This is a genomic window from Myroides albus (assembly GCF_009711045.1).
Lineage (GTDB): Bacteria > Bacteroidota > Bacteroidia > Flavobacteriales > Flavobacteriaceae > Flavobacterium > Flavobacterium album_A.
Genome location: NZ_WMJX01000023.1, coordinates 1 through 46376, shown reverse-complemented (window position 1 = coordinate 46376; position 46376 = coordinate 1). Strand labels below are relative to the sequence as shown.

44 protein-coding genes, 1 other RNA gene and 1 pseudogene are annotated in these 46376 nt (G+C 33.5%); 20 read left to right on the top strand and 26 right to left on the bottom strand.

The genetic code is table 11. The annotated features are described in order from the left end of the window. Positions 1–1339, top strand: a pseudogene (locus GJV76_RS15725) (hypothetical protein); the annotation flags it as partial. A 1079-nt stretch (positions 1340–2418) separates the two neighbouring features. On the opposite strand, the gene GJV76_RS10840 reads toward GJV76_RS15725, so the two are convergent. Further along, positions 2419–3150 (bottom strand): ZIP family metal transporter, encoded by a 732-nt coding sequence (locus tag GJV76_RS10840; protein WP_155092636.1) that lies wholly within the window; start codon positions 3148–3150, stop codon positions 2419–2421. A 4-nt stretch (positions 3151–3154) separates the two neighbouring features. Then, entirely contained in the window at positions 3155–3886 is a 732-nt protein-coding gene (locus GJV76_RS10835; protein ID WP_155092635.1) for a class I SAM-dependent DNA methyltransferase, read from the bottom strand. Positions 3887–3994: 108 nt separating this feature from the next. On the opposite strand from GJV76_RS10835, the gene GJV76_RS10830 reads away from it, so the two are divergent. Next, the gene (locus tag GJV76_RS10830; protein WP_160339474.1) at positions 3995–5140 is read left to right on the top strand and encodes a THUMP domain-containing class I SAM-dependent RNA methyltransferase; all 1146 of its coding nucleotides are present in this window, start codon (positions 3995–3997) and stop codon (positions 5138–5140) included. 6 nt (positions 5141–5146) lie between these two features. After that, positions 5147–5380 (top strand): hypothetical protein, encoded by a 234-nt coding sequence (locus GJV76_RS10825; RefSeq protein WP_155092633.1) that lies wholly within the window; start codon positions 5147–5149, stop codon positions 5378–5380. A gap of 41 nt (positions 5381–5421) precedes the next feature. Here the strand turns inward: GJV76_RS10825 and GJV76_RS10820 are convergent, their stop codons facing one another. Then, positions 5422–5823, bottom strand: coding sequence for a hypothetical protein (locus GJV76_RS10820; RefSeq protein ID WP_155092632.1), 402 nt, complete (start codon positions 5821–5823; stop codon positions 5422–5424). Positions 5824–5887: 64 nt separating this feature from the next. Continuing rightward, complete coding sequence (locus tag GJV76_RS10815; protein WP_155092631.1) at positions 5888–6568, bottom strand: SIR2 family NAD-dependent protein deacylase; 681 nt, start codon at positions 6566–6568, stop codon at positions 5888–5890. A gap of 39 nt (positions 6569–6607) precedes the next feature. Between GJV76_RS10815 and GJV76_RS10810 the strand changes: the two genes are divergently transcribed. Beyond that, positions 6608–7294 carry a TrmH family RNA methyltransferase gene (locus tag GJV76_RS10810; RefSeq protein ID WP_155092630.1) on the top strand — a complete coding sequence of 229 codons (687 nt, stop codon included), beginning with the start codon at positions 6608–6610 and terminating at the stop codon, positions 7292–7294. 41 nt (positions 7295–7335) lie between these two features. On the opposite strand, the gene GJV76_RS10805 is transcribed toward GJV76_RS10810, so the two are convergent. From GJV76_RS10805 to murQ, 4 genes are read right to left on the bottom strand one after another with little or no spacing between them, the layout of a single operon-like run. Then, a complete protein-coding gene (locus tag GJV76_RS10805; RefSeq protein WP_155092629.1) occupies positions 7336–8124 on the bottom strand; it encodes a TerC family protein in 789 nt (262 codons plus the stop codon). A 25-nt stretch (positions 8125–8149) separates the two neighbouring features. Continuing rightward, positions 8150–8539: a DNA topoisomerase IV gene (locus GJV76_RS10800; RefSeq protein ID WP_155092628.1), complete on the bottom strand. Its 390-nt coding sequence runs from the start codon at positions 8537–8539 to the stop codon at positions 8150–8152. 7 nt (positions 8540–8546) lie between these two features. Beyond that, positions 8547–8777: a DUF6095 family protein gene (locus GJV76_RS10795; RefSeq protein ID WP_155092627.1), complete on the bottom strand. Its 231-nt coding sequence runs from the start codon at positions 8775–8777 to the stop codon at positions 8547–8549. Positions 8778–8781: 4 nt separating this feature from the next. Next, positions 8782–9594: an N-acetylmuramic acid 6-phosphate etherase gene (murQ, locus tag GJV76_RS10790; protein ID WP_160339472.1), complete on the bottom strand. Its 813-nt coding sequence runs from the start codon at positions 9592–9594 to the stop codon at positions 8782–8784. A 267-nt stretch (positions 9595–9861) separates the two neighbouring features. Here murQ and rnpB point away from each other — a divergent pair. Continuing rightward, positions 9862–10181: RNase P RNA component class A (gene rnpB, locus GJV76_RS10785), an RNA gene on the top strand. A gap of 102 nt (positions 10182–10283) precedes the next feature. Here rnpB and GJV76_RS10780 read toward each other — a convergent pair. Both GJV76_RS10780 and GJV76_RS10775 read right to left on the bottom strand, forming a co-directional pair. Beyond that, on the bottom strand, positions 10284–10895 hold the full coding sequence (locus GJV76_RS10780) for an RsmD family RNA methyltransferase (protein WP_155092626.1): 612 nt from the start codon (positions 10893–10895) through the stop codon (positions 10284–10286). Further along, complete coding sequence (locus GJV76_RS10775) at positions 10892–11683, bottom strand: DUF3822 family protein (protein WP_155092625.1); 792 nt, start codon at positions 11681–11683, stop codon at positions 10892–10894. Before GJV76_RS10775 ends, GJV76_RS10780 begins: the two co-directional genes overlap by 4 nt. 207 nt (positions 11684–11890) lie before the next feature. Between GJV76_RS10775 and GJV76_RS10770 the strand changes: the two genes are divergently transcribed. Continuing rightward, the gene (locus GJV76_RS10770) at positions 11891–13324 is read left to right on the top strand and encodes an ATP-dependent DNA helicase (RefSeq protein WP_155092624.1); all 1434 of its coding nucleotides are present in this window, start codon (positions 11891–11893) and stop codon (positions 13322–13324) included. Positions 13325–13515: 191 nt separating this feature from the next. Then, positions 13516–14265, top strand: coding sequence for a 3-deoxy-manno-octulosonate cytidylyltransferase (gene kdsB, locus GJV76_RS10765; RefSeq protein WP_155092623.1), 750 nt, complete (start codon positions 13516–13518; stop codon positions 14263–14265). Positions 14266–14341: 76 nt separating this feature from the next. Here the strand turns inward: kdsB and GJV76_RS10760 are convergent, their stop codons facing one another. Both GJV76_RS10760 and GJV76_RS10750 read right to left on the bottom strand, forming a co-directional pair. Beyond that, on the bottom strand, positions 14342–15343 hold the full coding sequence (locus GJV76_RS10760; RefSeq protein WP_155092622.1) for an SRPBCC family protein: 1002 nt from the start codon (positions 15341–15343) through the stop codon (positions 14342–14344). Between the two features lie 314 nt (positions 15344–15657). Beyond that, positions 15658–16731 (bottom strand): branched-chain amino acid aminotransferase, encoded by a 1074-nt coding sequence (locus GJV76_RS10750; protein ID WP_155092620.1) that lies wholly within the window; start codon positions 16729–16731, stop codon positions 15658–15660. A 263-nt stretch (positions 16732–16994) separates the two neighbouring features. Here GJV76_RS10750 and GJV76_RS10745 point away from each other — a divergent pair, with 263 nt between their 5' ends. The 6 genes from GJV76_RS10745 to GJV76_RS10720 all read left to right on the top strand — a co-directional run bounded on the left by GJV76_RS10745 (position 16995) and on the right by GJV76_RS10720 (position 20283). Further along, a complete protein-coding gene (locus tag GJV76_RS10745; RefSeq protein WP_155092619.1) occupies positions 16995–17519 on the top strand; it encodes a DUF4920 domain-containing protein in 525 nt (174 codons plus the stop codon). Further along, complete coding sequence (locus GJV76_RS10740) at positions 17509–17970, top strand: hypothetical protein (RefSeq protein ID WP_230381536.1); 462 nt, start codon at positions 17509–17511, stop codon at positions 17968–17970. Before GJV76_RS10745 ends, GJV76_RS10740 begins: the two co-directional genes overlap by 11 nt. Next, entirely contained in the window at positions 17967–18632 is a 666-nt protein-coding gene (mnmD, locus tag GJV76_RS10735; RefSeq protein ID WP_155092618.1) for a tRNA (5-methylaminomethyl-2-thiouridine)(34)-methyltransferase MnmD, read from the top strand. The genes GJV76_RS10740 and mnmD overlap by 4 nt, the downstream gene beginning before the upstream one ends. 358 nt (positions 18633–18990) lie before the next feature. Continuing rightward, entirely contained in the window at positions 18991–19182 is a 192-nt protein-coding gene (locus GJV76_RS10730) for a hypothetical protein (RefSeq protein ID WP_155092617.1), read from the top strand. Positions 19183–19297: 115 nt separating this feature from the next. Next, positions 19298–19699, top strand: a complete 402-nt coding sequence (locus tag GJV76_RS10725; RefSeq protein ID WP_155092616.1) for a DUF4377 domain-containing protein — start codon at positions 19298–19300, stop codon at positions 19697–19699. A 2-nt stretch (positions 19700–19701) separates the two neighbouring features. Beyond that, positions 19702–20283 carry a GNAT family N-acetyltransferase gene (locus tag GJV76_RS10720; RefSeq protein WP_155092615.1) on the top strand — a complete coding sequence of 194 codons (582 nt, stop codon included), beginning with the start codon at positions 19702–19704 and terminating at the stop codon, positions 20281–20283. Between the two features lie 36 nt (positions 20284–20319). Here GJV76_RS10720 and GJV76_RS10715 read toward each other — a convergent pair whose 3' ends face one another. The 5 genes from GJV76_RS10715 to GJV76_RS10695 form a co-directional block, all read right to left on the bottom strand. After that, entirely contained in the window at positions 20320–20880 is a 561-nt protein-coding gene (locus GJV76_RS10715) for a helix-turn-helix domain-containing protein (RefSeq protein ID WP_155092614.1), read from the bottom strand. 277 nt (positions 20881–21157) lie between these two features. Then, positions 21158–23983, bottom strand: coding sequence for an FAD-binding and (Fe-S)-binding domain-containing protein (locus GJV76_RS10710; RefSeq protein WP_155092613.1), 2826 nt, complete (start codon positions 23981–23983; stop codon positions 21158–21160). Positions 23984–24673: 690 nt separating this feature from the next. After that, positions 24674–26254, bottom strand: coding sequence for a hypothetical protein (locus GJV76_RS10705; RefSeq protein ID WP_155092612.1), 1581 nt, complete (start codon positions 26252–26254; stop codon positions 24674–24676). Positions 26255–26410: 156 nt separating this feature from the next. Then, positions 26411–27997 carry a hypothetical protein gene (locus GJV76_RS10700; protein ID WP_155092611.1) on the bottom strand — a complete coding sequence of 529 codons (1587 nt, stop codon included), beginning with the start codon at positions 27995–27997 and terminating at the stop codon, positions 26411–26413. Positions 27998–28058: 61 nt separating this feature from the next. Next, entirely contained in the window at positions 28059–28430 is a 372-nt protein-coding gene (locus tag GJV76_RS10695) for a hypothetical protein (protein ID WP_155092610.1), read from the bottom strand. Between the two features lie 503 nt (positions 28431–28933). Between GJV76_RS10695 and GJV76_RS10690 the strand changes: the two genes are divergently transcribed. The 4 genes from GJV76_RS10690 (at position 28934) to guaB (ending at position 33163) form a co-directional block, all read left to right on the top strand. Continuing rightward, the gene (locus GJV76_RS10690; RefSeq protein ID WP_155092609.1) at positions 28934–29953 is read left to right on the top strand and encodes a quinone-dependent dihydroorotate dehydrogenase; all 1020 of its coding nucleotides are present in this window, start codon (positions 28934–28936) and stop codon (positions 29951–29953) included. 26 nt (positions 29954–29979) lie between these two features. Next, on the top strand, positions 29980–30606 hold the full coding sequence (locus GJV76_RS10685; protein WP_155092608.1) for a LysE family translocator: 627 nt from the start codon (positions 29980–29982) through the stop codon (positions 30604–30606). Between the two features lie 160 nt (positions 30607–30766). Continuing rightward, entirely contained in the window at positions 30767–31633 is an 867-nt protein-coding gene (locus GJV76_RS10680) for a hydroxymethylglutaryl-CoA lyase (protein ID WP_155092607.1), read from the top strand. A 57-nt stretch (positions 31634–31690) separates the two neighbouring features. Next, positions 31691–33163 carry an IMP dehydrogenase gene (guaB, locus tag GJV76_RS10675; protein WP_155092606.1) on the top strand — a complete coding sequence of 491 codons (1473 nt, stop codon included), beginning with the start codon at positions 31691–31693 and terminating at the stop codon, positions 33161–33163. 148 nt (positions 33164–33311) lie between these two features. On the opposite strand, the gene nhaC is transcribed toward guaB, so the two are convergent. From nhaC to GJV76_RS10640, 7 genes are all read right to left on the bottom strand, one after another. After that, positions 33312–34772: a Na+/H+ antiporter NhaC gene (gene nhaC / locus GJV76_RS10670; RefSeq protein WP_155092605.1), complete on the bottom strand. Its 1461-nt coding sequence runs from the start codon at positions 34770–34772 to the stop codon at positions 33312–33314. A 283-nt stretch (positions 34773–35055) separates the two neighbouring features. Beyond that, the gene (locus GJV76_RS10665; protein ID WP_155092604.1) at positions 35056–35538 is read right to left on the bottom strand and encodes a hypothetical protein; all 483 of its coding nucleotides are present in this window, start codon (positions 35536–35538) and stop codon (positions 35056–35058) included. A gap of 45 nt (positions 35539–35583) precedes the next feature. Next, positions 35584–36402, bottom strand: a complete 819-nt coding sequence (locus GJV76_RS10660; RefSeq protein ID WP_155092603.1) for a 5'-nucleotidase, lipoprotein e(P4) family — start codon at positions 36400–36402, stop codon at positions 35584–35586. 151 nt (positions 36403–36553) lie between these two features. Beyond that, on the bottom strand, positions 36554–37489 hold the full coding sequence (gene cysK / locus GJV76_RS10655) for a cysteine synthase A (RefSeq protein ID WP_155092602.1): 936 nt from the start codon (positions 37487–37489) through the stop codon (positions 36554–36556). 17 nt (positions 37490–37506) lie between these two features. Continuing rightward, a complete protein-coding gene (locus GJV76_RS10650; RefSeq protein ID WP_155092601.1) occupies positions 37507–38334 on the bottom strand; it encodes a serine O-acetyltransferase in 828 nt (275 codons plus the stop codon). Between the two features lie 714 nt (positions 38335–39048). Continuing rightward, entirely contained in the window at positions 39049–40863 is a 1815-nt protein-coding gene (locus GJV76_RS10645) for a chloride channel protein (protein WP_155092600.1), read from the bottom strand. Between the two features lie 82 nt (positions 40864–40945). Beyond that, entirely contained in the window at positions 40946–41545 is a 600-nt protein-coding gene (locus GJV76_RS10640; RefSeq protein ID WP_155092599.1) for an acyl carrier protein phosphodiesterase, read from the bottom strand. A 100-nt stretch (positions 41546–41645) separates the two neighbouring features. Between GJV76_RS10640 and glmM the strand changes: the two genes are divergently transcribed. Then, on the top strand, positions 41646–43034 hold the full coding sequence (glmM, locus tag GJV76_RS10635) for a phosphoglucosamine mutase (protein ID WP_155092598.1): 1389 nt from the start codon (positions 41646–41648) through the stop codon (positions 43032–43034). Positions 43035–43107: 73 nt separating this feature from the next. Here the strand turns inward: glmM and GJV76_RS10630 are convergent, their stop codons facing one another. Both GJV76_RS10630 and GJV76_RS10625 read right to left on the bottom strand, forming a co-directional pair. Next, positions 43108–43794: a TIGR02117 family protein gene (locus tag GJV76_RS10630; protein WP_155092597.1), complete on the bottom strand. Its 687-nt coding sequence runs from the start codon at positions 43792–43794 to the stop codon at positions 43108–43110. An 87-nt stretch (positions 43795–43881) separates the two neighbouring features. After that, positions 43882–44781 (bottom strand): lysophospholipid acyltransferase family protein, encoded by a 900-nt coding sequence (locus GJV76_RS10625; protein ID WP_155092596.1) that lies wholly within the window; start codon positions 44779–44781, stop codon positions 43882–43884. A gap of 109 nt (positions 44782–44890) precedes the next feature. Between GJV76_RS10625 and GJV76_RS10620 the strand changes: the two genes are divergently transcribed. Together GJV76_RS10620 and GJV76_RS10615 are read left to right on the top strand one after the other, a co-directional pair. Next, positions 44891–45535: a rhomboid family intramembrane serine protease gene (locus GJV76_RS10620; protein WP_155092637.1), complete on the top strand. Its 645-nt coding sequence runs from the start codon at positions 44891–44893 to the stop codon at positions 45533–45535. 85 nt (positions 45536–45620) lie between these two features. Next, positions 45621–46316 (top strand): SIMPL domain-containing protein, encoded by a 696-nt coding sequence (locus GJV76_RS10615; protein WP_155092595.1) that lies wholly within the window; start codon positions 45621–45623, stop codon positions 46314–46316. The last annotated feature ends 60 nt before the right edge of the window (positions 46317–46376 follow it).

Below are 46376 nucleotides of genomic sequence, written 5' to 3'. Positions count from 1 at the left end.
TGTTTCTAAAGATGCTACAACTGGAAATATCACAATTTCTTATAAAGATGGAGATAAAACAGAAGCATTAGATTTGACTACAGAAATTCAACGTGTTCAAAATTATGGTAGTATAACCAATACGACAGCTATTAAAGCAGATAAAAAAGGTGCTGGTTTTACTTTTAATAATGGAAAAGCTGAGGCAGGTACATTCTTAGAAACTGTAACAGATATATTGTCAGAGACTGTAACAGTAACATTAGATGACACTACTCAAGGAGATGCTGTTGTTTATAAATATACTGATGAGTCAACCAATACGCATTCATTAAATGTTACAGAAGATATTTCTAAGACATTTAAGACAGTTTTGAATAAAGATGGAAATAAACAGTTGATTGAGAATATTGTGAACCAACAAGCTCCATTAGCAAGTATAACTAATACTGCAGCTAGTAAAGTAGATAAAAAAGGTGTTGGATTTACGTTTAATAATGGAAAAGCTGAGGCGGGTACATTCTTAGAAACCGTAACTGGTTTAACCAAGAATACTACTGAAGTAACATTACCAGATAATACTAAAGGAAATGTAATTGATTACGATTATGTTGATGAGTCTGGTAATACACATAAAATAGCTGTTACTCAAGATGTTGCAGATACATTTAAAACAATCATTAATCAAGGGGATAATTATAGTTTACTTGAAGAAATTATCAAGAACACTATGAAGACGGAAGGTAGTAAAGTTACAGTGATTGATGATGCGGGTGATGTTGTTTTAGTTGTTGTAAATGATGAAGATGAAAAGAGGGTTAATATTACACAAATGATAGCAAATGATGCGAAGAATCCTTGGTTAGTACAAGGATCTGCAAATATAGCTAAACTTGACAGTGATAATATTGCTCATACAGGTACAGTTGCAATTGGTGGGAATACTTTATTAACTAATCCGAAATCAACTAAGACTAAGTTGTCTGTTGATGGAGATGTGGTAATTTCAGGTAAGTTCTTCTCAGGAAGTTCTATTTATGCGGATTACGTATTTGAAAAGTACTTTACAGGTGCATCTGATTTGAATTTGACCTATGAGTTTAAATCTCTTGATTACGTTAAAGAATTTGTTGAAAAATACAATCACTTACCAGGTGTTACAAAAATATCGGAAGTAACTAAATCAGAAGATGGTAAGTATATGATTGATTTTACTGAGTTGTCAATTCAACAGTTAGAAAAAATTGAAGAGCTGTACTTACACACAATTGAACAACAAGAGCAAATTAATAGTTTGCAGAATCAAGTTGATCAAATGGAAGCAAGATTAAAAGCTCTGGAAGGTAAATTATCAAAATAGTAACTTAGTTATTCACTCTATTTATTAGTAAAGCGACATCTAATTTAATTAGATGTCGCTTTTTTTTATTCTCATTGGTAAAGATCGTAAAGTACGAGAGATCTTCATAGAGAGATATGACTTTTAAAGTTTTAGTTTTCAAGTACTTTTTTCTTTGATGTAATAGAATAATGGCTTAGTATTTATTATTAATTATAGGATCTTTGGTCTTTTTATGGAGAATAGATGCTCGACCAATGGTACTTAAGGGCTTAGTTAGATTTACTTATAATAACTTGAGTTCGATATAAGTATAGAATGAAATAGAATGAGTGTTTTTTAGGTAATAATTTACCAATATTCAATCCTAAAATATATCGATGTTACTTATCACTAAATCACTGATGTTGAAGACCAAGTTAAAAGGAAGGAAAGTTTAATTGATGTTTTATTAAGTGTCTTAGCTTGCACTTTGTTCGGGTTTGCTGGGGGATTCTTGGGGGTTTCCTTGCCAAGAAGGCACTTTTCTCGAAGAAAGGTGCAAGAAAGGTGCAAGAAAATCTCAAGCAACTCCCTATTAAATTGGAATAGAGTAAAGGGTTGGTTATAGATAGAAATGGGTAATCAATAGTTTTTTTTAAGTAACTATTTTTGACAATGATATTTTATGATTCTGTTTTTCCAATTTTTTTATGTGCTTTTACTTTACTTATTAGATTATTACAAGAAAGCTAAGTTCACGTAAGTTTGATTATTAGAATAAAACGTTCGCCAAGAGCGTTCATTAAGTATTAAAGTCAAGAAAACGCAATGAACTCACAGATTTTATTACTTGCTAATCTATATTAGAAGAAAAATGTGATTGCTAAAAGATTAAAGGGGTGAACTGAATTGTTTGTGCCAAGTTAAACATACAAAACAAAAGCTCTAAACGTATTGTATTTACAATATTTTTGATGAAAATAGACTACTGGCTTAAGTTGAATTCATATTATATTAATTTGAATAATATAATCGAAACTTTGAGCTTTAATCATAAGATAAAAAAAGTCGATGGTAAATTTTTACTATCGACTTCTATATTTTACTGAAGAAATAAGTTAGATAAAATAGGCGGCAATCACACCTAAGATAATTGCAACTAATTTATTTATATTAAACTTATGATCTTCATTGCTTTCAAAAATAATTGTAGAAGATATATGGAATAGGATACCAACTACAATTGCTGATATTTCAGCATAATAATGAGTCAAGAAGGTAATTTCACCTGATATTAAAGTACCCAAAGGTGTCATCGCAGCAAAAACAAGCATAAAGAATAAAATAGACTTTTTATTCATTTCACCATTAATAAAAAAGGCAGTAAGTATTACCGCAATTGGCAAGTGATGTATCGCTATTCCCCAAGCTAATTCATGATGTTGACTCACTGGCATTCCTTCAAATAGAGCATGTATGCACAAACTGATAAACAATAACCAAGGGATCTTGTCTAATTTGTCGTGTGCATGTACATGTCCGTGTTCAGCTCCTTTCGAAAAGTATTCTAATACAATTTGAAATACAATACCAATCATAATGAAAAAGCCGATTGTCGTATTGCCATTGTGGGCATGTCCATGCCCATGTGCATCAGCTAAATGCTGATGAGCTTGATCTTCTATTCCATAGCTGTAAACGTCAGGAAGTAGATGTGTTACAGTCAACGTCAATAGAAATGAACCACTAAAAGCCATAAGTAGCTTTAGGTGCTTTTTGTTTTTGGGCTGTAGGAGAACCGCTATTAGGTATCCTACAATGACCGCTATAAAGGGTACTATAAAAACCATTGGCTTATTTGAAAATCATAATTAAACGATCTGACTCTTTTTTATAGAATTTTTTAAGTTTGTAATCTCCAAATACATCAAGAAGGTAAATATCATTTTCTTCCATCATTTTTTCAAAATCTTCAAGTCGTAATGCCTTTACTTTTTCTGTGTATTGATGATGTTGTCCATCTGCATCAAATTCTATATTTTTTATGATGAAACCATCTTCGTATTTTCTTTTAATGTCAAAAGTGATACCATCTACCTCTTTTGTCTCTTGAGGAATCAAATTTGGGATTACTTTATCGACATTCATAAAATCTATTACAGCTAATCCATAATCTGTTAAACTGTTTTGAATCGCTTTTAAAGCTTTAGCGTTGTCTTTTTCATCCGCAAAATAACCAAAGCTTGTAAATAAGTTTAATATAGCATCGTACTTTTGAGTGAGATCTTCTCTCATATCATGCACACTGAAATGAAGTTTTTCATTTTCAAATTCTTTTGCTGCATTAATACTATTTTCTGAAAGATCTACTCCTGTTACATCGTATCCTAATTTGTTTAAGTAAATAGAATGTCTTCCTTTACCACATGCTAAATCAAGTACTTTTGCATCCTCTGGTAAGTTTAAGTAATGTGCCAGATTATCAATTAATAATTGCGCCTCTTCATAATCTCTATCTTTGTATAAAGTATGATAATACTCCGTGTCAAACCAAGAAGCATACCAAGCTTTGTTCTCTTTAGACATAGTTTTAGTTTAAATTTTTTATTAGCCTACAAATTTACTTTATTTTTGTGGATTAATTAGAGTAAACAAATTATTCCTAAATATAAATTCAAGATGGGAAATTTTAAAATGGTAGCTAAGACTTTCTTTGGTTTCGAAGAAACTTTAGCTAAAGAATTACAGTTATTAGGTGCAATGAATGTTCAACAAGGAGTGAGAATGGTAAGCTTTGTTGGTGATAAAGGCTTTATGTATAAAGCCAATTTGGCCTTGCGAACTGCCTTAAAGATATTAAAGCCTATAAAACAATTTGCTGTCTATAACGAAGCTAATTTATATAAGGGAATACAAAGTATCGACTGGAGTGAATACCTTAGTGCAAATCAAACTTTTGTAATTGATTCAACTGTGTTTTCTGACAATTTTAATAACTCATTATTTGTAGCTTTAAAATCAAAAGATGCTATCGTTGATCAATTTAGAAATGAGTTTGGCAAACGCCCAAGTATCGACAAAGATTTTCCTGACTTGAGAATTAACGTTCACATTCAAAAAGATATGTGTACTGTTTCTCTTGATTCTTCTGGAGCTTCTTTGCACCAAAGAGGATATAAAACAGCAACGAATATTGCTCCGATTAATGAAGTTTTAGCTGCTGGAATGCTATTGATGTCAGGATGGGATGGTAGAACAGATTTCATTGATCCGATGTGTGGATCAGGTACTATATTGACAGAAGCTGCAATGATTGCTTGTAATATCCCTGCCAATATCAATAGAAAAGAGTTTGCATTTGAACGTTGGAATGATTGGGATGCTGATTTATTTGATAAGGTTCAAGAGTCTTTGCTCAAAAGAGTGAGAGAGTTTCACTATACAATAAAAGGCTATGATAAAGCACCTTCTGCTGTAATGAAAGCAAAAGACAACGTTAGAAATGCTAATTTAGAAGAATATATAGACATCAAAGAGGAGAACTTCTTTGACACGAAAAAAGAGACAGAAGGACCTTTACACATGGTCTTTAATCCTCCTTATGGTGAGCGTCTTGATATTAATTTGGAACGCTTTTACAGAGAAATAGGAGATACTTTAAAACAAGGATACCCTGGAACAGAGGCTTGGTTTATTACTGGAAATATAGAAGCATTGAAATATGTTGGTCTAAGACCTTCGAGAAAGATTAAATTATTTAATGGTAAATTAGAGTCTCGCTTGGTAAAGTATGAATTATATGAAGGAAGTAAAAAAGGGAAGTATATTAATGATAAATAAAAAAACATGGGAGTAGGTACTAAAACCATTTTATTACAGTTCGTTAGTTTTGCAATTCTGTTTGTTTTGGCAAGACTTGGATTGTCTTATTTTACTGATTTGCAAGGGCTATGGTTGCCTGTGATTAGTGCAGTTGTAGCAACCATTTTAGCTCCGCAGTTTAAAGTATTCAAAACAGATCAAGGAGATAAAATCTGTGTACGTTGGATCTTTTTAAAGAAAATTAAAGTTTTAAATTAAAACAGACACCCGATAAGTAATGCTTATCGGGTGTTTTTTTATTATTTTTTGTAATTGTAGTTTGTTAAACGTAAGTCGAACTTACCATCTCGAAATATAACTTCGCCATTTGTTGCTTCCTTTGGTATATTAAACTCTACAGATGTAGTTGTTACCCTATAGATTACCGCATCTACGGTTTCAAAGCTGTTATCTGGAGGTAATGCTCTGGTGGATAGCTTAGGTGCTGTTGTTTGCTTTCTAAAAATAATTTTATACTTGCTTTCTTGTTCAGGGTCAAGTCCTTTTCCTTCAAGAATAACGGTTTCTCCTGGAGCTTTATCATTGAAGTTTACGTTAGAGAAAGAGATATTAGAATGCTCTGTTTCTCCTTTGTTATCATCAGACGAGCAGCTTGTCAAACTTATTGCTGTCAATAGAAATAAGGTTAAGACTTTTTTCATGTTTATTAAAGTTAGTTGATTAGTAAAATCTAAAATACAAAAAATAAGTAAAGCACAAAGTAATTCACAGCAGATTAATAAAAGCATGAACACCTGTACTCGCTTTTTCAGCGATAACTGTAATGTGATGCCTAAAGGAGTTTGTCATTGCTGGATTGGGATCAATATAATATACTTTGGCATTTTCGTTGGCGTAATTAATTAAAGAAGCAGCAGGATAAACTTGAAGAGAGGTACCTATGATAAGGATAATATCTGCTTGTTCAACAATTGGTATTGCTCGTTCTAATTCTGGGACCATTTCTCCAAACCAAACAATATGGGGTCTTAATTTATGTCCTTTGTCATTTTGGTCTGAAGCCAATAGATCTCCTGTCCAAGGATATACTAATGTTTCATCTTCTTCACTGCGAACTTTGAGCAATTCGCCGTGTAAATGTAAAACATCTTTACTACCAGCTCTTTCATGTAAGTCATCGACATTTTGAGTAATGATAGATACATTGTAATCTTTTTCTAACTCAACTAATAGCTGGTGTGCTTGATTAGGTTGACAACTCAAAAGTTGTCGTCTTCGGTCGTTATAGAATTTTAATACGAGTTCTTTATTGCGAATCCACCCTTGTGGGGATGCAACATCCATTACGTCATGCCCTTCCCATAATCCATCAGCATCTCTAAAAGTTTTTATGCCGCTCTCAGCGCTAATTCCCGCTCCACTAAGTACTACTAATCGTTTTTGCATAATATTATTACCTTTGTGTTTCAAAAAAATAAAAATAGAATGAATATTTCAAAAAAGCTATTTCAGGATCTTGAATATTTAGAATACTTAGAGTCTTTCTTGACTGAAAGTAGAGTAGAGCGATTCAAGGAAGTTCTTGTCAATAGAACCAAACATATTACAGTAGTCGCGGAGGATGTATATCAGTTACACAATACGAGTGCAGTAATGCGTAGTTGCGAAGTTTTTGGAGTACAAGAATTAAGAGTTATAGAGCAAAAGTTTGGAAAGAGAATAGATAAAGAAATTGCTTTAGGAGCAGAAAAATGGGTAGACATTCACAGGTATAGTACAGTTCAAAGTAGTATCGATGATGTAAAGTCAAAAGGATATCAGATTGTAGCTACTACACCCCATGTTGAGGCAAATCACTTAGAAGATTTCGATATCACTAAGCCCTCAGCTATCTTTTTTGGTACTGAGAAAACTGGATTATCTCCAGAAATAATTGAACAAGCAGATGCGTATATTAAAATACCAATGGTTGGTTTTACAGAGAGTTTAAATATCTCTGTTTCGGCAGCTGTTATTATTCAAAATCTTACCACTCGTATTCGTCAGTCAAATGTCAGTTGGCAATTGACCGAAGCAGAGTTAATTGAGAAGAGAATAGATTGGGCACGAAAATCAATTAAAGACATCGATTTCGTTACAGCGCGTTTCTTAGAACAAAAACAAGAATTATAGTATAAATAAAGGGAGGTAGTGAAAACTACCTCCCTTTGATATTATGTTGTTTTTCTTCTAATTTTCATATTAATAAATTCCACTACAAGTGAGAATGCAATTGCAAAGTACAAATATCCCTTAGGAACGGCTCCAACTTCCTGGCCAGCTAAGACAGCATGAGAGATATGCATACTCTCTGTTGTTAACATAAAGCCTATTAGAATCAAAAAGGATAATGCGAGTATTTGTATAGAAGGGTTTCTATTAACAAAATTACCTACTGGTACTGCGAAGATCATCATTACTGCAACGGATACAATTACAGCAGCAATCATAATGTACAAAGCTCCTTGTATTCCATTGGTCATACCAACAGCAGTCAAGATACTATCTATAGAGAAGATAATATCAATCATTAGGATTTGAATTAAAATATTTCCAAAACTTTTTACAGCTATTTTCTTTGCTGAATCTTTTTCATCTACAGGTTCATTGTGTTGTACATGGCTAACTTTCTCATGTATTTCTTTAGTTGACTTATAGATTAAGAAAATACCCCCTAATAAAAGAATAAGGGCTTGACCATTGAAACTGGCACTAAACCATCCCCAGTCAATGGAGAAAAGAGGTTTTTTCATTGCGATAAGCCATGATACACCAAATAGTAAAGCGATACGCATGAACATTGCTAAAAATAACCCTATTTGCGTTGCTTTTTTTCTTTGATTTTCAGGTAACTTACCTGTAACAATCGAAATAAATATTACGTTGTCAATCCCTAAGACTATCTCTAAGAATGTTAGGGTAATAAAGGCGACTATAGCATCAGCTGTAAAAAGTACTTCCATTTCTATTTTATATGTGAATTAGCAATTATAATTCTCCTACTTTGACAAGAGTTCCTCTCTCTTTTCTTGCATCACCTACTATTCCATACTCAAATACACATGAGTTGCCATCTGTAGTAATGATTTTCATAGTCACTGCCTTTTTCTCAGCCATGTTTTTTGGGTGTAGCTTTTGCAATATATACTCACAATCATTGACCCAACGAATACTTGAAGTATCTGTCTTTCCTTCAAAGGTTTCTATTTCGTACTCTTGCGTGCGAATAAACGTAGATGTTTTCTTTTCACCATCTACTTCTGCAGTAAATTCAAATTTACCTGTTTTAAAGTCTTTGCAATTGCGTTCTTGTTTATAACAAGAAGTTGCAACAATTGCTGTTAATGGTAAAATAAAGTAGATTAATTTTGATTTCATATTGTTGTTATTTTCCAAATAGTGATTTCATTATTGTTTGCAAACCTTTAAAAAACAATAGCATAGACCCTACGCATACAAGGCATCCTAACCCAAAAACTAAGTAGAAATATGGGTGATCTTGATTTTTTAAAGATGTATTAATTAGAACAGGACCAATAAAGAACATTGGGAAGGTAGCTGCCAAGTATTTGACGCCTTTAAAGAGTAATTTACGGTCAGTGTGTTTTTGTTCCATTATATTATTTTTTGTATTGAATGATTGCCTTTCGGACATTTTGGTGTTTTTCTAATAGACTTTTAGCCTCTTGTTCGGAAACCTGTAGTTCTTCAACAAGCATTTGTATTCCCCTTTGGATAAGCTTAGCATTCGTCATTTTCATATCTACCATTTTGTTTCCTTTTACTTTTCCCAATTGAATCATTGTAGTAGTAGAAATCATATTTAATACTAATTTCTGGGCTGTGCCTGCTTTCATTCTTGAACTTCCTGTGATTACTTCGGGTCCAACAATCACTTCAATAGGGAATTTTGAACTTTGACTAAGTGGGCTATTGGGATTACAAGAAATACTTACCGTGGGAATATCATGAGTATTACACATCTTTAAAGCATTAATAACATAAGGGGTAGTACCTGATGCTGCAATGCCAACTACAATGTCGTTATTGTTTATTTGATGAGATTGAAGATCTAACCAACCTTGGTTAAGATTGTCTTCTGCATTTTCAACTGCATGACGAATAGCATAATCTCCACCAGCTATGATTCCAATTACTAAATCTGGAGAAACGCCATAAGTGGGAGGGCATTCGGAAGCGTCTAAAATACCAAGTCGACCAGAAGTTCCTGCTCCAATATAAAATAGTCTTCCTCCTTTTTTTAGTTGGAATACGACTTGCTTAATTGCATTTTCAATTTGAGGTAATGCTTTTTTTATTGCCATAGGTACGCTGTGATCTTCTTCATTGATGATGTGTAAAAGCTCACTTATTGACTTTTTTTCTAAGTCATTATGCACAGATGCTTGTTCTGTTATTTTTGTAAATTCCACTTTAGATTTTAAAATGATTTAAGCAAAAATACTTAAAATACTTTTATATCGCAGATTAAAAAATAGTTATCAAAAATGAAAATGAGCAGAAATCATAGAACAAGAGATAGTTGCGATTGTTTACTGTGTAATTATAAGTGAAAGAGAGTATTGTATAATAAATCTCTATTGATTAAAACTTGCTTTGACAAAGGTTTAACGAAAAGTACAAGTAAAAAAAGATATAGTATAGCTGTTATGTTAAATAAAATAGTACTTTTGCCGACTTATGCAGACTGCCTTATCGTCGGCTTTATTATAAAGCGGGAGGAAAGTCCGGACACCACAGGGTAGCATAATGGGTAACACCCATCCGTAGCTTTGCTATGAGGACAAGTGCAACAGAAAGTATGTACAGGTAATGCTGTAGTGAAACCAGGTAAACTCTATGCGGTGAAATGCCATGTATATTTAGCGTTTGAGGGCGACTCGTCCGATGCTTTAGGGGTAGGCAGATGGAGCCATTGAGTAATTGATGGCCTAGATAAATGATAAGGGGATACTTTTTTGAGTATTTACAGAATCCGGCTTATAGGTCTGCATTTTTTTTAAAAGAAATCCGTTTAGTAAACAGGCGGATGTATTATAAAGAAGAGAGTTAACATTTATAATCTGTTAGCTCTCTTTTTTGTATTATAAGTTAGGGTAAACTATTCTTCTTCTCTATCCCAAGTATCTTCTTCGTCATATTCACTCTCATCCTCGTCATCTTCTATTTCTTCTTGTTCAAATTCAAAGAATGTGAAAACTGAACCTCCATAACTTTTCTCAAATGAGAAGTGTGGCAAGTGTTCCAATTTAGTGAATTTAGAGTGTTCTATTATTAGCATTCCATCTTCACTTATTAATTCCAAATTCAAGATATCTGTGACTATTTTCTCGAATTGTTCTTGTGTGAAGTCATATGGAGGATCAGCAAATACAATATCGTAAGAGGTTTTGTGTTTTTCAATAAACTTGAATACATCTGCTTTAAAAGGAACTATATTTAAATCAAATTCTTTTGCTGTTTTCTTGATGAAATTGACACAGCCATAGTCACCATCTACACTCACAATAGATTCGGCTCCTCGTGAGGCGAACTCATAACTGATATTACCAGTACCAGCAAATAAATCTAAGATAGTTAATTCACTAAAATTGAAATGGTGATTTAGGATATTAAATAAGGCTTCTTTCGACATATCAGTTGTAGGTCGAACAGGTAGGTTTTTAGGAGGATTAATTCGTCTTCCTTTTAATTTTCCGGATATAATTCTCATGAATGGAATAATATATAATGTTGTTTAGGTACTTGATAATGTAGAAGTAGGCCTTCTGCAATAAATGCGTGTTCATTTATCACGTGGACTTCTTTGATGAAAGTATAAGCTTGCTGGTATACATGATCGTCTTGATCGACTCTTCCAAGCAAGTAAATAGGAATTAGATTTGGATCAAGATTCAATTGTTCATAGGTAAATAAAACGTAGTAAATAAAATCTTCAGGGCTATTGTACTGAAAAGAGTTAAACAACAGTAGTTTGTTGTTTTTGGCAACGACAATTTCGAAGCGATCCTTTTTTAAATATGTATAAACAGCGGTCGTTGTTTCCTTTTTACTTTTAGGTAGTAAAAGTTGAACAAGTCCTGTATTTATATTTTGATATGTAAATGTACCATATTTGTCTAATAAGAAGTTATTCAGATCGATAAAGGGAATATATACGTTGTTAAAATCGTAATTACTCACTTCATCAAATGCAAAGAAGTCTGTGGTGAATACTTTGGTATTGTACTGTAGATAGGCACCCATCAATTCTTCTTTAAATAGCGATTTAGGTACAAAGGTGTTGAGAGTACTGTCGTGAAGAACAAGTACTTCGTCGTATTTTTCTGATAATTGATCATACTTCTCAAAAAAGCGTTCAAGTTGCTCTTCAAAGCTTTTCTTATGGGTAATTGCTTCAGAAGCAAAATAAGTAATCTCATGAGATAATAGATTCTTAATAACAAATGAAAATTTGTTTAAAGAAGCTTGTATCACTAATTTCTGATTATTTCTTGCCATCGCGATTGATTATGATGTATGATTATAAAAAAGCAAATTTAAGCATTTAAGATGAAATGAGGTTTATACTTTACAAATTTGAAGGCTTACTTTATTTGAATGTTTTAAAGTACATTATAGCTCTTGCTATGGAGTTTTTTAGGTGAAATTTAGTTTGTCCCTAAAAAGCATGGTATCTTTACAGGCAATACAGAAAAAGCTTTAACTATGATTGGACAACAGTTTTACCGACTGCTTCGCGATAGATTTCCTTATGAATTAACCTTAAAACAAGATGTCTTTTTGCAAAAGATAGCTGAGTTTGTTACAAATGACAAAGATGATCAATTGTTTGTCTTGAAAGGGTATGCTGGGACAGGTAAGACTACTTTATTGTCAAGTGTAGTAAATGAGCTCAAGATGATCAATAAGTTTGCGGTGATGCTTGCACCAACTGGTAGGGCTGCTAAGGTAATAAGCAACTATTCGCAAAGACCAGCCTTTACTATTCACAAGCACATCTACTACCCAAAGCCAAGTAATAGCGGTGGCGGTATGAGATACACCATGCGAAATAATCGACACAAAAACACCATATTTATTGTTGATGAAGCCTCTATGATTGGAGATATGAGCGCTTCTGATAGTAATATGTATCCTCATGGTTCTCTCTTGGATGATTTAATCTATTATGTGTATTCAGGTATAAACTGTAAGTTGATTCTCATTGGAGATTCCGCTCAGTTGCCCCCAGTGAACATGCAAGTAAGTCCTGCTTTGGATATCGATCAATTGGGGTTTCAGTTTAATATGGATGTACAGTATATTGAATTAGATGAAGTAATGCGTCAAGAGGAGGATTCAGGTATTTTGTATAATGCTACAGAGTTGCGATCACTATTAGATACTGCTTTTTTTGATACTTTTCAGTTTGATGTAAAAGGCTTTAAAGATATCGTTAGATTAGTCGATGGTTACGATATTCAAGATGCTATTTATTCCTCGTATTCAAATAGTGGGCCAGAAGAAACTGCTTTTATTGTGAGATCTAATAAGCGTGCAAATGCCTATAATCAACAGATAAGAGCTCGGATTTTGGATAAAGAAAGTGAAATTTCCAGTGGTGATTTGCTCATGGTTGTTAAGAATAATTATTATTGGCTAAAGGATTCAACGATAACAGATTTTATAGCCAATGGAGATATTATTGAAGTGCTCGAAATATATAAGACGATAGAACTATATGGGTTTAGGTTTGCCAATGTTCGCGTACGAATGATTGATTATCCTGATATGAAGAGTTTTGATACGATCGTTTTGTTAGATACTTTAACAAGTGAATCTCCTGCCTTAACTTACGAACAGCAAAACTACTTTTATCAGCAAGTAATGTTAGACTATCAAGATGAAATTTCTAAGTATAAAATGGTTCAGAAGGTAAAGGAAAACGAGTATTTCAATGCATTACAGGTAAAGTTTTCCTATGCTATCACTTGCCATAAGTCACAAGGTGGTCAATGGGAAACTGTTTTTATAGAACAGCCCTATTTGCCAGATGGAATCTCACCAGAGTATATTCGTTGGCTATATACAGCTATGACTCGTGCAAAGGATAAATTGTATTTAATAGGGTTTAAGGATGAGTTCTTCATAGGAGAATAGTTCTTTGTGTAATCTTTTGAACTTCTATAGGTAATTGAAAATACAGGCAATAAATATTCTAAACAGTACTTATAGTAAGTGATCAGTTTTACAAATTCTACAATTGATAAAAAATTGCTTATATAGTTATTTCAATGAATTTTAATGAGGTGCTTTTTCTTACCTTTGGAAGGTAAACAAGAATAATAGAAATGAAAATTATAGCCGTAATTCCAGCAAGATATGCTTCAACGCGTTTCCCGGCCAAATTGATGCAAGATTTGTGTGGGAAAACAGTGATTAGAAGAACATATGAAGCAACAATACACACTAATTTGTTTGATGATGTTTTTGTTGCAACAGATTCAGAGCTTATTTATAATGAGATAGTTAATAATGGGGGAAAGGCTGTTATGAGTATCAAGCAGCATGAGAGTGGTAGTGATCGAATAGCCGAAGCTGTAAAGGATATTGATGCAGATATTATCATCAATGTACAAGGAGACGAACCCTTTATCAATAAAAGCAATTTAGAGAGTTTGATTGCTATTTTTAAAGAAGACAAGCAGAAACAAGTCGATTTAGCTTCTTTAATGACTCCAATTGATGACTGGCAGGTAATAGAGAACCCAAATAACGTCAAAGTGGTCGTAGATGAATCTAATACAGCCCTTTATTTCTCAAGATCTGTAATTCCATATCCAAGAGAAAAGAATGCGGGTGTACAATATTATCAACATATCGGGATTTACGCCTTTAGAAAACAAGCTTTGCTTGAGTTTACTACTTTGCCAATGAAGTTCTTAGAAGCCTCTGAAAAATTAGAGCAATTGCGTTATTTAGAGTATGGTAAACGCATCAAAATGGCTAAGACAAATCACGTTGGAATTGGAATTGATACTTTTGAAGATTTAGAAAAAGCTATAAAAATGTTGAAAGATAATCCAAGTTTAGGATATTAAGCAACGATAGGAAGAATAGACAAAAAGGGATAGTTATTTTTTTATAACTATCCCTTTTTGTATGATATACTTTGTTTTAATAAGCCGTATTAATATTTTCAGGAGCTTTAACAACAGGTGTTTTAATAACTGTTTTCCATTGAGCAGGGAAACGCGTATCAATAACTGAATTTTCTAAGAAGATAATTAAGTTTTTAGAACGATCTCTGTTGTAGTCGAGTTTGTTTAATTCCACATTAGTTTTGAGAAATACTTCTCCTAAGTGTGAATAATACCCTTCTAAACTCGTATCAAAGTAGTCTTGAGATTGAAGAACTCCAAATTTAAAAAGATCATTCTCTGTCAGGAATAACGTTTCTTTAATGGGAATAGCAAATTCGTAAGTCAGGTGATCTCTGTTGATGTCTTTTTGTAATATTAAGAATGGTTTATCTACAACTTCAATGTTGTTTTGGTCTAAAAAATGCTTAATATTAGTATAAGCCTTATTGATATCAATATTTAGTGTTCCTAAAGTAGATTCTTTATAGAAAGATATATAATTAGTGTTCTTAATCCTTTTTTTACCTCTTACTTCGATTTTGTAATCTTTGTATTGTTTCAAAAAGTAAACAATGAGATTATTTATGTTCTTTTCAATAGAAGAAGAAACAACTTGATTTGGGTTTCCTTGAAAGAAAGTAATTAATTTTGTCTTTAAATCCAGACGACCTTGAAAGGTAAAATTAATATCTGTTTTATTCTTGTTGTTTTTAAATGACCAAAAGATATTGGAAATTTTATCATCGTATAAAATATCTTGGGACAAACTGTCATAGGGATGTTTATATTCTTCTTTGATAGGGAAACTTCCAATATTGTCAATAGATATATCATATATACCATTACCTTGTTTTTGAATGTCAATCCAGTCAGACCATAAATCTAAATTTTCTATATATTCATATACTACTTCTTTGGGGGCATCTACAGTAAACTTTTGTTCTACTTTGAAAGTAGGACTTTGAGTTAAAATAAATACTGTAAGTGAAATTGCACCAAGTAAGATTAACAATAAGAAGTATTTGAATATTTTCATGACTGTTTCATTTAAAAAGCATTGATTTTATTTTAATACGTTTTTAAGTAAGAATAATGAGCCTATAAAAGCAAAAAAAGCAAGTAGTACCCATAATCTATTCTTATAATAAACTTTATGCAGTTTTAGATCTTTGCGATAGACAATGATTAAAACAATGGCAAAGGTTACAATGAAAAAGATTGCGAATTTAATTTGACCTTCAGTAAACATAATTAGTAATTTTTACAAAAATAGGGAAAAGCATGTAATATTAGATATAAAAAACGGCAGAAAGTTCTGCCGTTTTAAAATACTGTATTTATTGAGAAAAATTAGATAGTTTCAGTCCATCCAAATGTATCCTCAATGTGTTTTTGTTGAATTCCTTGTAATGCTGTTTTTAATTGAATAGCATAAGAATTTTCATTTGCAATTTCTGGTAATTGGTAGTATTTGTCTTGGTAAGCAAATCCTTCAATTTGACCAACAGTTACAGCTGTTCCAGCTCCAAAAATTTCTTTTAATTCTCCTTTTGCTTGAGCATCTAATAAGTCTTGAACTACAATTGACTTCACTTCAACTTTAATTCCTTTGCTTTCAGCAATAGCAATTAAACTTTTTCTAGTCACACCATCCAAGATTCTTTCACTAGTAGGAGCTGTGATTAAAGTATCTCCAATTCTGAAGAATACGTTCATAGTACCAGCTTCTTCTAATTTTGTATGTGTAGTGTCATCTGTCCAAATAACTTGTTGGTACCCTGCTTCTTGAGCCAATTTTGTTGGGTAGAATTGTCCAGCATAGTTTCCAGAGCATTTTGTTGATCCTACTCCACCATTTGCAGCACGGCTATAGTGTTCAGCGATTTGAACTTTTACTTTACCTGAATAATATGTACGTGCAGGCGAAAGGATGATACAGAACATAAATTCTGAAGATGGTCCTGCTACTACACCTGGGTGTGTTCCTATCATAAAAGGACGAATATAAAGAGCATTTCCTTCTCCTTTTCTTACCCATTCTTGATCTAATTGCAATAAAGCTTTCAATCCATCAACAAAACGAGCTTCATCAATTTGAGGCATTGCTAAACGCTCTGCTGATTTGTTAAAACGAGCCCAGTTTTCTCTTGGTCTAAATAACCAAACTTTATCATTTTCATCTTTGTAAGCTTTCATTCCTTCAAAGATAGCTTGTCCATAGTGGAATACATTAACTGATGGCTCAAATGACATTGGTCCATAAGGTTTGATTTCTACTTGTCCCCATTTACCATCTTTGTAGTGGCAAACTAACATGTGGTCTGTGAATACTGAACCGAATTTTACGTTTTCAAAGTCGATTGAACCTATTTTAGACTTTTCTACTTTTTGGATAGAAATGCCAGCAGTTGTTTCTAAACTCATTATTTTAATGTTTTACGATTGTCTATTTCTGGTTATGTCATGCAATTTATAAAAATAAGCAAGACATTGCAAATTTATCAAAAATATAAAGGATTATTCGTGTCTTGTTGAACTTTATCTAAAATGATGTAGTAATTATTGTTTAATTAGAATTATTTACTGAAATTATAATAATATGTGAGTTTTGTGTAGCGTATTGAATTGTTTTTAATTTATTTTTTTGAAGTACTTTTGTCTTATGTCTATTTAATAAGGTATAAAATATGAAAAAATTAGCTTTTTTAGTTTTAATTGGTGCAACTGTTTTTACGGCGTGTAAGGGAAAAGTTGAAACACCTGAAACAGCAGTTGTTTTAAACGAAAATGACTTTGCCTTTTTTGGAGAAAAGTTTGCTCTTACTGATGAGTTGAAAGATAAAGAATACATTTATTCTCAATATCAAACAATGCAGAAAGGCGATACAGTTCAGGTGAAGTTTGCTTCTAATATTAATGAAGTTTGTCAGAAAAAAGGATGTTGGATTAGCCTTGACCTGGGTCATGATAAAAAGAGCTTCGTCAAGTTTAAAGATTATGGGTTCTTTGCTCCAATGAATGCAAGTGGACATGAAGTTGTTGTGAATGGAAAAGCTTTTGTTTCGATTATATCTGTTGACGAGTTAAAACACTATGCAAAGGATGCTGGAAAAACGGAAGAAGATATTGCAAAGATCGTGGAACCTAAAATTACTTATGGCTTTTTAGCTGATGGTATTGCTATTAAAAACGAGAAGCCAAATGTGGAATAAGTATTTATCTTTTTTGTGTTTTATGCTACTTTTGATTAGTTGTAATGACAAAAAGGAAGTAGAAAACGGCCCATCAAAGCAAGCTTCAGTAGAGAAAACTAAATTTGAGATGTATAATTTATCTCCTATGGCGGCCTTAATGGAGCAGATGTATGGACAAATGAATCAAGTGAAGCAAATTATAAAAGAAGGTGGAGATTCATTGGATTTGGGTGATTTTCCCGAACTACACAATGATTTACTAACAGCCGAGCTTACTGACCCCACTGACAAGGATTTCTTTTTTATAGAACAAGCAGAACAGTTTTTAAAATTGGAACGTGTATTATTTCAAAGTAACAGAGCCAATGCTGTTGAAAACTTTAATGCAGTTGTTAACTCTTGTTTAACTTGTCACAAGAAGAAATGTGGAGGACCTATTCCGCGTATTCAAAAGTTATTGATTAAATGAAGCGAAAAGTTATAACAACAGAGGATGGTTCAACTTCAATCCAGATGGAAGATTGGGGTGAAACTTATCACTCTATATACGGAGCAGTACAGGAAGCAAAGCACGTCTATATAAAGCACGGATTACAAAAAGTAATAGATAAGGAGCAGGTTGCTATTTTAGAAATGGGATTTGGTACTGGGTTAAATGCTTATTTGACTTATTTAGAAGCGAAAGGCAAAGCAAAGGTTGCTTACCATACTATTGAGGCTTTTCCAGTTTCCGATACAGAATTGGAGGCGTTGAATTACTTTTCTTTAGCAGAACAAGCAGAAGATAAAGTTGTTTATCGAAAGCTTCATGAGGTATCTTGGGATATTGAGCAGATTATTACTCCTGATTTCACGTTGTTTAAAATGCTTAATAAATTCGAACTTCAAGAACTTGAAAGCAATAGATATGATCTCATTTACTTTGATGCATTTGGCTATCCTTATCAACCAGATCTGTGGTCCGAAGAAATTTTTGCAAAAATGTATGCTTGTCTTAAAATAGGAGGTGTATTGACGACTTATGCTTGTAGGGGAGTTATTAATCGAACAATGAAGAAAGTTGGGTTTGAGATTGAGAAAGTACCTGGTCCACCAGGTAAGAGAGAAATGGTAATTGCCTATAAGCGATAAAGAATATTAAAGAAGGTATAGAGACGTTGAGTCTTCAGTAGAAAGGTAGGTTTTAATCGAATCTACCTTTTTTTATGCAACAAATTCTTTTGGAAACTTGCCTTGCAAACGGTCTTTTATTAGATGATATTCTAAGATGCTTTGCTATCGTCATTTTATGACGTAGACAAAAGAGTTTTAAATGTGTGTATTCATGTATAGAATTTACGTGATAGTTAATATATAGTGTATTATATGTTATAATAGTGAAATTGATTTATAAAAATCGCAATATTTAACTTTTTAATTTTTATTTATTGATTTAATATGTTAATGTGTATATATTTGTCATGTTATAGTTTTTTAAATAAAAGTAGTTATGGAAGTTGAGTTGAATTATGTCAAAACAGTATTACACAATGTGAGTTTTGATTCAACCCTATTTAATAAGGAGTTAAAAAAGGCAACAACGACGTTATTGCCTTATGATTTAGAAAGATTACATCAATGGGTAGGAGAGTATGTCGAGATGAAACCAGAGTTGAAGGAATCAATTGAATTTAGTTTATAGTTTGGAAAGGCTTATTTCTTTTTTGGAAATAAGCCTTTTTTTATGCGTTAGCTGTTTTGTTCTACTTTATAGTTTGTGTATTTTTACGAGGTTTAAATTTTAGAAGTAATAAAGAATGAATAAAGTTATAGTAGGAGTAATAGCCACTGCTTCTGTTTTTTTTGCAAGTTGTAAGACAGAACATAAAAATGAAGCTAAAGTTGCTGAAGATTTAATCGAAGAAACTCTTGTGCAAGAAGAATTGACTACAGATGAGTTAGAAGATATTGTTACATTATTTATCGCAAGTGAAAAAGCAGATTGTGCAGGTGTAGCTGAGATGAAGTGCCTTTTGGTTAGAGAAACGGAGGATATGCCGTGGGAATTGATGTACGATCCAATAGAAGGTTTTACTTATGAGCCAGGGTATGAATATAGTTTAGAAATTAAAAGAGAAACTGTAGCTAATCCCCCTGCAGATGGTTCATCCATACGCTATATTTTAGTGAGAGAAATTTCTAAAATAAAAAAGAATTAACCATGACGCCTTCGATAATCCTCAGTGATGATCGGGTTCTCTTACGACCATTAGAGCAACATGATGTAGATAATTTATTGGTTTTTTCGGAGAATGAACCAGAAATATGGGATTATTCACCTACAACTGGTGCGGGCAGAGAGAATCTCGAAAAGTATATTGGTCAGGCTTTAAAAGATAGAGAGCATAAGCTTTCTTTACCTTTCATCGTTTATGATAAGAATATAGATGAGTATATTGGTAGTACGCGTTTATACAATATTAATCCTGTTCAAAAAACACTGCTTATTGGCTATAGTTGGTACGGTAAGAAATATCGTGGCACTGGGGTAAATAAGCATTGTAAATACGTTTTATTAAAGTATGCTTTTGAGGTATTGGAGATGGAAAGAGTAGAGTTTCGTGCGGACTTTTCAAATCAAAGAAGTATTGCTGCGATGAAAAGCATAGGTTGTACTTTGGAGGGAGTGTTGAGATCGGATACTCTAATGAGAGATGGACGCAGACGAGATACTGCAGTATTGAGTATTTTGAAATCGGAGTGGTTTGAAACTGTCAGGGAGAAGTTAGAGCATAAATTATAATATAAAAAAAAGCGATTTTAATCGCTTTTTTTTATGCTATAATTTATCAATAAGTTTTCTTCTTTGATCACCTGTGGTTTTAAAGTGGGTGGGTGTGAGCCCTGTTACTTTCTTGAATTGTTTGCTTAGATGTGCAACACTGCTATAATTAAGTAAGTAAGCGATCTCTTTTAAGCTTATCTCATCATAGACTAACAGTTCTTTTACGCGTTCAATTTTCAAAATAATGAAGTACTGTTCGATAGTTGTCGACTCTAATGAGGAGAAAAGCGTACTAAGAGCATGGTAATCTTGATTCATTTGCTCACTAATGTAATTTGAAAGAGGTGTTTCTAAATAGGCATTGTTTTTTTGCACTAACTCTATTAGTAAGCTTTTGATTTTTGTGACAATTTTACTTTTGCGATCGTCTAATAATTCAAAACCAATAGCTTCAAGACGATCTTTTATTTCTCCTAATTGAGTGTCACTTAGAGACTCTTTAATTTCTACTTCGCCTAAATCAATATTGATAACTGTATATTTTAACTCTGTAAACAAGCTTTCTACTGCCATTTTACATCGAGTACAAACCATATTTTTAATATAAATATTCATTATTTCACTATTAGTAATTGTCAAAGATACTAAATCACATTCGAACATAAACGAGTAGTAGAAATATAGTTATTCGGCATAAGTACTCTTTTACTTATATTATTAAACCGAATTTGTAAACAATAGTTTTTGTTTTACTATTATCTGTATCATGCTAAATGTGTAATAATAAGTATAACCGTATTTAGAAAATTCGGTTATAAAAAAACGGCATAGAATATACTCTATGCCGTTTAGCTTATTATAAGTGATGATATCTTGAAAATAAAAAATTAATTTATTTCGTTACTTCATCGATTAGATAGAATATAGACTTAAAGTTTACTCCTCCATATTCTGTTAGGCCAATTTCACAAGTTCTACTTGTTGAAAAACCATCGTTACAATCTTTTATCAATTGTTCTTTGAGATGTCTATTTCCGTGCTTGTTTAATTCAGGAAGTGTAAACCCTCTATCTCCGGCAAATCCACAACAATTACTATCGATGTAATTTACTTTTTCAGCACACATCTTTGTTAATTCTAATAACTTAGCTTCAAGTCCCACTTTTTTTACTGAACACACAGGGAATACATTAATTTGCTTTCTTGGTGTTTTAATTGGCAAATGTGGCATAACGAAATCTAACATAAATTCTATCGGATCGTACATTTTTAGTTTACCTCCTTGATGTGCTTCGTGGAAAGTATAGAAACAAGGGCTCATATCGAATATTACAGGATACTTGCCGTCTTCTGTTGCTTTGAGTAAAGCCAGTTCTAATTCAGAAGATTTTGTATGTCCTTCTTCTTTCATTCCTTTGCTACTAAATGGCATACCACAGCACATATTATTTACATTTTCGGGATAAATAATAGTATAGCCAGCGCGTTTTAATAGTTCTTCTGTTTTTGCAGTTAGATCTACATCGGATTTAGGGTAATCCTGAGATTTTCCCATTGTTCTGTTGATACAAGATGGGAAGTAAACAACTTTTCGGTCTTGTCCTGGATTGATTGTCGATTCTGTTATTTTGTGTTTATTGCCTTTAGGCATAGCCACATTCCATTGCGGAATTTTGTTTGCAGATATTTTGCGCATTCCACTGGATACGCTTGTCATGATCTTGTTACCTAAGATATTCTGGAACACGCCAACCGTGTTTAGTGCTTTTCTACCCATAGCAGTTACGCGATCCATATTTTCTACAAAATACTCCGCATTCTTTCTATCTTTTTCAGTGATTTCGCTATGACGAATATCTTTAATATACTTTCCTGTATCAATTTTTACGGGGCAAGCTAAGGCACACAATCCGTCTGTCGCACAAGTTTCATCAGCATAGTAATGTGTACTATTTACTAAATTCTCAAGTTCTTCTGTATTTTTACCCAAATTCTTTAATCTGGCAATCTCTCTACCAACTACGATACGTTGTCTTGGAGACAGAGTCAAGCCTTCAGATACACAGTGTGATTCACAGAATCCACATTCGATACACTTGTCCACAATCTCATTCGTAGCAGGAGAAGCTTTAAAGTTCTCTAAGTGTACATGAGGGTTTGCGTTGATAATAACACCAGGATTGACTAAGCTGTGTGGGTCAAAGATAGCTTTGACTTTTAGCATAATGTCATACGCCTGCTCGCCCCATTCCTTTTCTACGAATGGCGCCATATTACGACCAGTACCATGCTCTGCTTTTAGAGACCCATCGAAACGGTCTACGACTATCTCTACCAAGTCGTCCATTAGCTTCGCATAGCGATCTATTTCTTCTTGTGTAGAAAAGTCCTGAGAAAATACTAAGTGTAAATTTCCTTCTAAGGCATGACCAAATAAGACAGCATCGTCGTATTTTAACTCCGCGAACAACTTCTTCATAGCGATGCAGGCATCTGCCAATTTCTCTACAGGGAATGCTACGTCTTCAATGATACAAGTAGTACCTGTTTCTCTTAAAGCTCCAGTTGTTGGTAATAGACCATTTCTGGCTTTCCAATTAAAGGCATATTGTTGAGGTTCTGAAGTGAACTCAAAAGGTTTATAAGTAGGAGTAGGCGTGATGGCCTCTCTAATTTGTTGTTGTTTAATAGCCATGTCTTCTGCATTCTCAGCTTGTGCTTCTACAAGTAGGATACAGGCTGTATCTGGCAGTGTTTTAAAGTATTCAGGAGCCAATGGCTCGTCTTCTATAGACTTGATACTGTTTCTGTCTAACAATTCTACGGCGGCTACAGGACTCTTTTTAAGATACGGAACAGCTTGACACGCTTTTTCTATAGTCTCAAATATCATCAGTGTACAAGCCTTGTGCTTGAAGTTTACGACTGTATTATAAGTAATATCAGAGATGAAAGCAAGAGTTCCCTCAGATCCTATCATAATGTGTTTGATGATTTCGTAAGGATCGTGGTAATCAATAAAAGCGTTAAGGCTATAACCTGTAGTGTTTTTAATTTTAAACTTTCGTTCTATTCTTTCGTATAATGTGCGGTCTGTGTGAATAGCATCTCTAAGGCGCTCGATTTCTTGGATAATTTCGGGATGCTTCAGTGCAAACTCTTTTTTACTTTCTTCACTGGCAGTATTTAATACCGTACCATCGTATAGTACGATGGTGATATCAGCAATGGTGTTGTAAGAGTTCTGAGACGTACCACAGCACATCCCACTGGCATTGTTAGCTGCAATACCTCCGATCATAGCAGCATTGATAGAACCAGGATCTGGTCCGATTTTACGGCCGTAAGGAGCAAGGATAATATTAGCTCTACCACCGATAATACCTGGTTGAAACTTAGCTTGTAAGCCGTTATTTAAAATTTCATAATTTTTCCACTTATGTGTTGCTACCATAAGTACAGAGTCTGTTACAGCCTGTCCTGATAGACTCGTTCCCGCTGCGCGATAAGTTACTGGAACATGACACGCTGTTGCTGTTTTTAGTGTAGAGACAGCCTCCTCGTGATTGTGAACTTGAACAACTATCTTGGGAACTAATTTGTAAAAACTTGCATCTGTACCATAAGCTAACAATTGTATAGGATTAGTGATAATCCTATCTGCTTCAATGTAGTTAGCTAATTCGTCTTTAAATTTCTGATATTCTAATGGTAACATATTTTGTGATTTTATAAGCGTACAATTTACAAAACATCTAAAAAAGATATGAGAGAAGAGCTTTGTTTATACTCGGTATAAATAAGTTGATTGAAGAGATAGAGTTTATTCTTGAAACCTGTTTTATAAGATAATTATCTGACTAAAAATCTAACTAAAACAGAATTGACCTTGAATTGGTTTGATTAAGTGATTCTTTTTGGATGCGTTTAGTAGGGAGTTTTAAGGTGGTTTCTAGGGGAATGCTTGCACCTTTCTTCGAGAAAAAGGCCTTCTGGGCAAGAAAACCCCAAGAAACCTCCAAGGAAGTGCAAGGAAAATACGATATGGTTTGTATAGAGTGCTTATTAAAGTTTAGTGAAGAGAGGAGATGTGTAAACTGTTTTATCTTATATGGTTAGGTATGTGAATAACTGTTAGATTATCTATCCACATCTAAATTGGGGTAAATCAAAAAATGAGATTATGAAAGTTGATTGAAAGTTTTGTTAGTAGTAAATGTAGATTTAGAAAAGTGTTGGCAAGCGGTTTGTATGTTTTATAGATTTAGTTATGCTTTATTGTTGAGGTTTACTATTATACTCAAATTAAACAGTTATAGATTACAAGCTATGATTTACTGTATTAAAATAGAAAAAGCCTATTTAAATCATTTAAATAGGCTTTTCTATTTTAGAGAAGAGTATTATATTACAGCATAGGGGTAAAGATACCTGCATTTTCAATTAAATCATATTCTACTTGATAAAGAGGTTGTGTATACTTCTCTCGATCTTCTTTCTTAGTTATGTCGGTTTTTCCTGCATATTTTTTAACATGTACTCCTTTTTTTACAAATGGATCTCTTACTTCCACAGCATCTTGAGATATTTGAGGACGATGGTTGCTAAAATAAATTGTTCCCCCTTTAAAGAATCTAAATGTTACTGTTACTCTATTTTGTTCATCCTCATCAGCTCTGTATTCTGGCCAATACCAAGTAGCTCTAGTTTGGAATTGAAATTCTCGATTGTTTTTAGAAGTTAATATGTCTTTAGTAAGTGTATTCATATGTAATAAAGCATATTCGGTTCTTGTTGAACCCGTATGAGTTCCAGAACTATATAAGAAAGGAACTTTCTTATTAGGGTCTGCGTTAGTACTGGCAGAACGAGACTCTACGTATTCAATATCGTATAATCTCTTTTTTCGATAACCAACAAATTGATCATCTACTTCTTCGTTTCCTGTTCCTCTAAGTTCAGAAGAAATGCAAATATGTATGTATTGGTTATTACTCCAATGAGGATCACCATCTTCTGCATAAACACTTAATAGGATATAATCAAAATCAGGCAAACGTACAAACTCTGAGTTTTGTCTCACTGTTATGGTACCTGTAAGATTATGGTCATCAACATGGGCCACTGTAATCTGTCCATCTACATTTCCTGGATTTTTAGCCTCACCTAATTGAAAAGTTAGTTTACCGTTTTCTAATTTAGGGGGAATATCCCAGTTAAAAACATCTTTAGAGTAACTCAATATTTCCCATTTCTCTTGTCCTCCATAAACAGACACAGCGTTCTGAGAGGTAACTAAACCATCCTCTGGACCTACACCAACTTTTAAAAGAGGACTATTAATCACTAACTCAAGGTTGGCTACTTGTAGTTCGGTAGCTCTATCAGGGTTGTTTTTTAAGGTAAAGGTATATGTCTTATTCCCAAAAACTGTATTTGAACGATTAAAGGTCATCGTTGTCGTATTTCCACTCGAGCTTGAGGTCATGGTAGAAGAATCTTCTAAACCAGACACTGTTTCGTCCCATTGAAGTCCTGGTTCACTTGGCGTTATTTCGGCTGTCCCACTAGTTTTGTTTTTAGTTAAATAGACGGTCTTTGGATAGATATTTATGGTGCGAGGAATTAAACCTAAACCACTCCACTTACGGCCATTCCAATGATAAACTCCATTACCATCTCCATTAAAGAGATTGTCGTTAGTATTAAATACTATTAGTCCCGAATGGGCAGAATCTAATTCAGTTTTGTCATATCCAGTCGAAAACATAGGATATAGGTTGTTTACATCCGTTAAGAAAACCCTTGGAAGTAACAATCCTTTATTGGCATTTTCTAAATCAGTTTGATTTGTCTCTAAGTTTTGTAATTGTAATATTGATCCTGGTGCAGGTATGCCCGGCTCGCCTATGATGACCTGTCCGCTGACAGTATCTATAGATAAGAAAAGGCTTAATAGCACTAATATTGCAGTATATTTTTTTTTCATAGTATTGATTTGTATTTTATACATGCCAGTATAAGAACAGCATGTATGTATGCTTACTAAGTTTAATTCCGTGAATTGGTTACATTAGATTAGAAGCGAAAACTCTATATCGGTGTTTTCTCTTGACTAAGGTATTTGCCCAAAGTGAATAGTAATCTAATTTACTCCTTCCATCGGTAAGAATAATCCCGCTTTTTCCACGAAGTCATACTCTATTTCATACAGTGGCTGCGTTAAACGATCTCTAACAGCAGGGTCAGTTACATCCTCTTCACCAGATGCCTTTCGAACGTTTATGTCTTTTTTGGAGAATTGATCTACGAGAATTCCTCCTACAATTTTAGGGAAATCTTGATCTTCATCCCAAACTAACCTACCTCCTTTGTAGAATGTGTAACTTACTGTAGCTTTATTTAGTGAGTCGTCCGTAGCATTTGGTGTTGGCCAAAACCAAGCAGCTCTACTCTGGAACTTGAATTCTCTATTGTGTTCAGATGTTAAAATTTCGTTAGCCAATAAAGACATGTTTAATACAGCATATTTGGGAAGACTATAACTTTCTCTGTGTCGAGAGGTACTTAAGAACTCCACTTTTTTAGAAGGTTTTTTATTTGTATTTGCGTAGCGTTCCATTATAATAACAGGTTCGTTTAAATCGGGATGTTCTTGTTGGTATCCTACGAATTGATAGTCAACTTCTGGATGTCCTGTGCCGCGAACTTCACTCGTTAAACACAATAAAACATATTGAGGATTCATACCTCCATCTTGAGCATAGAGTTCAGCTACAATATAATCGAAATCCGGTAGTCTTTTGAACTCAGAGTTTTGTCTAACAGTAATTTTTCCAGTTAAGGATTTGTCGTCTATATGCGCTACTATAATTTCGCCTTCTATGTTTCCTGCCATCTTAGCCTCACCTAGTTGAAAAGTTAACTTTCCATCTTCTAGTTTCGGAGGTATATCCCAGTTAAAAACGTCTTTAGAATAACTAATTACTTCCCATTTTTCTTGTCCTCCATGAGCTGTAACAGCGTTGCTTGATTGTACAATTCCATTTTTATCTCCTACACCAACTTTAAAAAGAGGAGTGTTAATCACTAACTCAAGGTTGGCAACTTGCAGTTCGGTAGCTCTATCAGGGTTGTTTTTTAAGGTAAAGGTATATGTCTTATTCCCAAAAACTGTATTTGAGCGATTAAAGGTCATCTTCTTTATATCTCCATTTGAATCAAGAGTCATAGTAGAAGAGTCCTCTATACCAGACACTGTTTCTTCCCATTGAAGACCTGGTATACTTGGAGCTATTTCGGCTGTCCCAGTAAGTTTGTTTTTAGATAAGTATACTATTTTTGGTGAGACATTAATGGAACGAGGAGTTAACCCTATACCATTCCACTTCTTACCACTCCAACTGTAAACACCTTTTCCGTCCCCATTAAAGTGGTCCTCATTAACGTTAAAAACAAGTAAGCCTGCATGAGCAAGATCTTGTTCTGTTTTATCATACCCTGGTGCGAACATAGGGTAAAGATTGTTTATATCGGTAAGCTTAACTCGAGGTAATAGCAATCCCTTGTTTGCGTTGATTAAGTTCGTAGCGTTTGACTCGAGATTCTGTAGTTGTAATATAGAGCCTGGCATCGGTACTCCCGATTCTCCCATAGTAACCTGCCCCACAGAAACATCTATTCTGAAGAAGAGAATTAATAGGAGAAAGGTAATCAAGTATTTATTTTTCATAGCAAAAGTTTTCTTTGTTTTTTAATGTTATTACAGCAGAATAACATGATACACTTTTTAATTATAGATTAAGATCTAGATTGGTCCACTTAGATCCGTCCCAAACGTAAATTCCGATACCTTTTCCGTTAACTAAGTTTTCATTGACATTAAAAACGAGTAACCCTATATGTATTGGATCTAATACACTTTTGTTATACCCTGTTGCAAACATTGGGTATAGGTTGTTTATGTCTGTCAGACTAACACGTGGTAATAACAGTCCTTTATTGGAATTAGTTAAGTCGTTTGGTTGATCAGGTAAGTTCTGAATTTGTAATAGTGTACCTTGCTTTGGTAACACTTTTTCTCCAATGACTATTTGTGAAAATGACGTATATGAATACAGAACAAAACACAAAAGTAAGAATGGGATATAATATTTGTTTTTCATAAAATTTTATTTTTATTTTTTAACAAATATACGTATTTAATAATTTTAATAGTAATTAATGTATGTTTTTTAAATAAGTTATGTTAAAATTGTTTGTTTTTTTAATATTATTTAACATGTGCTGCTCTGTTTATTAAGGAGGGACTAAAGAGGAGGAAAGTTCTATGGACTTAGATATTATAGTAGTTTTAGTTTAAGTAAGATTATAGAAGGAAGGATTTTATAGTGGAAAGATAGCTTGTATAATGTTTATTGAAAGTTGTTATATAAAAGTGAAAATGTGGATTTGTTTCCTTATTCAGATGTGCAAAGGAGATGTAAAGACAGAAGTGAAGTTAGTCATATAGTGTTTTCTTAGTAAATCACTTATTTTTTTCGGAAAGTGAGGTTGTTTTTAACTTAGTAAGGAGGGATGAAAAACAAAAAAATAGCTATATGAAATTAAAGGTTAAAAGACTACCTTTGCACCAAATTACACACAACAACACAAAGTACTTTAGCACATGTATAAAAGCATAATAAAGCCTATTCTTTTTAGGTTTGACCCGGAGAAGGTACACCATTTTACTTTTGGTGCTCTTAAATTTTTTAATGCCATTCCAGGTATATCCGCGCTGATTCGCGCCAATTGTCAGGTTAATGATCCTCGATTAGAACGAGAAGTTTTTGGACTAAAGTTTAAGAATCCTGTGGGACTTGCAGCGGGATTAGATAAAGATGCGAAATTGTATAGTGAGTTAGAGAATTTTGGTTTTGGTTTTATTGAAATAGGAACGTTGACTCCCAAAGGGCAACCTGGAAATCCTACTAAGCGATTATTTCGACTAAAAGAGGATGGAGGTCTGATTAATAGGATGGGATTTAATAACGGAGGGATAGAAGAGGCAATAGAACGTCTAAAGAAGAACAAAGGAACGCTGATAGGAGGGAACATTGGTAAGAATAAAGTGACCCCAAATGAACAAGCAAATGAAGATTATGAGATCTGTTTTGAGGCGTTGTTTCCTTATGTAGATTATTTTGTTGTGAATGTGAGTTCTCCTAATACACCTAATTTACGTGCCTTACAGGATAAAGAACCACTGAAGGCACTACTTCATGGCTTACAAGTTAAAAATAATCAGAAAGAGGCTCCTAAGCCTATTTTATTAAAAATAGCACCAGACTTAACAGATGATCAGTTATTAGACATTATAGAGATTGTCACAGAAACAAAAATAGCTGGAGTAATTGCAACAAATACGACTATTGGAAGAGAGAATCTAAAGTCTGTAAACCAATCAGAAACAGGTGGTCTAAGTGGAAAGCCTTTGACTAAACGAAGTACTGAGGTTATCCGCTTTTTATCAGAAAAGAGCAATCGCGCTTTTCCTATTATAGGAGTAGGAGGGATTCACTCGGCTGAGGATGCTATAGAAAAATTAGAAGCAGGTGCAAGTCTGATTCAATTGTATACTGGTTTTATTTATGAGGGACCAAGTTTGATCAAGAAAATCAATAAAAAAATATTATCGCAATCATAACAAACTAAATACATCAAAAACAAACTATGTCAACAGAAGTTCTTTATACTTTTTTTATAACTTGTTTTTTATTGATAATTACGCCTGGACCAGACTTACTTTATGTTGTTTCTCAAAGTATCACAAGGGGGAAGAAATACGGTTATGCTGTAGTTATTGGTCAAATGGGAGGATTATTATTTCATTTATCTCTATTTGCCTTTGGAGTTTCAGCTTTGATTATTAATTCAGCTTTTGCTTTAAAAGCAGTTAAGATATTTGGAGCTCTTTATTTATTTTGGTTGTCTTATAAGGTGTACCAAGAAGAAAATGTTATTACGATAGATGATAGCCCTACAACTAAGAGTGATAAGAGTTTTATGGGGTTTGTGAGAAAGGGGTTATTTATGAATATTCTTAACCCAAAGGTCATGATGTTCTTTTTAGCTCTATTTCCAGGATTTATTAGTGAAGCTGCTGGAAATATAAAGCAACAGGTATTTGTACTGGGGAGCGTATTTATAACAGAGGCATTAGTTATCTTTTTGATCATTTGTACGATTGCTGCTCAGTTGACAGAGTTTATGAAGAACAACAAGATTATAAATGTCTTTTTGAAATGGTTACAAATTATAATTTTCTCGGGATTAGGAGTTTTTCTACTTGTGAGTTAGTTTTGAAAATAATAAAAAAGAGGCTCGTTATTCTAAATAACGAGCCTCTTTTTTATTTATCTATTTCAAATTCAGTTAACTAATGAAGTAAATTATTTGTATTCAATTTCAAATAATTCATTTTGTGAATTATCAAGTTTTCATCTATATTTGAAACACTATGAAACCAAAAGTAAAAATAATAGAATGTCCTCGTGATGCCATGCAAGGTATCAAGATGTTTATTCCGACTGAGAAAAAAGCACAATATATTCAAGCTCTTCTTAGAGTTGGATACGATACGATTGATTTTGGAAGCTTTGTTTCGCCTAAAGCGATTCCACAGATGCAAGATACTGCGGAATTATTAGGTCAATTGGATTTGAGTAGGACACAGAGTAAGCTTTTGGCTATCATAGCAAATACAAGAGGTGCTGAACAAGCAGCTCAATTCAATGAAATACAGTATTTAGGTTTTCCGTTTTCTATTTCGGAGAACTTTCAGATGCGAAATACGCATAAGACAATAGCAGAATCTATTGTGACTTTAGATGAGATATTAAATGTAGCGACCAAGAGCAATAAAGAAGTAGTAGCTTACTTGTCTATGGGATTTGGAAATCCTTATGGAGATCCGTGGAATGTAGAGATTGTTGGAGAATGGACAGAAAGATTGGCAAAGATGGGAGTGAAAATACTCTCTTTATCTGATACTGTAGGGAGCTCAACTCCAGAGGTGATAGATTATTTGTTTAGTAATTTGATTAAAGCATATCCTGATATTGAATTTGGAGCTCACTTACACACGACCTTAGATTCATGGTATGAGAAGGTAGATGCTGCTTATAAGGCAGGATGTTTGCGTTTTGACGGAGCAATTAAAGGATATGGAGGATGTCCAATGGCAAAAGATGATTTGACAGGGAATATGCCTACAGAGCGATTGCTAAGTTATTTTACAGCTAATAAGGTAGATACGAATTTGAGTGCTATGTCATTTGAGAGCGCTTACAACGAAGCGTTAAAAATATTTAATTTTTACCATTAAGTTTTTTAGTTTAATCAAAAAAAGCTAAATTCGCGTGCAATTCAATTACAATTGCACATGAAAGCACACACAACTAAAATCATCGGTCAAGGTTTAACTTACGATGACGTATTATTAGTTCCCAACTATTCTGAAGTATTACCTCGCGAGGTAAGTTTAAAATCAAAATTTTCAAGAAACATTACTTTAAACGTTCCTGTAGTGTCTGCGGCTATGGATACTGTAACGGAAAGTGAAATGGCTATCGCTATGGCTCGTGAAGGAGGAATCGGAGTGATTCACAAGAACATGACAGCGGAAGAACAGGCAAAAGAAGTAAGAAAGGTAAAAAGAGCAGAGTCTGGTATGATTATCGATCCTGTAACCCTTCCTATGTCTGCTACTGTAGGTGATGCGAAAAAAGCTATGGCTGAATTTGGTATTGGAGGTATTCCAATCGTTGATTCAGAAGGGTATCTAAAGGGAATTATAACTAATAGAGATATGCGTTTCGAGAAACAAAACGAACGCGCTATCACTGAGGTTATGACAAAAGAAAATCTTGTAACTGCAGCAGAAGGGACAACATTGGCTCAAGCAGAAGAAATTCTTCAAGAGAAAAAGATTGAGAAATTACCAGTTGTTAATGCTGATAATAAATTAGTAGGTTTAATCACTTTTAGAGATATCACTAAACTTACTTTAAAGCCTAATGCGAACAAAGATAAGTTTGGTAGACTACGTGTAGCTGCTGCTTTAGGAGTAACTGCTGATGCTGTAGACAGAGCTAAATTGTTGGTACAGGCAGGTGTAGATGCTTTAATCATTGATACGGCTCACGGACACTCACAAGGAGTAGTAGGGGTATTAAAAGAAGTTAAGAAAGCTTTTCCAGAAATAGATGTTGTGGTAGGTAATATTGCGACGCCAGAAGCTGCTTTATTTTTAGTTGAGGCAGGTGCTGATGCTGTGAAAGTGGGAATAGGACCTGGGTCTATTTGTACAACTCGCGTTGTTGCAGGTGTTGGGTTTCCTCAGTTTTCTGCGATTATGGAAGTAGCAGCAGCTCTAAAGGGAACTGGAATTCCTGTTATTGGGGATGGTGGACTTCGCTATACAGGTGATATTCCTAAGGCAATTGGTGCAGGAGCAGACTGTGTAATGTTAGGATCTATGTTGGCAGGTACTAAAGAGTCTCCTGGAGAAACAATTATTTTCGAAGGAAGAAAGTTCAAAGCCTACCGCGGAATGGGATCTGTTGCTGCAATGAAACAAGGTTCTAAAGACAGATATTTCCAAGATGTGGAAGACGATGTAAAAAAACTTGTACCTGAAGGAATCGAAGGTAGAGTGCCTTATAAAGGAGAATTAAACGAGAGTATGTTACAGTTCATAGGAGGTCTAAGAGCAGGGATGGGCTACTGTGGAGCAAAGGATATACCTACCTTGCAAGAGGTAGCGAGATTTGTTCAGTTAACAGCTTCTGGTATTGGAGAGAGTCACCCTCACAATATCACGATTACTAAATCTGCACCTAACTATTCTAGATAATAATTAGTTTACAGTTGATGGTTCACTGTTAACAGTAGAAATAATAAAATAACAAAAGGCTATTTCGAGAGAAATAGCCTTTTGTTATTTTATATAAGTTCTGCTTACCTCATGACGTAAGCGCAGAGTCATAATTCTTAATTAAAAATTATGCTTTTACAGCATCAACTAAACGTCTGATTTTAATATTTAATACCACATAAGTAAGAGATACAAATGGGGAAATGATATTAAAGAATGCATAAGGCGCATAAGTCATTGTATCAATACCTAATACCCCTGAGTGATAAGCTCCACAGGTATTCCATGGAATTAGCACCGATGTCACTGTCCCTGAATCTTCTAAAGTTCTACTTAAGTTCTCAGGTGCAAGTCCTTTATCTTTATAAGCTTTAGAGAACATTTTTCCAGGGATTACTAATGATAGGTATTGCTCAGAAGCAGTTAGGTTTACCACTACACAGCTTGCCATTGTACTTGCGAATAGCCCAAAAACTGACTTAGCTATACTTAATAATGTTTGTGTTATTTTCTTTAAAGCTCCGATAGCTTCCATTGCTCCACCAAAGAACATTGCACAGATAATTAACCATACTGTATTTAACATACTTTTCATTCCTCCTGCTTCAAATAAGCTATTTAAGCTTTCCATGGGAGATAGAATAGCAATATCTGTAGTAATGGCATTCATAATTCCTTTATAGGCTGTAACTGGTGTTAATGTAGTTCCTTCTCCTACAAAGGCTACTATATCTGGCTGGAAGAATAGAGCAAATACAGCACCTAGTAAGGTTCCCAGTAATAAAGCAAGGATTGGTTTCATCTTTTTTAATATTGCTCCAATTACAATCACAGGAACTAAGAATAACCAAGGTGTGATATTGAATGTTTGATCAATGGCTTGCAATGAAGCAGACATATCTATTGTATCAGGTACATCAAGATTAAAGCTGATGATGATAAATATAATTAGTGTTACTACATAGGTAGGGATAGTGGTGAACATCATGTACCTTATATGAGTAAATAAATCTGTACCAGCCATAGCAGATGCTAAATTAGTAGTGTCTGATAGGGGAGATAATTTATCTCCAAAGTATGCTCCTGAGATTACAGCACCTCCAATTAGTGCAAGTTCTATTCCCATTGCATTACCTATACCTACTAGTGCAATACCTACAGTGGCAGATGTGGTCCAAGAGCTACCAGTTGCTAAGGCAATAATGGAACAGATAATCACTGTTGCAGGGAGAAAGATATGTGGCTCGAGGATTTGTAATCCATAGTATATCATCGTAGGGATAATACCACTTAATAACCAAGTACCCGATAAGGCTCCTACCAGCAATAGAATATAGATTGCTCGTGTGGTTTCTCTTACGTTCTTGGTTATTTTTTTGATAATATCTTCGTAATCAACTTTGTTGTATAATCCTACTCCAATTGCTATTAATCCTCCGATTAATAATACAAATTGGTTTGATCCAGCGAGAGCCGAGCTTCCAAAGACAAAAACGTTGATACCTAAGAGAATGATAAGTATTACCATTGGGATTAACGATTGCAGGAGTGTAACTGGTTTTCCCTTGGATTTTTTATGTGATTTCATATATTGTTGTGGGTTATAATTTTTTTCAATATATGAAAATATGTTAAGTAACTTCTTATTTGGAAACGTTAAAATAAGGAATGAGTAGTGTTTGGTCGTTTATGATGAAGAATGTGTATTTTATAGGTGTTTGATTTTTAATGCATTGTGTTGCTAATTGCTTTTGTAGTACATGTTTTTTTGATTGTGTCATTTGTAATTGATTTTGTAAATTGATAAAATGGAATAATAAGAAAGGGGGACTATGCAGTCCCCCTTTTCATTATTTTAATCTTAGAAGAAGTTACTTCTTAAGGTATTTTACTGTTAAAATGCCATAAGCATTTTTCATTTTATCCATACTTAAGTCCATTCTATAGCTAAGTGTCATTGTAGTCTTGGTAACATTTACTATTGTTCTATCGTGGTATTTTTCATTGTCAAGCACGATTGTTGTCTTGTTAATTAGTTCACCTTCAACAATAGTTTCTTTATTAGATTTTGCAATATCTTTTAATGTTGCCTTATTACCTTCAATGATGAATGTTTCTTCTTTAGTCGGATCTTCTCCAAAAGGGATTTTATCATATGTGTATTCCACACCTTCAGGACTTGCGTGAAAAGGCTTTCCATTTTCATCAAAAGCAGCATAAGTCAATGTAGAAGATTCCCAAGTACCTTCTGGTGATTCCATTTCAGATCTTACAGGTGTGTTGTCATCACTCGAACAAGCTGTAAAAGCGATTGAAGTACTTACAAATAGTACTAAAGCCATTATTTTCTTCATGTAAATTGAATTTGTTATTAATTTATATTGTTGATAGAGTATGTCTTAAAAGCCTTTTACGCTTTTATTATAGATTTTATCTTTGTCTTCTTTAGAAAGGTCTTTTCTGTATTGGAATAATGCCGCTTCCCAATCTCCATAACCAGTATTTGGTAATACGATGAATTTTTTACCAAACTGCTCTCTATTGTTTTTTACATTTTCAATGCGTTCAGCTTGTGGTTTTTTATCCCAAAGAGTTGAGAAGTCAGATAAGTTATCACCTAAAAGCATTACGATCTCATGTGTTTCACTTAACTTTTGACGTCTTGTTTCTTTACTTGACTCAGCAGTTCTAACGATTACGTGTTCTTCATCTGCAAAAGGGTAATTGTATTTCACCAAGTTTTTCATTGTACCTGGTTTGTCATTTTGATTTCTATTTGTAATATAGAAAATCTCAACTCCTTTTGAAGCAGCATAGTTAAAGAATTCTTGACTACCTAATAAAGGAATAGCCTCCCCTTTAGAAGTCCAATCAGTCCAAGTTGTTTGGTCATAAGATTTTCCTTCACGAGCAGTTTTTACAGCATAAGGAGAGTTGTCTAAGAAAGTTTCATCAATATCTGTTACAATAGCAATAGGTTTGTCGTGATTCTCTTGTAAAATTAAATCTAATTGTAAGGTAGCAATGTTAAATGCTTGTGCGCAAAGAGCTTGATATTCAGCAGCATTTTGTTGAAAAACAGCAGCATATAATTTTCCATTTACTTCGATGTTGTTTAGTACATTGTCGTTTGTAGCTACAACTGATTGAGGAACTGATTTACAAGCTGTTAATGTTGCGAATGCTAGTCCTGCGATTAGGAAAGATCTTTTAAGCATAATTCTATGTTTTAACTGTTATAAGTATACAAAATTACAACTTTATATTTGATTAGAGCTATTCTGTTTGATATAGAACTTTTTAGTATAAGTATATAAAGATAAAAGCCATCTATTAATCATAGATGGCTTTTATTTTATTGATAATGAATTATTTAATCTCAGCTACTTTCTCGTCAAATAAGTCTGCTACCGACCAATATCTTTCTCCTGTATCATAATTAAACGTCAAAATAGTAGCACCTTTTTCTATTTCTGGTAATTTTTTGGCAATAGCTGCCAATGAAGTTCCCGTTGAAACACCAGCCAAAATACCTTCTTGACTTGCTATTTTGTTGGTGTATTCGTATGCTTCTTCTTTGTCGATTGTAATGATACCATCAAAAAGAGTAGTATTGACTACTTTTGGAATAAATCCAGCTCCAATTCCCTGTAATGGGTGAGGACCAGGCTGACCTCCACTTAAGACAGGAGAGTTAGCAGGCTCTACGGCAAATACCTTCATTTTAGGAAACTTCTCCTTTAATACTTCTGCTACCCCAGTAATATGTCCACCAGTACCAACACCTGTAATCAGATAATCAATTCCTTCAGGGAAATCATTAGCAATTTCTAAAGCTGTAGTGCGTTTGTGAATTTCAGGGTTCGCTAAGTTATTGAATTGCTGAGGTACCCAAGCATTGTCTATTTGTTCTGCCAATTCAGTTGCTTTTGAAACTGATCCTGCTGTACCTAATTCTTTAGGTGTTAAGACAAATTTGGCACCATAAGCAGCCATTAACTTACGTCTTTCTATACTCATTGATTCAGGCATAACTAAGATCAGTTTATACCCTTTTACAGCACAAACCATGGCAAGTCCCACACCTGTATTTCCAGAGGTAGGTTCGATGATTGTGGTATTTTTATTTATCAATCCTTTTTGTTCGGCGTCTTCAATCATAGCTAAAGCGATACGATCTTTTAAGCTTCCACCAGGATTTTGTTTTTCTAGTTTAATCCAAACATTTACATCATTGGGAAACAGTTTGTTGATTTTAATGTGGGGAGTGTTTCCAATCGCCTCCAATACGCTGTTTATTTTCATATTCTTTTTTTTTTAGGTTATATTACAAAATTGATAGGTTCTGGGTATATATCTTGGTCTTTAGAATAGCTCTTACTTTTACTGTAGATAATTGAATTAGGTTTAACGCTCTTGGTTAACCAAACGTTACCTCCAATAACAGTATCGTGTCCGATAGTTGTTTCTCCCCCAAGGATAGTTGCCCCAGAATAAATAATGACATTATCTTCGATATAAGGATGTCTACGTGTATTAGCTTTGTCTTTAGATACAGAAATAGCTCCTAAAGTTACTCCTTGGTATATTTTGACATTATTGCCAATAACACATGTTTCTCCAATCACAATGCCAGTTCCATGATCTATACAAAAACTACTGCCTATTGATGCAGCAGGGTGAATGTCAATACCTGTTTTGTTATGAGCATATTCTGTCCAAATACGAGGTAATAACTTAACCTGTTGTCTATGGAGCTGATGTGCAAAGCGATAAATCGCAATAGCATAAAAACCTGGATAAGCTATGTATACTTCTTGTAAGCAAGTAGCAGCTGGGTCGTTATTTAAAATTGCCTGAGCATCTGTTCGAAGAACAAAATAGATACTTGGCAATGCTTCAAAGAAATCACTGGCTATCTTATTAGATTTATCGATATCGTTATTTATATTAAATACAATAGAAATCAGTTCATTCTTTAGGATAGTTAATCGGATATTGATAGCTTGCTCTGAAGTATATTTTTTATCTTCTAATTGAAATAAAAAGTGAAAAAGTGAATCCGTAAATTGTTCAATTCGCTTTTTATCTAAGAAAGATTGAGAACTCTCATTCTGATGTAGTAATTCTTTTATAAAGTTTGTTTGCATTAAAAATTATTGAATTAATCTTTTCTGTTTATGTTACTTGTTGACTTATTCTATATTTAGAATATAAATCAAATATTAATCATGAAGTGTAAAATTAAAAATATAATAAGTGTTATGCGGCTTTTTAACATTCAATAACACAAAAATACCATGAATATGGTAGTTTGTAAAATTCTCATTTTGGAGGTGAATGTCTGATTAGATATCAAGCGGCTTCTATAGTAGCTCTTGTTTTGTTTTGTTTTTAAATTGTTAAAAATAAATAAACAGGTATTATTTGAATAATATAAAATTGATGTGTTTTTATTAAAAAATCAGCAAATACAAGGGGCTTAATAGTTTCGGAGGTTTATTGTAAATGTTTGTCATTGAGATACTTGATGTAGGAGTATCTATTTTGGATAACAATTGTTAAAAAAAGTAAGCTTCTTGTTGAATGTACGTCAAATATTGTACATTTGTCATGACTATTAAATACGAAGGCGAAGTATTATTAGTTCAACACAGTGCAAAATGTGTAGTTTTCAGGAATAGATTTTTTATTTTCAATTTCTTTTGAGCTGGCTACTTATAAGGGATTTGGTTTTGTTGTTTTGTTGTTCTATTTCATGAATTAAAAAACGAATCACATATTTTTGCTAAAAAATTAAAGGTCACTAGTTTTTAAATTAGTGACCTTTTATTTTATATGTAATTTACTTTTTTAGGGTAATATTAGTCAATCCTATATGATTTCAAGTTTCTTCTGTAGTTGTCCATCAAATCGGACTTAGCTATATAACCAATGTATTTTTTGTCTTTTTGGACAATTAAAAAGCTGAGTTTATTAGAGTCAAAGGCATCCATAAAAATCTTTGTGCTATCTTGATAAGACATCACTACTGCTGGTTCAATAAGGTCATTGATTGGGGTGAACTTAGTCTGAAAAGTACTGAAGATAATAGGTCTTACCTTGTCTAACTGAATAATTCCAATAACCTTTTCTTCACTGTCAAGTATGGGAATAAAAGTTTGGTTTGTAGATGAGAAAACAGAAACTATATCACTTGTTTGATGAGCTGTAGTTAAGGTTTTTATATCGTCTTTAATTAGGTTCTGAGGATTAATTGTTGTTAGGATATTGAAATCTTTATCAGACGTAAATACTAAACCACTAGTAGCAATTGACTTAATATCCATAGAGTATTTTTCCATGTGTTTTGAGATTGCAAAACTGATAGAAGATACTATCAGTAAAGGAACCATTAGTCCGTATCCTCCAGTAATCTCTGCAATCAAGAAAATTGCAGTTAGCGGAGCGTGAAATAAGCCACTAATTACTGCAGCCATTCCAACTACTGTAAAGTTTTGAATCGGAATATCTTTCATCCCCATCATTACTAAAAGTTTTGATAAAGCAAAACCCAAATAAGATCCAACAAATAGTGATGGAGCAAAGTTTCCTCCATTACCACCACTCCCCATAGTTAAACCTACGGCAAAAGTTTTGACTAATGCAGCACCAGCTACAAATAGTAATAAAACCCATTCGCTACTGCTAAAGCCGCTTAATAAGGTATTGTTTAGGATATCTTGTGGTGTATCACTTGTTAGTATTTTAATACTGTTGTATCCTTCTCCAAAAAGAGTTGGAAAAAGAAAAATAAGGCAAGCTAATAAACAAGCGCCAAATAAGGCCCTCCTATAGATGTGATTACTCCACTTCGAGATATACTTTTCTGTTTTTCTAAACATTCTCGCATGATACACACAGAAAAAGCCTGATAATATACCTAATAGAACATAATAGAATGTGTTTCCTGTATCAAAGACTAATTGGTTTTTGAAAGAAAGTAAAATGTCTTCTTTTATGATTAAGTTCGAAACAATTGTTCCAGTTGCAGAAGCAATCATAATAGGAATAAAAGCAGTAACTGATAAATCTACGATGATGATTTCAATTGCAAATAATACACCAGCAATTGGAGCATTAAATGCCGCTGATATCCCAGCAGCTACTCCACAGGCAAGTAATAGTGTTCTATCTTTGTAATTTAGCTTGTAGTTTTGAGCATAGTTTGAACCAAATGCTGCTCCAGTGATGGCAATAGGGGATTCTAATCCTAATGAACCACCCATACCTACAGTAAGTGAACTGGTAATTATCTGAGAATACATTTGCTTACGTGGCATTATTCCCGATTTTTTTGCTACAGCTATCATAATCTGGTAAGTCCCTTTCTCTATACTACCATTCAAGAATTTCTTGATGACAAATACAGTTAGTAATATCCCGATAATAGGTAAAATACTATTTGTATAAGGCAGGTGTGAAATATTGTCAATATAGGTCGCAAATTCAAGTACTGTGTGAGCAAAGTATTTTAGTATTATCACTGCAATAGCTGAAGAAGCTCCTACAATAACACAAGATAAATACATAAACTGTCTTTCAGAAAGTATAGACTTTAAAAAGAATAAAATGCCTTCGGCATATTTAAAACTTTGGTGTAAATAATACTTTATGCGACGCTTGTTGATTAGTTTCATAATGCAAAAATAATTCAAAAATCAAACTATTATCAAAAAAGATACTAAAAATAAAAGAATATCCTAAGTAAGTAGAGGGTTATTATTTTGTTGTGAGATTTACTTGAATGGCGTATTCTGTAATATGTTGCTGTAGTTCTTCAAAAAAAGCAGTAAACTGTTGTTGAAAAATGTCATAGTTATCCACTAATTCTTCAGTAGCATAGCTCATTTGTGATATTCCTTTTGTCCTTCTGTCCATCTGAGTCAAAATATACTTTAAACCGTCAATTGTCTTATATTTTAAAAGCCAATTTTCTCTGATCATAATTGGTAAGAAATTTTGTACTCGAGTTGGTAGTACATCGAAATTCTGTTCTAATAATTGGTAGAAATCATTTGCGTAAGTTTCTAAAGGAGTAGTGTGATATACATCCCAGTTTAAAGCTAAGAAGTGATCGTAATACATATCGATAAGCACTGCTGCATAGTGATTGTATCTCGGAACTACAATTCGCTTGCTCGTTCTCCATATCGGATGAAAATCTGTAAATTCATCAATCTCTCTGTGAAGTAGTATTCCCTTTTGAATTGGGATAGGGTAATCTAAATAAGATTTACCTCTAACACTATCAGCTATAAAATTACCTATTTTTAAAAAATCATTATCAAGTGATAAATATATATGCGCTAAAAAATTCATAAGTGCTTTTTTATACAAACAAGAAGGCTTTTAAAGAGTAATAAAAGAGGTCTTTTTTGTTATTTATTCTATCTTTGCGGTAAACAAAAATAGGAAACTTATGACTTTAATAAAATCTATTTCTGGTATTAGAGGTACAATAGGAGGAAAAGTTGGTGATAATTTAACGCCAATCGATGCAGTTAAGTTTGCCTCAGCGTATGGAACGTTTTTAAAGAAGAATTCAAATAAAGAAAAATTAACTGTTGTTATTGGTAGAGATGCTCGAATCTCTGGACCAATGATTCACAATTTGGTGACACATACATTGATTGGACTTGGAATTGATGTAATTGATTTGGGACTTTCTACAACGCCTACAGTAGAAGTAGCAGTACCTTTAGAAAAGGCTGATGGAGGTATTATCCTAACAGCTTCTCATAATCCTAAACAGTGGAATGCACTGAAGTTATTGAATGCAAAAGGTGAATTTTTGAATGGTGAAGAGGGTGCTTTAATCATTGAATTAGCAGAGAAAGAAACTTATGACTTTGCAGATGTAGATAGTTTAGGAACAATTACTCCAAAAGAGGGGTATATGGATATCCACATTGATGAAGTGTTGAAATTGAAATTAGTCGATGTTGAGGCGATTAAAAAACGCAAGTTTAAAGTTGTAGTAGACGCTGTTAATTCGTCAGGAGGAATTATTGTTCCTGCACTTTTAGAAAGATTAGGTGTTGAAGTAGTAAAGTTATATTGCGAACCAAATGGACATTTTCCTCATAACCCTGAACCATTAAAAGAGCACTTAACTGATATTTGTGAATTAGTAAAGAAAGAGAAAGCAGATTTCGGTGTTGTTGTTGATCCAGATGTAGATAGATTAGCTTTTATTTCTAATGATGGAGAAATGTTTGGAGAGGAATATACGCTTGTTGCAGTAGCTGATTATGTGTTAAGTCAAACGCCAGGAAATACAGTTTCAAATTTATCTTCTTCTCGCGCTTTGAGAGATGTGACTAAGGCAAGAGGAGGGCAATATGCCGCTTCAGCAGTAGGTGAAGTAAATGTTGTAGCTTTGATGAAAGAAACAAGTGCAGTGATTGGAGGCGAAGGAAATGGAGGTATTATTTATCCTGAAATTCACTATGGACGTGACTCAATTGTAGGGGTAGCTTTATTTTTAACGCATTTGGCTAAAATGGATAAAACTGTAGCTGAGTTAAGAGCGTCTTACCCATCTTATTTTATGAGTAAAAATAAGATAGAATTAACTCCAAAGTTGAATGTGGATATGATCCTTGAACAAATCGCAGAGAACTATAGTAATCAGGAAATATCAACAGTAGATGGAGTGAAGATTGACTTTCCAACAAGCTGGGTACACTTGAGAAAATCAAATACAGAACCTATTATACGCATTTATACTGAGGCACCAACCCAAGAGGATGCAGATGGATTAGCAATGCGCATGATGGAAGAATTAAAAGTAATAGCAGGGATTTAGTTCCTTTGCTTATAGATACAAAAGAAGGGAATTACAAGTCTGTAATTCCCTTTTTGTATTTCCTAAGTAAGCACTATTCATATTTTCTGAATATTCCCTCTTGAAATGCTGTCCAATAACAGCTTTTCATCTTGGCTTTTTTAAGTCCCTTATTCGCCCATGTATTGCAAGTGTTCAAGAAACTATATTTTCCATTAGCAACATAGAAAGAGTCGTTTTGTCCGTATACTTTATCTGTAACAATTACAATCGGCCTACTGGTATCTTTATCTATCTTAGTTGACGATAAAATGAAGTCGATCAAGTGTTTATACTGTTCCTCTGATATCTTAATTTCTCTTGTATGTTCTCCTATTTGAATGGAGTTATAATATGTGATGTGTATTGCTGTTGAACCTAATCCAAAAGCGGCATTTAAGGCTATTTTTGGTTTGACATTATTCCAATCTTCAACATCGAGAAAGAAACCTTTATCACCCCAGCCTATGGCGATGTAATTTTGGTTGTGATTTTGTCCTTTCGTATCCGTAATTGGATATATCTGATTCCAATCGATTTGCTTTGATTTAATTGGAAAAACATAATCAGTATGCATGCCATTTGTGTGAATATACATTGTTATACTTTTTGTGCCACTTTGTTCTTTATTCACTGTAATGCTTGATAGTAATCTTGCAAATAATAAGTACAATAGGACAATGCAAATGAATCCCATTAAAAAATAGGCGATATACTTTAAACTTAATTTCAGATATTTCATCTTCTTGTTTGTATAGGAGCTAAAAAAAGCTGTTTACAAGTATAAATAAACAGCTTTTTTTTAATATTTGAATATGTAATCTTTTAATTACTTTATGTTTTTCGGTTTTTTACCTTGGTGTTTCCATCTTTTATGAGTCCAGAAGTAATAAGCAGGTGCTTTTCGAATAGTTTGCTCTACTTTACCTAAAAAGCGATGCATAATTTCATAGTTAGGAACATCTTTAATGTTTTCACCCTCTTCTAACAGCGGAATGAATGTGGCTTGATAATGTCCTCTTTTGATATATTCAACTTCAAGATACATGGGGATCATATTGAATTTTTTGCACAGAGCTTCACCTCCAGTATAGATAGGAACTTCAATACCCATAAATTCTTGCCAACAGTTTGTTTGACTAATCATAGGCGATTGATCACTTATAAAGGCATATACTCCGTGGTTCTTATCTAATTCGTTTTTGCGTGTCACTTTTATTGTCTCCTTCATTTCGATAAGGACTGTGTCAAATCGCATACGAATCTTCTTGATAAGTTTGTTGAAGTAGGGATTGTTTATTTTCTTATAAACGGCGTACCCTTGGAATTTTATGAATTTATCTAAGATGATTATCCATTCCCAATTAGCATAATGCGCACAAAAAAGCATAATACTTCTACCTTGTTTTTCTATTTCTAAGATTGTATCAAGATTTGTAAAAGAGAAGCGTTTCTTAAGCTCTTTCTCGGAAATAGTAAATGTCTTTATCATTTCTAAGAAAATATCACAAAGGTGTCTAAAAGACTCTTTTTCTACTTGTTTTACTTCTTTATCACTTAGCTCTGGCATAGTCATTTTGATGTTTGCACGTACTGTTTTTTTGCGATATCCCACGATTCTATAAAGTAGAATATAAAAACAGTCAGATACAAAATAAAAAACAGGAAAAGGCAACTTTGAAATTAACCAAAGTAGGGGATAAGCTATAATGTATATAAAGAATTTCATATTTGAATATTTATGCAAAGATACTTCTTTCGTCTATTTTCGGCAAAAAATGATTGCGCTTACAAAAGTATGTTTATTTTTATCTCAAATTTTACTTTTTCAAAATATGATGGATATTTCACCAGTAGTTTTAGCTATAATGGCTATTACGGGTATAGTCACTTACAAGGGGCTAAATGATTTTAATTTCTTTTACAAGTATTGTTTTGACATAGATGCAGTACGTGCAGGCGAAAAGCAAAGGATACTGACTTCGGGTTTTTTACATGTAGACTGGATGCACTTTATATTCAATATGATGACACTCTACTTTTTTGGTGATTATTTAATGCAGAATGTAGGTGTTGTGTTTTTTATATTAATCTATTTTGTAAGTATGATAGTAGGAAATCTCATAACATATCAAATGTATCAACACAAGGCGGGCTATCGTGCTGTAGGTGCTTCAGGAGCTATCATGGGGGTACTATATGCCAGTATTATGATTAACCCAGATATGATGTTAGGTATCTTTTTTATCATTCCTATACCAAGTTATTTGTTTGCTATTTTGTATTTGTTATACTCTGTTTATGGGATGAGACAGCAAAACGACAACATTGGGCATTCTGCTCATATTGGAGGAGCAATAGCAGGTCTGCTATTGATATTGTTAAAGTTTCCGATCTTAATTCAACAAAACTTATTGCTAATAGGTTTGATGTTAGTTCCTATAATACTGTTGTTTATCTTGTTTAAGAAGGGAAAACTATAGCCTAATAGATGTTAATTTTCAATAGGAGAAACTCGTAAATAGAAAGCTTTTAAATATATTTGTTTATATCAGAAAAAGAAAAAATATGAAAAGAGTATCAATATTATTAGGTGCAGCATTGTTAGCTACAACAGCTACATTTGCACAGACAAGTTATACATCTCCAATAACTCCGCAAATACAGGTAAACGGAACAGGTAAAGTATCTGTAGTTCCAGATAAGGCAGTGATACGTTTGGGTGTTGAGAATAAATCAAGCGATGCAGCTTCAGTTAAGAAAATTAACGATCAGAGTATTGCTAAAGTTTTGAAGTATCTTAAAAGCTTGAAAATTGAAGACAAGTATATTCAAACACAACGTGTAAGTTTATATCAGTCAAGAGATTATGAGGAGAAAAAAGATTACTATAATGCCAGTCAAGTGATCAGTATCACTTTAACTGATATTACAAAATACGAGGAGTTAATCGTAGGGGTAATGGAAGCAGGTGTGAACAAGATTGAAGGGGTAGAGTTTCAATCCTCTAAAATTGCTACTTATGAAGCAGAAGCAAGAGCTTTAGCAGTAAAAGAAGCAAAACAAAAAGCTACTGATTATGCGAATGCATTAGGACAGAAAGTAGGTAAAGCTATTTTAGTGTCAGATGGAGGAGGTTATGCTCCACCAGTTGTAAGACCAATGTATTTAATGAAAGGTACTGCCGACTCAATGGATCAAACTTTAGCAGTTGGTGAAATTGAAGTCACATCAGGTGTTTCTATTAGTTTTTCTTTAGATTAAAAAGAATAGAAGTTATAAAGTAAAAAGAGGCTGTCTAAAAAGCCTAAAAAACAAAACCCC

Coding starts and splice junctions, on each gene's coding strand:
- GJV76_RS10840 (WP_155092636.1), bottom strand. CDS start 3,150: ATGGTTTTTATAGTACCCTTTATAGCGGTCATTGTAGGATACCTAATA.
- GJV76_RS10835 (WP_155092635.1), bottom strand. CDS start 3,886: ATGTCTAAAGAGAACAAAGCTTGGTATGCTTCTTGGTTTGACACGGAG.
- GJV76_RS10830 (WP_160339474.1), top strand. CDS start 3,995: ATGGTAGCTAAGACTTTCTTTGGTTTCGAAGAAACTTTAGCTAAAGAA.
- GJV76_RS10825 (WP_155092633.1), top strand. CDS start 5,147: ATGGGAGTAGGTACTAAAACCATTTTATTACAGTTCGTTAGTTTTGCA.
- GJV76_RS10820 (WP_155092632.1), bottom strand. CDS start 5,823: ATGAAAAAAGTCTTAACCTTATTTCTATTGACAGCAATAAGTTTGACA.
- GJV76_RS10815 (WP_155092631.1), bottom strand. CDS start 6,568: ATGCAAAAACGATTAGTAGTACTTAGTGGAGCGGGAATTAGCGCTGAG.
- GJV76_RS10810 (WP_155092630.1), top strand. CDS start 6,608: ATGAATATTTCAAAAAAGCTATTTCAGGATCTTGAATATTTAGAATAC.
- GJV76_RS10805 (WP_155092629.1), bottom strand. CDS start 8,124: ATGGAAGTACTTTTTACAGCTGATGCTATAGTCGCCTTTATTACCCTA.
- GJV76_RS10800 (WP_155092628.1), bottom strand. CDS start 8,539: ATGAAATCAAAATTAATCTACTTTATTTTACCATTAACAGCAATTGTT.
- GJV76_RS10795 (WP_155092627.1), bottom strand. CDS start 8,777: ATGGAACAAAAACACACTGACCGTAAATTACTCTTTAAAGGCGTCAAA.
- GJV76_RS10780 (WP_155092626.1), bottom strand. CDS start 10,895: ATGAGAATTATATCCGGAAAATTAAAAGGAAGACGAATTAATCCTCCT.
- GJV76_RS10775 (WP_155092625.1), bottom strand. CDS start 11,683: ATGGCAAGAAATAATCAGAAATTAGTGATACAAGCTTCTTTAAACAAA.
- GJV76_RS10770 (WP_155092624.1), top strand. CDS start 11,891: ATGATTGGACAACAGTTTTACCGACTGCTTCGCGATAGATTTCCTTAT.
- kdsB (WP_155092623.1), top strand. CDS start 13,516: ATGAAAATTATAGCCGTAATTCCAGCAAGATATGCTTCAACGCGTTTC.
- GJV76_RS10760 (WP_155092622.1), bottom strand. CDS start 15,343: ATGAAAATATTCAAATACTTCTTATTGTTAATCTTACTTGGTGCAATT.
- GJV76_RS10750 (WP_155092620.1), bottom strand. CDS start 16,731: ATGAGTTTAGAAACAACTGCTGGCATTTCTATCCAAAAAGTAGAAAAG.
- GJV76_RS10745 (WP_155092619.1), top strand. CDS start 16,995: ATGAAAAAATTAGCTTTTTTAGTTTTAATTGGTGCAACTGTTTTTACG.
- GJV76_RS10740 (WP_230381536.1), top strand. CDS start 17,509: ATGTGGAATAAGTATTTATCTTTTTTGTGTTTTATGCTACTTTTGATT.
- mnmD (WP_155092618.1), top strand. CDS start 17,967: ATGAAGCGAAAAGTTATAACAACAGAGGATGGTTCAACTTCAATCCAG.
- GJV76_RS10730 (WP_155092617.1), top strand. CDS start 18,991: ATGGAAGTTGAGTTGAATTATGTCAAAACAGTATTACACAATGTGAGT.
- GJV76_RS10725 (WP_155092616.1), top strand. CDS start 19,298: ATGAATAAAGTTATAGTAGGAGTAATAGCCACTGCTTCTGTTTTTTTT.
- GJV76_RS10720 (WP_155092615.1), top strand. CDS start 19,702: ATGACGCCTTCGATAATCCTCAGTGATGATCGGGTTCTCTTACGACCA.
- GJV76_RS10715 (WP_155092614.1), bottom strand. CDS start 20,880: ATGAATATTTATATTAAAAATATGGTTTGTACTCGATGTAAAATGGCA.
- GJV76_RS10710 (WP_155092613.1), bottom strand. CDS start 23,983: ATGTTACCATTAGAATATCAGAAATTTAAAGACGAATTAGCTAACTAC.
- GJV76_RS10705 (WP_155092612.1), bottom strand. CDS start 26,254: ATGAAAAAAAAATATACTGCAATATTAGTGCTATTAAGCCTTTTCTTA.
- GJV76_RS10700 (WP_155092611.1), bottom strand. CDS start 27,997: ATGAAAAATAAATACTTGATTACCTTTCTCCTATTAATTCTCTTCTTC.
- GJV76_RS10695 (WP_155092610.1), bottom strand. CDS start 28,430: ATGAAAAACAAATATTATATCCCATTCTTACTTTTGTGTTTTGTTCTG.
- GJV76_RS10690 (WP_155092609.1), top strand. CDS start 28,934: ATGTATAAAAGCATAATAAAGCCTATTCTTTTTAGGTTTGACCCGGAG.
- GJV76_RS10685 (WP_155092608.1), top strand. CDS start 29,980: ATGTCAACAGAAGTTCTTTATACTTTTTTTATAACTTGTTTTTTATTG.
- GJV76_RS10680 (WP_155092607.1), top strand. CDS start 30,767: ATGAAACCAAAAGTAAAAATAATAGAATGTCCTCGTGATGCCATGCAA.
- guaB (WP_155092606.1), top strand. CDS start 31,691: ATGAAAGCACACACAACTAAAATCATCGGTCAAGGTTTAACTTACGAT.
- nhaC (WP_155092605.1), bottom strand. CDS start 34,772: ATGAAATCACATAAAAAATCCAAGGGAAAACCAGTTACACTCCTGCAA.
- GJV76_RS10665 (WP_155092604.1), bottom strand. CDS start 35,538: ATGAAGAAAATAATGGCTTTAGTACTATTTGTAAGTACTTCAATCGCT.
- GJV76_RS10660 (WP_155092603.1), bottom strand. CDS start 36,402: ATGCTTAAAAGATCTTTCCTAATCGCAGGACTAGCATTCGCAACATTA.
- cysK (WP_155092602.1), bottom strand. CDS start 37,489: ATGAAAATAAACAGCGTATTGGAGGCGATTGGAAACACTCCCCACATT.
- GJV76_RS10650 (WP_155092601.1), bottom strand. CDS start 38,334: ATGCAAACAAACTTTATAAAAGAATTACTACATCAGAATGAGAGTTCT.
- GJV76_RS10645 (WP_155092600.1), bottom strand. CDS start 40,863: ATGAAACTAATCAACAAGCGTCGCATAAAGTATTATTTACACCAAAGT.
- GJV76_RS10640 (WP_155092599.1), bottom strand. CDS start 41,545: ATGAATTTTTTAGCGCATATATATTTATCACTTGATAATGATTTTTTA.
- glmM (WP_155092598.1), top strand. CDS start 41,646: ATGACTTTAATAAAATCTATTTCTGGTATTAGAGGTACAATAGGAGGA.
- GJV76_RS10630 (WP_155092597.1), bottom strand. CDS start 43,794: ATGAAATATCTGAAATTAAGTTTAAAGTATATCGCCTATTTTTTAATG.
- GJV76_RS10625 (WP_155092596.1), bottom strand. CDS start 44,781: ATGAAATTCTTTATATACATTATAGCTTATCCCCTACTTTGGTTAATT.
- GJV76_RS10620 (WP_155092637.1), top strand. CDS start 44,891: ATGGATATTTCACCAGTAGTTTTAGCTATAATGGCTATTACGGGTATA.
- GJV76_RS10615 (WP_155092595.1), top strand. CDS start 45,621: ATGAAAAGAGTATCAATATTATTAGGTGCAGCATTGTTAGCTACAACA.